This is a genomic window from Williamsia sp. z34 (assembly GCF_059553395.1).
On sequence record NZ_JCANWW010000015.1, the window covers coordinates 2501 to 59740 of the forward strand.

At 64.7% G+C, this 57240-nt stretch carries 57 protein-coding genes and 1 tRNA gene (2 of these 58 only partly in view); 20 read left to right on the plus strand and 38 right to left on the minus strand.

The features are described 5' to 3' along the window. The 7 genes in view from AC51GT_RS24950 to ssd are tightly spaced (at most 47 nt apart) and all read right to left on the minus strand, a layout consistent with a single transcriptional unit that may run on beyond the window. A protein-coding gene (locus tag AC51GT_RS24950) for an Rv3654c family TadE-like protein (protein ID WP_496330485.1) crosses the window boundary here: on the minus strand, positions 1-121 show its beginning. 230 nt of this gene lie to the left of the window's left edge; only the first 121 of its 351 coding nucleotides appear in the window; its start codon is at positions 119-121; its stop codon lies beyond the left edge, outside the window. Between the two features lie 5 nt (positions 122-126). Next, complete coding sequence (locus AC51GT_RS24955) at positions 127-447, minus strand: TadE family type IV pilus minor pilin (RefSeq protein WP_496327450.1); 321 nt, start codon at positions 445-447, stop codon at positions 127-129. A 40-nt stretch (positions 448-487) separates the two neighbouring features. After that, entirely contained in the window at positions 488-694 is a 207-nt protein-coding gene (locus AC51GT_RS24960; RefSeq protein WP_496327449.1) for a DUF4244 domain-containing protein, read from the minus strand. Positions 695-741: 47 nt separating this feature from the next. Further along, positions 742-1344 (minus strand): type II secretion system F family protein, encoded by a 603-nt coding sequence (locus AC51GT_RS24965; RefSeq protein WP_496327448.1) that lies wholly within the window; start codon positions 1342-1344, stop codon positions 742-744. Continuing rightward, complete coding sequence (locus tag AC51GT_RS24970) at positions 1341-2150, minus strand: type II secretion system F family protein (protein WP_496327447.1); 810 nt, start codon at positions 2148-2150, stop codon at positions 1341-1343. The genes AC51GT_RS24965 and AC51GT_RS24970 overlap by 4 nt, the downstream gene beginning before the upstream one ends. Then, a complete protein-coding gene (locus AC51GT_RS24975) occupies positions 2147-3343 on the minus strand; it encodes a TadA family conjugal transfer-associated ATPase (protein ID WP_496327446.1) in 1197 nt (398 codons plus the stop codon). The genes AC51GT_RS24970 and AC51GT_RS24975 overlap by 4 nt, the downstream gene beginning before the upstream one ends. Further along, a complete protein-coding gene (gene ssd / locus AC51GT_RS24980; protein ID WP_496330486.1) occupies positions 3340-4407 on the minus strand; it encodes a septum site-determining protein Ssd in 1068 nt (355 codons plus the stop codon). The genes AC51GT_RS24975 and ssd overlap by 4 nt, the downstream gene beginning before the upstream one ends. A gap of 404 nt (positions 4408-4811) precedes the next feature. Between ssd and AC51GT_RS24985 the strand changes: the two genes are divergently transcribed. After that, complete coding sequence (locus tag AC51GT_RS24985) at positions 4812-5648, plus strand: HAD family hydrolase (protein ID WP_496330487.1); 837 nt, start codon at positions 4812-4814, stop codon at positions 5646-5648. Between the two features lie 436 nt (positions 5649-6084). On the opposite strand, the gene AC51GT_RS24990 is transcribed toward AC51GT_RS24985, so the two are convergent. Then, positions 6085-6840: a Fic family protein gene (locus AC51GT_RS24990; protein ID WP_496327443.1), complete on the minus strand. Its 756-nt coding sequence runs from the start codon at positions 6838-6840 to the stop codon at positions 6085-6087. Between the two features lie 56 nt (positions 6841-6896). Next, complete coding sequence (locus tag AC51GT_RS24995; RefSeq protein ID WP_496327442.1) at positions 6897-7745, minus strand: LuxR C-terminal-related transcriptional regulator; 849 nt, start codon at positions 7743-7745, stop codon at positions 6897-6899. A gap of 135 nt (positions 7746-7880) precedes the next feature. On the opposite strand from AC51GT_RS24995, the gene acs reads away from it, so the two are divergent. Continuing rightward, a complete protein-coding gene (gene acs / locus AC51GT_RS25000; RefSeq protein ID WP_496330488.1) occupies positions 7881-9824 on the plus strand; it encodes an acetate--CoA ligase in 1944 nt (647 codons plus the stop codon). Positions 9825-9838: 14 nt separating this feature from the next. On the opposite strand, the gene AC51GT_RS25005 is transcribed toward acs, so the two are convergent. Then, positions 9839-10063 carry a hypothetical protein gene (locus tag AC51GT_RS25005; RefSeq protein ID WP_496330489.1) on the minus strand — a complete coding sequence of 75 codons (225 nt, stop codon included), beginning with the start codon at positions 10061-10063 and terminating at the stop codon, positions 9839-9841. 183 nt (positions 10064-10246) lie between these two features. Between AC51GT_RS25005 and AC51GT_RS25010 the strand changes: the two genes are divergently transcribed. Beyond that, on the plus strand, positions 10247-11449 hold the full coding sequence (locus tag AC51GT_RS25010) for a sensor histidine kinase (RefSeq protein WP_496330490.1): 1203 nt from the start codon (positions 10247-10249) through the stop codon (positions 11447-11449). After that, positions 11439-12113 (plus strand): response regulator transcription factor, encoded by a 675-nt coding sequence (locus AC51GT_RS25015; RefSeq protein ID WP_496327438.1) that lies wholly within the window; start codon positions 11439-11441, stop codon positions 12111-12113. Before AC51GT_RS25010 ends, AC51GT_RS25015 begins: the two co-directional genes overlap by 11 nt. Positions 12114-12129: 16 nt before the next feature. Here AC51GT_RS25015 and AC51GT_RS25020 read toward each other — a convergent pair whose 3' ends face one another. After that, entirely contained in the window at positions 12130-12633 is a 504-nt protein-coding gene (locus tag AC51GT_RS25020; protein ID WP_496327437.1) for an SRPBCC family protein, read from the minus strand. A gap of 190 nt (positions 12634-12823) precedes the next feature. On the opposite strand from AC51GT_RS25020, the gene AC51GT_RS25025 reads away from it, so the two are divergent. Together AC51GT_RS25025 and AC51GT_RS25030 are read left to right on the plus strand one after the other, a co-directional pair. Beyond that, positions 12824-13342, plus strand: a complete 519-nt coding sequence (locus AC51GT_RS25025; RefSeq protein WP_496327436.1) for a phage holin family protein — start codon at positions 12824-12826, stop codon at positions 13340-13342. Between the two features lie 3 nt (positions 13343-13345). Next, complete coding sequence (locus AC51GT_RS25030) at positions 13346-14272, plus strand: alpha/beta fold hydrolase (RefSeq protein ID WP_496327435.1); 927 nt, start codon at positions 13346-13348, stop codon at positions 14270-14272. Positions 14273-14308: 36 nt separating this feature from the next. Here AC51GT_RS25030 and AC51GT_RS25035 read toward each other — a convergent pair whose 3' ends face one another. From AC51GT_RS25035 to nth, 4 genes are read right to left on the minus strand one after another with little or no spacing between them, the layout of a single operon-like run. Next, positions 14309-15508: a MarP family serine protease gene (locus AC51GT_RS25035; RefSeq protein WP_496327434.1), complete on the minus strand. Its 1200-nt coding sequence runs from the start codon at positions 15506-15508 to the stop codon at positions 14309-14311. Further along, positions 15508-16242 (minus strand): NUDIX hydrolase, encoded by a 735-nt coding sequence (locus tag AC51GT_RS25040; RefSeq protein WP_496327433.1) that lies wholly within the window; start codon positions 16240-16242, stop codon positions 15508-15510. Before AC51GT_RS25040 ends, AC51GT_RS25035 begins: the two co-directional genes overlap by 1 nt. Then, complete coding sequence (locus tag AC51GT_RS25045) at positions 16239-16967, minus strand: TlpA family protein disulfide reductase (protein ID WP_496330491.1); 729 nt, start codon at positions 16965-16967, stop codon at positions 16239-16241. Before AC51GT_RS25045 ends, AC51GT_RS25040 begins: the two co-directional genes overlap by 4 nt. A gap of 3 nt (positions 16968-16970) precedes the next feature. Continuing rightward, on the minus strand, positions 16971-17651 hold the full coding sequence (nth, locus tag AC51GT_RS25050) for an endonuclease III (protein ID WP_496330540.1): 681 nt from the start codon (positions 17649-17651) through the stop codon (positions 16971-16973). Between the two features lie 246 nt (positions 17652-17897). Between nth and AC51GT_RS25055 the strand changes: the two genes are divergently transcribed. Then, positions 17898-18146: a hypothetical protein gene (locus AC51GT_RS25055; protein ID WP_496327431.1), complete on the plus strand. Its 249-nt coding sequence runs from the start codon at positions 17898-17900 to the stop codon at positions 18144-18146. A 168-nt stretch (positions 18147-18314) separates the two neighbouring features. After that, positions 18315-18989 carry a Crp/Fnr family transcriptional regulator gene (locus AC51GT_RS25060; RefSeq protein WP_496327430.1) on the plus strand — a complete coding sequence of 225 codons (675 nt, stop codon included), beginning with the start codon at positions 18315-18317 and terminating at the stop codon, positions 18987-18989. Between the two features lie 114 nt (positions 18990-19103). On the opposite strand, the gene AC51GT_RS25065 is transcribed toward AC51GT_RS25060, so the two are convergent. The 8 genes from AC51GT_RS25065 to AC51GT_RS25100 all read right to left on the minus strand — a co-directional run bounded on the left by AC51GT_RS25065 (position 19104) and on the right by AC51GT_RS25100 (position 26971). Continuing rightward, positions 19104-19667, minus strand: a complete 564-nt coding sequence (locus AC51GT_RS25065; protein ID WP_496327429.1) for a dihydrofolate reductase family protein — start codon at positions 19665-19667, stop codon at positions 19104-19106. Between the two features lie 70 nt (positions 19668-19737). Further along, positions 19738-20319: a GTP-binding protein gene (locus AC51GT_RS25070; protein ID WP_496327428.1), complete on the minus strand. Its 582-nt coding sequence runs from the start codon at positions 20317-20319 to the stop codon at positions 19738-19740. Further along, the gene (locus AC51GT_RS25075) at positions 20300-20692 is read right to left on the minus strand and encodes a DUF742 domain-containing protein (protein ID WP_496327427.1); all 393 of its coding nucleotides are present in this window, start codon (positions 20690-20692) and stop codon (positions 20300-20302) included. Before AC51GT_RS25075 ends, AC51GT_RS25070 begins: the two co-directional genes overlap by 20 nt. A 7-nt stretch (positions 20693-20699) precedes the next feature. Continuing rightward, positions 20700-21113, minus strand: a complete 414-nt coding sequence (locus AC51GT_RS25080; RefSeq protein ID WP_496327426.1) for a roadblock/LC7 domain-containing protein — start codon at positions 21111-21113, stop codon at positions 20700-20702. Next, positions 21110-23827 carry a sensor histidine kinase gene (locus AC51GT_RS25085; protein ID WP_496330492.1) on the minus strand — a complete coding sequence of 906 codons (2718 nt, stop codon included), beginning with the start codon at positions 23825-23827 and terminating at the stop codon, positions 21110-21112. Before AC51GT_RS25085 ends, AC51GT_RS25080 begins: the two co-directional genes overlap by 4 nt. A gap of 373 nt (positions 23828-24200) precedes the next feature. Continuing rightward, entirely contained in the window at positions 24201-25007 is an 807-nt protein-coding gene (locus AC51GT_RS25090) for an MBL fold metallo-hydrolase (RefSeq protein WP_496330493.1), read from the minus strand. 34 nt (positions 25008-25041) lie between these two features. After that, positions 25042-25788 (minus strand): GntR family transcriptional regulator, encoded by a 747-nt coding sequence (locus AC51GT_RS25095; RefSeq protein ID WP_496330494.1) that lies wholly within the window; start codon positions 25786-25788, stop codon positions 25042-25044. Positions 25789-25816: 28 nt separating this feature from the next. Further along, the gene (locus AC51GT_RS25100) at positions 25817-26971 is read right to left on the minus strand and encodes an acyl-CoA dehydrogenase family protein (RefSeq protein ID WP_496330495.1); all 1155 of its coding nucleotides are present in this window, start codon (positions 26969-26971) and stop codon (positions 25817-25819) included. Positions 26972-27140: 169 nt separating this feature from the next. On the opposite strand from AC51GT_RS25100, the gene AC51GT_RS25105 reads away from it, so the two are divergent. After that, positions 27141-28127, plus strand: a complete 987-nt coding sequence (locus AC51GT_RS25105; protein WP_496330496.1) for a MaoC family dehydratase — start codon at positions 27141-27143, stop codon at positions 28125-28127. A gap of 84 nt (positions 28128-28211) precedes the next feature. Here AC51GT_RS25105 and AC51GT_RS25110 read toward each other — a convergent pair whose 3' ends face one another. From AC51GT_RS25110 to sp36, 5 genes are all read right to left on the minus strand, one after another. After that, positions 28212-29126, minus strand: a complete 915-nt coding sequence (locus AC51GT_RS25110) for an LLM class flavin-dependent oxidoreductase (RefSeq protein ID WP_496330497.1) — start codon at positions 29124-29126, stop codon at positions 28212-28214. Positions 29127-29137: 11 nt separating this feature from the next. Beyond that, positions 29138-30475 carry an amidohydrolase family protein gene (locus tag AC51GT_RS25115; protein ID WP_496330498.1) on the minus strand — a complete coding sequence of 446 codons (1338 nt, stop codon included), beginning with the start codon at positions 30473-30475 and terminating at the stop codon, positions 29138-29140. Then, positions 30469-31641 (minus strand): CoA transferase, encoded by a 1173-nt coding sequence (locus AC51GT_RS25120; protein WP_496330499.1) that lies wholly within the window; start codon positions 31639-31641, stop codon positions 30469-30471. Before AC51GT_RS25120 ends, AC51GT_RS25115 begins: the two co-directional genes overlap by 7 nt. A gap of 191 nt (positions 31642-31832) precedes the next feature. Further along, positions 31833-32297, minus strand: a complete 465-nt coding sequence (locus AC51GT_RS25125) for a RidA family protein (RefSeq protein WP_496327417.1) — start codon at positions 32295-32297, stop codon at positions 31833-31835. A gap of 7 nt (positions 32298-32304) precedes the next feature. Next, entirely contained in the window at positions 32305-32469 is a 165-nt protein-coding gene (gene sp36, locus AC51GT_RS25130; protein WP_023956445.1) for a Sp36 family protein, read from the minus strand. A 144-nt stretch (positions 32470-32613) separates the two neighbouring features. Between sp36 and bagA the strand changes: the two genes are divergently transcribed. Beyond that, positions 32614-33624, plus strand: a complete 1011-nt coding sequence (gene bagA / locus AC51GT_RS25135) for an ATPase BagA (protein ID WP_496330500.1) — start codon at positions 32614-32616, stop codon at positions 33622-33624. Continuing rightward, positions 33624-34718, plus strand: coding sequence for an ATPase BagB (gene bagB, locus AC51GT_RS25140; protein ID WP_496327415.1), 1095 nt, complete (start codon positions 33624-33626; stop codon positions 34716-34718). The genes bagA and bagB overlap by 1 nt, the downstream gene beginning before the upstream one ends. Before the next feature lie 56 nt (positions 34719-34774). On the opposite strand, the gene AC51GT_RS25145 is transcribed toward bagB, so the two are convergent. Further along, positions 34775-35092: a WhiB family transcriptional regulator gene (locus tag AC51GT_RS25145; protein ID WP_495513341.1), complete on the minus strand. Its 318-nt coding sequence runs from the start codon at positions 35090-35092 to the stop codon at positions 34775-34777. A 225-nt stretch (positions 35093-35317) separates the two neighbouring features. Between AC51GT_RS25145 and AC51GT_RS25150 the strand changes: the two genes are divergently transcribed. Then, positions 35318-37786 (plus strand): penicillin-binding protein, encoded by a 2469-nt coding sequence (locus AC51GT_RS25150; protein WP_496327414.1) that lies wholly within the window; start codon positions 35318-35320, stop codon positions 37784-37786. Positions 37787-37885: 99 nt separating this feature from the next. On the opposite strand, the gene AC51GT_RS25155 is transcribed toward AC51GT_RS25150, so the two are convergent. Then, complete coding sequence (locus AC51GT_RS25155; protein ID WP_496327413.1) at positions 37886-38353, minus strand: GatB/YqeY domain-containing protein; 468 nt, start codon at positions 38351-38353, stop codon at positions 37886-37888. Between the two features lie 115 nt (positions 38354-38468). On the opposite strand from AC51GT_RS25155, the gene AC51GT_RS25160 reads away from it, so the two are divergent. Together AC51GT_RS25160 and AC51GT_RS25165 are read left to right on the plus strand one after the other, a co-directional pair. Further along, positions 38469-39464: a metallophosphoesterase gene (locus AC51GT_RS25160; protein WP_496330501.1), complete on the plus strand. Its 996-nt coding sequence runs from the start codon at positions 38469-38471 to the stop codon at positions 39462-39464. Positions 39465-39529: 65 nt separating this feature from the next. Then, positions 39530-39603, plus strand: a tRNA-Pro gene (locus tag AC51GT_RS25165). A 110-nt stretch (positions 39604-39713) separates the two neighbouring features. Here the strand turns inward: AC51GT_RS25165 and AC51GT_RS25170 are convergent. The 3 genes from AC51GT_RS25170 to AC51GT_RS25180 form a co-directional block, all read right to left on the minus strand. Continuing rightward, entirely contained in the window at positions 39714-41201 is a 1488-nt protein-coding gene (locus tag AC51GT_RS25170; protein WP_496330502.1) for an MFS transporter, read from the minus strand. Positions 41202-41390: 189 nt separating this feature from the next. Next, complete coding sequence (locus AC51GT_RS25175) at positions 41391-42245, minus strand: mycofactocin-coupled SDR family oxidoreductase (RefSeq protein WP_496330503.1); 855 nt, start codon at positions 42243-42245, stop codon at positions 41391-41393. A gap of 31 nt (positions 42246-42276) precedes the next feature. Then, positions 42277-43794 carry an MFS transporter gene (locus tag AC51GT_RS25180; RefSeq protein ID WP_496330504.1) on the minus strand — a complete coding sequence of 506 codons (1518 nt, stop codon included), beginning with the start codon at positions 43792-43794 and terminating at the stop codon, positions 42277-42279. A 334-nt stretch (positions 43795-44128) separates the two neighbouring features. Here AC51GT_RS25180 and AC51GT_RS25185 point away from each other — a divergent pair, with 334 nt between their 5' ends. After that, positions 44129-44893, plus strand: a complete 765-nt coding sequence (locus tag AC51GT_RS25185; RefSeq protein ID WP_496330505.1) for an SDR family NAD(P)-dependent oxidoreductase — start codon at positions 44129-44131, stop codon at positions 44891-44893. A gap of 131 nt (positions 44894-45024) precedes the next feature. Here the strand turns inward: AC51GT_RS25185 and AC51GT_RS25190 are convergent, their stop codons facing one another. Beyond that, positions 45025-46599 carry an FAD-binding protein gene (locus tag AC51GT_RS25190; protein ID WP_496330506.1) on the minus strand — a complete coding sequence of 525 codons (1575 nt, stop codon included), beginning with the start codon at positions 46597-46599 and terminating at the stop codon, positions 45025-45027. Between the two features lie 224 nt (positions 46600-46823). Here AC51GT_RS25190 and AC51GT_RS25195 point away from each other — a divergent pair, with 224 nt between their 5' ends. Beyond that, positions 46824-48026 carry a 3-ketosteroid-9-alpha-monooxygenase, oxygenase component gene (locus AC51GT_RS25195; protein WP_496330507.1) on the plus strand — a complete coding sequence of 401 codons (1203 nt, stop codon included), beginning with the start codon at positions 46824-46826 and terminating at the stop codon, positions 48024-48026. A gap of 109 nt (positions 48027-48135) precedes the next feature. Here AC51GT_RS25195 and AC51GT_RS25200 read toward each other — a convergent pair whose 3' ends face one another. The 3 genes from AC51GT_RS25200 to AC51GT_RS25210 form a co-directional block, all read right to left on the minus strand. Then, positions 48136-49872, minus strand: a complete 1737-nt coding sequence (locus tag AC51GT_RS25200; RefSeq protein ID WP_496330508.1) for a 3-ketosteroid-delta-1-dehydrogenase — start codon at positions 49870-49872, stop codon at positions 48136-48138. Between the two features lie 134 nt (positions 49873-50006). After that, positions 50007-50942, minus strand: coding sequence for an alpha/beta hydrolase (locus AC51GT_RS25205; protein ID WP_496330541.1), 936 nt, complete (start codon positions 50940-50942; stop codon positions 50007-50009). Positions 50943-50944: 2 nt separating this feature from the next. Then, on the minus strand, positions 50945-52612 hold the full coding sequence (locus AC51GT_RS25210; RefSeq protein ID WP_496330509.1) for a flavin-containing monooxygenase: 1668 nt from the start codon (positions 52610-52612) through the stop codon (positions 50945-50947). A gap of 262 nt (positions 52613-52874) precedes the next feature. On the opposite strand from AC51GT_RS25210, the gene AC51GT_RS25215 reads away from it, so the two are divergent. Further along, positions 52875-53639: an IclR family transcriptional regulator gene (locus AC51GT_RS25215; protein WP_496330510.1), complete on the plus strand. Its 765-nt coding sequence runs from the start codon at positions 52875-52877 to the stop codon at positions 53637-53639. Between the two features lie 165 nt (positions 53640-53804). Here the strand turns inward: AC51GT_RS25215 and AC51GT_RS25220 are convergent, their stop codons facing one another. Next, positions 53805-54491, minus strand: coding sequence for a PadR family transcriptional regulator (locus tag AC51GT_RS25220; protein WP_496330511.1), 687 nt, complete (start codon positions 54489-54491; stop codon positions 53805-53807). Between the two features lie 118 nt (positions 54492-54609). Between AC51GT_RS25220 and AC51GT_RS25225 the strand changes: the two genes are divergently transcribed. The 3 genes from AC51GT_RS25225 to AC51GT_RS25235 all read left to right on the plus strand — a co-directional run. Beyond that, positions 54610-54957: a hypothetical protein gene (locus AC51GT_RS25225; protein WP_496330512.1), complete on the plus strand. Its 348-nt coding sequence runs from the start codon at positions 54610-54612 to the stop codon at positions 54955-54957. Further along, entirely contained in the window at positions 54950-55615 is a 666-nt protein-coding gene (locus AC51GT_RS25230) for a Dabb family protein (protein WP_496330513.1), read from the plus strand. Before AC51GT_RS25225 ends, AC51GT_RS25230 begins: the two co-directional genes overlap by 8 nt. Before the next feature lie 301 nt (positions 55616-55916). After that, a protein-coding gene (locus AC51GT_RS25235; protein WP_496330514.1) for an ABC transporter substrate-binding protein crosses the window boundary here: on the plus strand, positions 55917-57240 show its 5' portion. Its footprint extends 230 nt past the window's final position; 1324 of the gene's 1554 nt are visible here — the first part of the coding sequence; it begins with the start codon at positions 55917-55919; the stop codon falls past the right edge of the window.

The following is a 57240-nucleotide window of genomic DNA, read 5'->3' on the forward strand; positions in this document are numbered from 1 at the left end:
ACTGCGAGTGATGACGAGCCGAAATTGCCGCTCCCACATACACAATCACCATCACCACAGCCGCCAGGGCGGCTATCGCCATCGCCCCGACCACGGTCGCGAAGCCTTGTTCATCGCGCATCAGGTTCACTGATCGGCCCCTTCCGGCTCCAGTGCAGCGACGGCGGTGGCGGCCACGTCGAGCATCGGCAACATCGGCACCGACACGCTGACCCGTGCTTCCACCACCTCCCCCACTGTCCGCAAGGTCACCGAGGCACCCCGAGGTCCCACCTGTGAACCCACTTCGCGAGCTTGGGCCGGATCTCCCCTAGCTGCGATACGTGCGACCTCCCGCGCGGCATCGATACAGCGAATGTGGGTTGCCATGGCCACCACCCCGACCACGGAGATCACCACCACCGCGATGATCGAAGCGATCGCGAACGCTGCTTCGATTGTCACCATCCCCCGGTCGTCGGCCGGCAATCCCCGCCGTCGCACCGGGTCAGCCGACCGCGGTCTGCAGAGCCTTGTCGATGATTCCGGTCAGCGCCGCCACGATGTTGTCGCCGGTGACCACCGTGTAGAGGATCGCGCCGAAAGCCGCCGCAGCTATCGTCCCGATCGCATATTCGGCGGTGCTCATCCCGCTGTCCTCCGTCATCAGCAGTGCGGCCTTGACCTGGGCCTCTCGGATCATTCTGTTGATCATCGTCATTTCCTCCCCCTATCCGTGCCGCGGGATATCCGCGGCAGATCTCACATCAGCCCGCTACCGAAGACCGGTCCGGCGAGCCCGATGACCACCGGCACGATGCCCAAGCAGACAAACGCCGGCAGAAAGCACAAACCCAGTGGTCCGCTGATCGCCACGCCCGCACGCTCGGCCGCAGCAGCCGCCCGGTCCTGGGCGTCTGCTCGTTGGCTCTCGGCCAGCTCGCCCAGTCCCCGTACCGGTGAGGAACCTGCCCGCGCGGACCGGCGGGCCATTGACGCCAGGGCCGCGGCCGCCGGATCTGCGTTGTCGGTTACCGCCCATGCCTGCATCGGGTCAGCACCCAGGGCAAGGAGGTCGGCGGCCTGGATCAGCGTGCGTGCGAGCGCGGGAGGCGCCGACTGCGACACCACCCGGGCTGCCATGGCGACCGGAAGCCCAGAGCGCAGGCAGACCGCGAACAGGTCGTATCCGGCAGCCGCGGCGAAGGGATCGTCGGCTTGGGCTTTGGCCCCCAGCCAGCGCGGCTCCCGGTTGCGTTCACGTCGCAGCGGCGGGCCGAGCACCCGGTAGGTGATCCATACCGGCGCCGGCCATACAAGAATCGCTGTCGCGCAGGCCAGTGCGGCCACGACCCACCCCGTCATGACCCGGCGACCTTTCCGACTATCCGCCTGGACCACAACAAGCCCGCACAGACCAGGCCGACGCCGAGTACCAGGAGAACGCCCCCGAGCCCACCACCGAGCAGAACCGACAACGGTGAGGCGCCGATCGCCTGTCCGAGACCGATTCCCAGGACCGGCAACAGCGCCAGCACCATCGCTGTCGCCTTGGCACCGGCCAGCGCTGCCCTGGTCCGCGCGCGAAAACGGCTGCGCGCGAGCAGGTCTGATCGCACGGAGGTCAACAGCTCGGCAATCGGCAGCCCATACTGTTCGGCTGTCCGCCAGGCCACCGCCACCCGAGACCAGGCCTGCGGGTCACGGACCTGAGCCTGCTCGATCCCACCTGCGACATCGCCACCGAGGACAGAACGTCCGGCCATCGTCGACAACGTTTCGGCAACGGCCGACCGCGATCCACCCCGCGCGTCCTGGGCCGCCTGACGGCATGCATGGGCAGGATGAGCGCCCACCCGGAGTTCGGAGATCATCACCTCGAGCGCCGCGAGCAGCGCAGCGAACTCGGCGGCCACCTCGGCCTCACGTCTCCTGGCCCGAAACAAGACGTAGGCCATACCCGACGCCATGGACGCGGCAATACCGGCCGAAGCCCCGACAACCAGGAGGATCGTGACGGGAATCCCGGTCGCGGCAAGTGCAACGACCTCTTCGGTGGATCGGCGGCGGCGAACGCCAGGGGCGCCACTCAAGGACAGCGTCCTGACCTGTGCCCTGGTCCGCGGCCAGAGCAACAACAGCAGTGCGCCCGCCGCGAGCACCGGGCTCACCGCACACCCCTGCTGTCGAGGAGCGAGGCCAGGTCGGCGGCCGCGGTGGTGAAGCCATCACGGCGACGCCACACCGCATCGACATGGACCAAGCCGTCGGCACCGCGACGCAACATCCCGATCTCCCCCACCCCGCGGTCACCATTCCCGTCGCGGAACACCCCGATCACGACCGAGATCGCTGCCGCGAGCTGGCTGTGGAGCGCAGGCCGGTCCATGCCGCCGAGCGCGGCGAGCGCTTCCATCCGGGCCGGTACCTCGGCAGTCGAATTGGCATGTAGCGTTCCGGCGCCTCCGTCGTGGCCGGTGTTCATCGCGGTCAACAGATCAACGACCTCGGCGCCGCGCACCTCACCGACCACTATCCGATCCGGGCGCATCCGCAGCGCTTGCCGCACGAGAGCCCGGACCGGAACCTCGCCTGCCCCTTCGACGTTGGGAGTTCGTGCGACCAACCGCACCACGTGCGGATGTTGCGGTGCCAGCTCGACGGCATCTTCGACGCAGAGAATGCGTTCGGCCGGATCGACCCGACCGAGCAATGCCGACAGCAGGGTGGTCTTTCCGGCTCCGGTCCCACCGACAACCAGGAACGCGAGCCGCGCGTCGATGATCGTCTCCAACAGGGTTGCGGCCTCTTCGGCGATGGCACCGGACGCCACCAGTGCGTCCATGGTCTGGGTCGCCGGACGCAGCACGCGCAGCGACAGGCAGGTCCCGTCGACGGCGATCGGCGGGATCACCGCGTGCAGACGAACGCTGTACCCGCGGCGGCCCAGTCCCGACAACTGACCGTCGACCCAGGGCTGCGCATCATCGAGTCGTTTGCCGGCCGCCAGCGCGAGGCGCATGGCCAATCGCCGGACCGCGTCGTCGTCCTCGAACTCGATGTCCGACAGGCGAAGTCCTCTCCCTTGGTCAACCCAGACAGCCCGGGGTCCGACGACGAGGATGTCGTTGACGCCAGGACCGGCGAGGAGGTCCTCGAGACGGCCGGCGCCCACCAGTTCGGTCTGCAGGAAGCGCAGTGCGTCGAGCAGATCGGTGTCGCCGAGCACGCCACCGGCCTCGGCGCGCACCACGGCGGCCATCACCTCGGGCGTCGGGTCCTGGGCGGTCGCGGCCAGTCGTTCGCGGACCCGCGTCAGGAGTTGGCTGCGGTTGGACGCGGCCACGGCGGGCGGTTTACTCATCGCACAACCTTTCGGAGTGCTTCCGCGTGGTCGAGGACCGACGTCGCACAGCGCCGCAACGGCGACCGCCGCGACAGGAGCAGCCCACCGGACTCCAGGTCGCGGGCAAGCCGGGAATCCGGCCTGGTGGCCGTCAGCAGCGGCAAACCCAGCACCTGCGCCACCTGCGCGGCACGTAACCCACCCGGCGAAGGCCCGCGCACCACCACCTCGACCCGACCGGCGCGCCCCCGAAGTCTGGACGCCATCTCACGACCGGCGGCACACGCCCGGATCGAGGCGCCACAGACCAGGACCACAAGATCGGCCGCCTCCACCACCGCGGTGACCACGTCGTCACCTCGCCGCGGTACGTCCACGACCACCACATCACCGTTCGCGCGGGCAGCATCGATCGCGGCGAGCGCCGCCTCGGGACGGACCGGGGCAGGCGCGCCCCGGCGACCGGTCAGGACAGCCAGGCCTCCCCGCGCATGCGGCAATGCGGTGTGCAGCGATTCGGCGACGACCTGTCCGCTCTCCAACGTCAGTTCCTGCCAACGCAATCCGGGACGATCCTCGACGCCGAGCAGCAGATCCTGGCCACCACCGAGCTCGTCGAGATCGAGCAGCAGTGCGCCGTGGCCGCGTTCACACGCGACCAGTCCGAGCCCGGCGGCAAGTGTGGACGCGCCGGCCCCGCCGTGCCCGGCGATCACCGCGATGGCGACGCCCTGCGGGCCGGTGGGCCTGCGGACCCTCGACAACGCCTGCACCACCGCGTGTTCGTCATCGGGGAGTACGAACCCGTGTCCGGCTCCTAGCGCGAGCGCGCTCCGCCACATGTTCGGACCGTCCCCGCTGACACCGACGACCATCAGACCGTTGCGCCGGGGCAAACCGGCCGCGAGCGTCTCTTCGACGGTCGAGGCGTCGACGAGAACGGCCGTCGCCTCGGCCCATTCGCGGCGGCAACGATCGGGACGTGCATGAATGACGTGATAACCCGATGCGGCGGCGACGCGCTCGATATCGTCGGCCAATTCGGGGGACACCATCGCCAATACCCGGGGGGATCCGGTCATGCCCCACAGTGGCGGTTCCGCGTCCGTGCCCCCGCCGGAAGCACCGGGTCGGACGTCAGGTGTGGAGGAAACCGGGAACTGTGGACAACAGTCGCTCGGTGGAAGCAAAACCGCTGGTAGGCGCATGATGAATGGTCGGTCAGACGACCAGAAAACCCTTGGAAATGGGGACGACCCCGGCCAGGGGGGGAGGAGGCCAGGGTCGTCGCGTTCAGCCCCGGGGGGTCGGGCTGAAAGCCCCGGATCTCGTCCGGGTAAGTACGACTATACACAAGAATCCATGATTGATTGCAACTTCAACCATTGGCTCGACTCGGCCAGAGCCGCCGATCGCAGACTTCCATTGGTGTAACCCGAACAATTGAATCTTCGCCTCCCGTGCGCCCCCGACGTACCCTCGACGGGTGACAGCATCCGGGTCGGCCGACGACCGCTCACAGCACCGGGCCGGCACTCCCATCGCCGCGTTTTTCGACCTCGACAAGACGATCATCGCCAAGTCGAGTTCGCTGGCGTTCTCCCGACCATTTTTCGACCAGGGCCTGATCAACCGGCGTTCGGTCCTCAAGTCGTCGTACGCCCAATTCATGTTCCTGCTGTCGGCAGCCGACCACGATCAGGTCGAGCGGATGCGCAAACACGTCACCGAGATGTGCACCGGATGGGATGTCGAGCAGGTCTCCTCCATCGTCCGCGAGACACTGCACGACATCGTCGATCCACTCGTGTTCGCAGAGGCCGCCGACCTCATCGCCGGACACAAGGCGCGGGGCCACGATGTGGTGATCGTGTCGGCGTCGGGAGCTGAGATCGTCGAGCCCATCGGCGAGATGCTGGGTGCCGACTACTCATTGGCCAGCCGCATGAAAGTCGTCGACGGCAAGTACGCCGGGGTGATGGACTTCTACTGCTACGGCGAGGAGAAGGCGGTGGCGATGAACGAGATCTCCCGGGCCGTCGGCTACGACCTCTCCCAGTGTTTCGCGTACTCCGATTCGATCACCGACCTGCCGATGCTCAGTGCTGTCGGTCATCCGACCGTCATCAATCCCGACCGCGCCCTCCGGCGCGAGGCCGCCGAACGGGGGTGGCCGATGCTGTCGTTCACCAAACCGATCTCACTCCGAGATCGCCTACCGTCAACGCCTTCGCCGAAGGTAACCGCTTCTGCCGCAGTCGGTTTGAGCGCATTGGCGGCAGGGGCGCTGACGTACACGATCCTGCAGCGAAAGCGCCATTGAATCCTGGGCCGCAGTTTCAAACATGTTCGGGCGCAACGGATGAACAATTCTGCGAATTAGAATCCAACGAACCCTTGATGTGACTGTGGTCACGGTGTACAAAGTAGTTACGGAAAGCGTGGAACGCCAAGTTCGGGCCGGAAGAGAAGGTACGGACTCCTGACCACGCACTCCCAGCACGGATAGCGAGCACCCACGCGAAGCACGCCGCGGGAGGCTACAGGTAGTGGACCTGCAAGATCCGTGCCGAGTTCAAGTGAGTTCCTTTGGGTGGGAGCGCATTTGGGTAAGGTGCCGGAAGACTTGCCGAGGTCATCCCACACAACCACAATACGCACGCATGTGTAACTCGGATCCGTGCTAGCGGGCGGCGATCTGACCCCACGACTTCACACGTCGGGCCAGAGAGCCGTCCGCAGCGCGTTGTGCACCTTTTCTACTTACGCGGGCGCGCCGCTTCCGCGATCGACATCGCTTCGGCAGCACCGGCTTCCAGCGCTTCACAGTGCAGCAGCAACCACCCGCGGATCGCCTCGGGATCGCCCGTACCAAACCCCTTCGACAGGTCGCGGTATTCGGAAACCCGCTTGAACCACGTCACCTCGGGGACCCCGAGATTGTGCGGATCGAGCCCGGTACTGGCACAGACCAGACGGGACGCAGCCCGGGCCACCACACCGTTGGCGTGCTCGAAGGGTTCCAGTGCCAGCAACTCGGCATGCACCACGGCCGCCAGTACCGGCGCCGGAGCCTTGGTCGCACCGGTGATCAGCTGGGCAAGCAGGTCCAGTCTGCCCCCGAGTTCGGCTTCGGGGCGCGGACGACCCAGCAGGTGCTGCTCGTCGGTGATGTCGGCGGCCGCGAGCACATGCAACCGCGCGAGAGTCTGCAACGGTGCGCGCGTCCAGACCGCGACCAACTGTGGCAGGGAGTCACCGTCGAGCGCCTGGGCGACCCGCATCGCGCCGGCCAGGACCGGATCGTCGAAATCGCCGTCGCGGACGAGTTCGACACTGCCGCCGTCGATTGCGGCCGAAGACCGGCCGGCCCGCCAGGACGCCTCGGTGGCTGTTTTGTCCCAGCCTCGCAGGTTGGCGGGGTGTCGGTGTGCTGCGGCCAGCGCATCACGCGCACGGTCGGCAGCCGTCGCGACGCCCGGCATCTCGAACAATGGAGCCAGCGGATCGGTCACGACAGATCAGCGTACGCGGCCCACGCCGGTGCCAGGATCAGCGCATCTCCCGGTGGTCAGGAGAGCTCGAGAGCATGGCCCGCACTGCGCGCCTTCACCACGGCCTCGTGCCGGGTGTGCGCACCCAGACGGACCATCGCGGCGCGCAGGTACGTCTTCACCGTTTCCACGGTCAACCCCAGCCGGTCGGCCACCACCCGATTGCCAAAACCCATCGCCACCAGCGACAACACCTCCAACTGTCGCGGTGTGAGCGGTATCGAGGGTTCCGCGGACGACCGGCCACCGTCGCTCATCTGGTCGACGAGCTCGAGGAGCCGTCGACGCGTCTGCTCATCCGTCGACACCGTGGCGATATCGCGCAGCTCATTGCACCAATCGAGTGCGGACGCCTGCGCCCGCTCCGCCTGGGTGCGGGCCGCCAGGGCCGCAACGCGGCGATCGACCTCATCACGGGTGCTCAGCTCGGTGGCGACCCGGCCGGCTTCCATGGTCAACGCGTTGATCACGTCGTCGCCCAGGGGCCCCTGACCTCGCCAGCCGGCGTACAGGAGGCCGCGCACCGAACCGTCGACGACGATCGGCGCCGCAGCGAGATCGGTGATGCCCTCCCCGAGGATCTGGTCGTCGAAATCGTGGGTGATCACGTCGGCCGAGCCGTAGTCACGCAGAAGGATGGCCCGCTTGTTGAGCCAGATGAGCCCACCGAGCCCGCGCTGTGGGGTGACCCGGATCGTGCGCAGTGCAGGGGTCTTGTGGCCGACCGATGCGGTGACCGCGATGGTGTCCTGATCCCGCAGTCCCGCGAACACCACGGGTGTTCCCGTCATCCGGCGAAAGCGCGCGCTGGTGGCCCGCACCAGCTCGCGATCGCTGGGACGGAGGACCGTGTTGTCACCGCTCATGCACTATCCACTTTCGGGGCTATTTCAGTTGATGATGCCGCAGACATGATGTGGTACACAACACAGCGGCAGCCGAACCCGCCCGCATCACAGTCGATGGCGGCATGCGGATCAGCGGCGAGCGAAAGGGAAACAATGAGCGAAGGCACTGTACAAGCGGTATATCCCCCATCGGCCGAGTTTGTCGCACAGGCAAATGCCGGACCCGAACTCGAACAGGCGGCCGAGGCCGATCGCCTGGCCTTCTGGGCCGAGCAGGCACACCGTCTGCACTGGGACACCGACTTCACCGACGTCCTCGACTGGTCCGACGCCCCCTTCGCAAAATGGTTTGTCGGCGGCAAGCTCAACGTCGCCTACAACTGCGTCGACCGCCATGTGGAAGCCGGCAACGGCGGTCGCGTGGCGATCCACTGGGTCGGCGAACCGGGAGACTCCCGCGACGTCACCTACGATCAGCTGCTCGCCGAGGTCTCGCAGGCCGCCAACTACTTCACCGAGATCGGCCTGGTCTCCGGCGACCGCGTGGCCATCTACATGCCGATGGTTCCCGAAGCGATCGTCACCATGCTGGCCTGTGCCCGGCTGGGACTGACCCATTCCGTGGTCTTCGCCGGATTCTCTGCCGCTGCACTGCGTTCCCGCGTCGACGACGCCGAGGCGAAACTGGTCGTCACCACCGACGGCCAGTACCGGCGCGGCAAGCCCGCACCGCTCAAGGCCGCCGTCGACGAAGCCCTCGGCAGCGGCGACGATGCCGCGAAGTCGGTCGAGCATGTGCTCGTGGTGAACCGCACCGACTCCGACATCAACTGGACCGACGGCCGCGACCTCTGGTGGCACGAAACGGTCGCCAAGGCCGGCACCGAACACACCCCCGAAGCCCACGACGCCGAGCATCCCCTGTTCCTGCTCTACACCTCGGGAACCACCGGCAAGCCCAAGGGCATCGTGCACACCTCGGGCGGATACCTGACACAGGTCAGCTACACCTTTCACAACGTCTTCGACCACAAGCCCGGCCAGGACGTGTTCTGGTGTGGCGCCGACATCGGCTGGGTCACCGGGCACAGTTACCTCGTCTACGGCCCGCTGTCGAACGGCGCGACCGAGGTCGTCTACGAGGGAACTCCCAACTCCCCCGATGAACATCGTCATTTCGAGATCATCGAGAAGCACAAGGTCAGCATCTACTACATCGCGCCGACCCTGATCCGGACCTTCATGAAGTGGGGACGGGAGATCCCCGACGCCCACGACCTGACCTCGCTGCGGCTTCTCGGCAGCGTCGGTGAACCGATCAATCCCGAGGCCTGGCGCTGGTATCACGAGGTGATCGGTGGCGAACGCTGCCCGATCGTCGACACGTGGTGGCAGACCGAGACCGGCGCCATCATGATCTCTCCGCTTCCCGGGATCACCGCCACCAAACCCGGTTCGGCGATGGCCCCCTTGCCCGGCATCAGCGCGAACATCGTTGATGAAGAAGGCAATTCGGTGGGCGCCGGCGAACAGGGTTTCCTGGTCCTCGACAAGCCGTGGCCGTCGATGCTCCGCGGGATCTGGCGCGACGACCAGCGTTTCCGGGATACCTACTGGTCGCGATTCGCCGACCAGGGCTGGTACTTCGCCGGCGACGGAGCCCGCTACGACGACGATCACGATCTCTGGGTGCTGGGCCGCATCGATGACGTCATGAACATCTCGGGGCACCGGATCTCCACGGCCGAAGTCGAATCCGCGCTCGTCGGCCATCACAGCATCGCCGAGGCGGCGGTGATCGGTGCCGCCGATGCGACCACGGGACAGGGCATCGTCGCGTTCGTCATCCTTCGCCAGGGCCAGGAGGACACCGGCGATCAGCTCGTCAAGGAGCTCAAAGATCAGGTCTCCAAAGACATCTCACCCATCGCCAAGCCGCGTGAGATCCATGTCGTGCCGGAACTGCCGAAGACGAGGTCCGGCAAGATCATGCGCCGGCTGCTGAAGGACGTCGCCGAGGGCCGTGAACTCGGGGACACCTCCACCCTGGTGGACCCGACGGTCTTCGACAACATCCGCCGCGGCAACAACAGCTGACACCACCGGTTGCGTCAGGCCCGGACGACCTCAGGTGTCGTCCGGGCCCACCGCAGCGATTCACGAAGCTCGTGGCGACGGTGAGCCCGCCGGATCCGCCGCATCTGCGCACTGTCCGCGGCGTCCCGCCGCTCCATCGCGGCCCGCACCTCGCGCGCCCGATAGTCCAGGCCGTCCCCGCCACCGAACGGCCGCGCCGAGACCACCACAACACCCACACACACCAGAATCCAGAACATCGTCGCTCTCCTTGGTTCTGCCGGTGTCGAAGGCGACACCGAATCGGGTACCGAGAACGCTATTGAGAACGAATCCGCAGGTCAGCCACCTCGGGGACGATCTTTCACTCCTACCACCGCAGGTTTGGAGAATCCTCCCCGGGACGGAGGTTTTCGCGGCCGCCTGCCGATAAGATCAGCGAGATGCGGTGGTTGACTGCACGGTATGCGCGCACCTTCGCGCTGATGGGGTACCAGTACCCCTGGTACTACATGCTGATCGCCGACATCGCGATGGTGGCAGCGGTCGGTGTCGCGACCGTGCAACGGATCGCCGACCACCCGCGCGGCTGGGAATGGCTGTACCTCTCACTGGCGGTGCTCTTCGCGCTCGCTCCCCACATCGCCTGCCTGTTCCTCAAGAGGCGAATGGTGTTCACCCCGTTACTTGTTGTGGGAACGGTCATCTCGGTGGCCCTCTTCTGGATGATCCCGGTGTACGCCGATGCCGCGCCACTGCTGCTGGTCCTCGGCGTCACCACCGGCGGGGCGATCAGCACGTGGAAGCAGTCGGTCTTCAACATGATCCTGAGCTCCGGCGCCCTGGCGATCGGCATTGCGACCGGAGCAGTTCAACAGGGATGGCTCATCGCCGCGATGCTGTGTTTCGGTGTCGCAGTGGGACATCTGATGCAGGCGCAGCTGGCGTTGCTGTTGCGCGAACGTCAGGCCCGAGCGGCGCGGCTACGGCTCGATCGCGTCACCCTGGCAGGCGAGGTACACGATGTGATCGCCCACTCGCTCAGCATCGTCCTGCTCAATGTCACCGGCGCCCGGCGCGCGTTGCAGGAGGACAACGACACCGCCGAGGCCGTTGCCGCCCTGGTCGACGCCGAACAACAGGGCCGCACGGCGATGGCCGACATCCGTCAGACCATCGAATTGCTCCGTGCCGATGCCGAACCCGACTCCCCGACACCGGGTCTGAGCGATCTCCACGAACTCGTCTCGTCGTTCCGGCGCGCCGGAGCGGACATCCGGTTCGACTACGACGATCTCGGCGCGCCCGCGACCGGTGCCACCGAACTCGCCACGTTCCGCATCGTTCAGGAATCCCTGACCAACGCGTCGAAGCACGCCCCCGGCGCCACCGTCGATCTGAAGGTGGGGCCCGACGCGGCCGGGAGTCTGCACATCAGCGTGCGCAACAAGGTCACACCGGGCAGCAGGCGCCGGCCGGGTGGCTCCGGACTGAGTGGAATGCGTTCACGAATCGAACATCTGGGTGGCCGGTTCCGGGCGGCCTCGATCGAGGACGCGTGGGAGGTCGACGCGGTGTTGCCGTTCGCCACCGGTCACCCGATCGGCACCGACCTGACCACCACGGCGGTACCCGGTGACCGCTGAGGCGCCGCGAATCCGCGTACTCCTGGTCGACGATCAGGACCTGGTCCGATCCGGGCTGCGCCGAATCCTGCGCCGCAAAGACGGTTTCGACGTGGTCGGCGAATGTTCCGACGGCGACGAGGTGCTCACCGCCGTGGCAGACCACCGGCCCGATGTGGTGGTGATGGATCTGAGGATGAAGCGGGTCAGCGGGATGGCCGCCACCCGGATACTGGCGTCCACGGTCGAGCCCCCACCGGTCCTGGTGCTCACCACGTTCCGGGACGAGGAATTGCTGTCGGAGGCCCTGCGCGCCGGTGCGGCCGGGTTCGTGTTGAAGGATTCGCCGGCCGAAGAGCTGATCCGCGCGGTGCGCATCGTCGCCGATGGTGAGGCAGTCCTCGACCCGGCGATCACCGCACGGGTACTCGACACCTATCGGGCGGCGCCGGGACCGGCCGCCGCCGGCACCTCACTCGATCGCCTGACATCCCGAGAATCGGCGGTGCTGGGCCTGATCGGCCGCGGGTTGTCGAACGACGAGATCGCCGCCGAACTGGTGATCTCGGTGGTCACCGTCAAAAGCCATGTCGGCAACGTCTTCCACAAACTCGGAGTCCGCGACCGGGCCGCAGCGGTGGTGTACGCGTTCGACCACGGGGTGGTCAGTCCCCGCGCCCGCTGATCACCCCCGGGCGGCGCTACAGCGTCGCGAAGTGTTTGACCGTGTCCGCTTCGATGGTCGAGAAGGTCTTCGCGGAGATCGGGGTCGCGAACTTCGTGGTCTTGGCCATCACCCCGGCGAGCTCGATCGCGAACGACCATGTGAAACGGCAGCCGATCGCCGCGGGTTCGATCTCGGTGAGCTCACCGAACGCCCGCAGGCTCGGGACGTTGGCCTGCTCGACGTAGAAGGCGTTGCGGTAGCGCCCGGCCTCCGGGTCCTCGTCCCAGCAGAAGAACTTCTCCGACAGCTTCACGTATCCGGGGGCCAACGCGGCCGACCGCGTGGTGCCGACCCCGTAGGGCGGCGGCGAGGTGAAGGTGATCGATTTGATGACCCGGCACCAGTCGAGCGTGTTCTGTCGGGTCAGTTCGGCCCATGCGGTCGCGGGGCTGACCGGCAGGTTGACCGAGAAACGGTGGGTCACGGGGGCGGTCTCGAAGAAGTCGAGTCCGAACGGTTCGAGGGGGTACGCGGGCATGATTGCCTTTCTGGGGCGTCACTCCCGGCGAGTGTGAGAGGACCACATGGTTCGATCACTCGCGCGAGAACGGTCCGATGAGCCTGCGATCAATCCTGGCATGGCAACATAAGAGGCTACAAACCCCGGCGAGAAGTAAGACATGCGTCCGGGTGGTCTCGGATGCTTGTCCGAGGATGGAGGAGTAGCAGTGACTCTGGACGACCGCACCTCGGGAGATGTTCCGAACGTCTCATCGATCCCGTTGTCCGATCCCAACGCGCGCCCCGGTGGTGACCCGAGTGTTGGCGCGCTGGTGAAAGAAGCCACCGCACACCTGTCGACCCTGTTCCGAGCCGAAGTGGCGCTGGCCAAGGCCGAACTGGCCGGTGAGGCGAAGAAGGCCGCAATCGGCACGGGCCTGATCGTCGTGGCCCTCACCGTTGCGCTCTATGCCAGCCTGTTCTTCTTCTGGTTCCTCGGCGAACTGCTCTCGGAGTGGCTGCCGCGTTGGGCTGCATTCGGCATCGTGTTCCTGATCCTGCTCGTCGCAGCGATCATCACCGGGCTCGTCGGGTACATCGTGTTCAAACGGATGACCGGACCCAAAAAGACCATCGCATCCGTCCAGCACCTCTCGGATGTGCTGCCCGCAGGCCATGCAGGCAGCGACGCACCGGTTCGGCCCGGTGCCGACCTGCGCAAGCCCAGCCGTCCTTCCCAGGGCTGACATTTGCCTGCCCCGGATCCGTCGACCGTCCGGTTCACGGGTTGGCACCACAGTGATGTCCGCGCCAACGGTGTCCGGCTCCATGCGGTCGAGGCACAGGCCCCGCGGAACGATCGTCCGCTGGTCCTCCTCATGCACGGTTTCGGCGAGTTCTGGTGGAGTTGGCGCCACCAGCTCACCGCACTCGACGACGCCGGCTACCGGGCCGTCGCCGTCGACCTGCGCGGCTACGGGGACAGCGACAAACCTCCCCGCGGCTACGACGGTTGGACCCTGGCCGGTGACACCGACGGCCTGATCCGGGCGCTGGGGCATACCGACGCCACCCTGGTGGGCCATGCCGACGGCGGTCTGGTCTGCTGGGCGACCGCGACCCTGCATCCCCGGTCCGTCCGTTCGATGGCGGTACTCGCCTCCCCGCACCCCCAAGCACTCAAGACCGCCACGCTGCGCGAATCGACCCAGCGCAAAGCGTTCCTGCGCGGATTCCTCAAGTCCCAGATCCCCCGGACGGCCGAGCGCGCACTGACCGAAGACGACGGCGCGATGGCCGAGATGCTCCTGCGCAGGCACTCCGGTCCGAGCTGGATCGACACCGAGGACTTCACCGACACCGCCCGCCGGAACCGATCCGCGATCCAGATCCCGGGCGTGGCCCATTGCAGCCTGGAATATCAGCGATGGGCCTTCCGATCCCAATTCCGTCCGGACGGAAGCCGCTTCCTGGAGCTCATGGACAAGCAACTGCACATCCCGGTACTGGCGATCCGCGGTGCCGTCGACGACTACATCCAGCGATCGACCCTCACCGCGAGCGCGCACTGGTCGTCGAAGCTGGAACTGACCGAGGTCGCGGACGCGGGTCACTACTCACATCAGGAACAGCCAGACGACGTCAACCGCCGACTGGTCGAGTTCCTGCAGTGCTGACCCGCCGCTGACCGATCACCCGGCCGTACCGGCCCTTTAGGACGAGTGGACGCACGACTGGGTGTCGACCGGAGCGCTCAGGCGTTCGGATTCGGCCAGACCCGGTTGGACCTGGGCCGCAGTGAGCACAAAACCCGTCTCCGTGGACGGGTCCTCCGCGGCACCGAACACCACGCCGAGCACCTCCCCGTCCGAATTGATCAACGGCCCGCCGGAATTGCCCTGCCGGATCGAGCCACGCACGGTGTAGACCTCGCGGGTGACCGCCGTATCGGGATAGATGCCCGGCCCCCGCAATTGGATGACCTCGCGGATCCGCTCGGCGCTGGCGTTGAACGGACCGCCTTCGGGGAAACCGAGCGCGATCGCATCGGTACCCGTTTTCGCGAGCTCGTCCGCGAACCGCATCGCCGGGGCCTGCAGGCCGGGGACGTCGAGGACCGCGACATCGGTCAACGGATCGAAATAGACGACGGTCGCGTCGAAGGTGTCGTCGGAGGCCGCGACCTGCAGCAGGTTGGTGCCGGCCACCACATGCGCGTTGGTCATCACCCGTTCGGGCGAGACCACGAAGCCACTCCCCTCCAGTGCCTGGCGACAGCTCTGCGCGATGCCTTCGATCTTGACGACACTGCCGCGGACCTGTTCGACGATCGGCTGCTCGAGGAGCGTCTGGTCGGGAGGATCGACGCTGGTGATCGGGGTCCGGCCGAACGGTCCGATGGCTTCCTTGAGCCCCGAGTTGTCGAACATGTCCCAGAAGTCGCGCGGGGCCCGTTGAAGCCACGTCGGCGCGATCTCGTTGATCTCCTCGATCACCTTCGAATCCCGGACCGCCGCAGCGATCTGCGGTTGCGCCGACGTGCTGATCGGCGTCGCCAGGATCCAGGCGGCCAACAGGACCGCCACCGCCTGCAGGAGCGAGCCGATCACCGAATCGACCCGCCGCAATGACAGGGTCCGGATACCGCTGCGGGCCGCGCGGCCCAGCACCATCCCCGAGATCTCGCCGATGATCACCAACGCGACCAACAGCAGAACACCCGCGATCAGCCGCCACCGCTGGTCTTCGATGTTGCGGATCAGGTGCGGCGCCAGCAGCACGCCGGCCGCGGCACCGAGGAGGACCCCGATGAACGCCAGCGCCGACGACATCGCGCCCTGCCGGTATCCCGACGCGGCGGCGAGCAATGCCACACCGATGACGATCACGTCGACCCAGGCGGATCCGCTCATCACTGACCCACCTTGGCGAGCTCCTCGTCGAGGTCATGGATATCCGACTTGTCCCATCCGATCTCCCAGCCGGCGGCTTCGATGACCGCGGCCAGCAGTCCACCGGTGAAGCCCCACACCAACATGCCCTCGACGCGGAACGCCGGAGCCTGGTAGACGCGGGTACCGGCGATCATCCGTTCGACCTGGATCCGGTTGCGCGGATCGATCAGGTCGCGCAGCGGAACCCGGACCACCCGGGAGGTCTCGCCGACGTCGACGACACCGACGTCGGAGAGCTCGGTCCAGTGGGCCAGGACCGGCGACACCTCGAAGCCCGAGGGCGGCACCGGGAACATGTCGAGGACCGCCAATGGGGTGACCCCGGACGGGTCGAGACCGGTCTCCTCCTCCGCCTCACGCATCGCGGTGCCGAGCGGGAAGTCGTCGCCGGGATCGCGAGCGCCACCGGGGAAGGCGATCTGTCCGCCGTGGTTACGCAGCGTGCTGGCGCGCTGGGTCAGGAGCACCGTCGCATCGGCGGGGACACCACCGTGATGGGTCGGGTCGCCGTCCCAGTCGCCGCCGATCAGGATCAGCACCGCAGCGGGGCGGGTGACGGGCATCTGTGAGCGGAGGCGTCGGGCGGTCATACCGCCGCGGTCCTCGACCGATTGCGTGACGCCGGCGAGATTTGCGGTGAGCCCACGCATCCACGGGGGTACCGACGCCGTCGGCACCAGGATCTCGGTCACGCGGCGACACCCAGATGTTTGTCGACGGCCGCCGACACCTCTTCGACGGTGTCGAAGACCGTCGGCAGGACGGCGGCCACCGTACCGTCGGCCCGCACCAGGACGGTGGCCGGATAGACCCGGGGAATGCCGAGGGCGGCGGCGATCTTCGCGTCCGGATCGACGACGGTCGGCAGGTTCACCCCGATCTCGGCCAACAGGTTCAGGGACAGGAAGACATTCTCCGACCCTTCTTTGCCCTGCACGGTCAGCACCCGGATCTTGTCACCCGCCTGCTCGGCGTAGTCGGCGATCACCGGGAGTTCGGCCCGGCACGGGCCACACCAGTGCGCCCAGACGTTCACCAGCATCGGCGTGCCTGCCGTCGCGGCTCCGAGGTCGACCGTCGAGCCGTCCGCCAGACAGGGCACCAGGACGCCCTTGAGCGCGGAGTTCTCCGGGGCCGGCCCGGACCCGGCCGGGCACGGCTGCAACCCGGCCTTCTCCCGGGCCTTGACCATGTCGTCGTCCGAGACGGCCGCCTGGAGTCCGGGGAGCTTCCCGGTCCCGTCCGTCGATGCCGCGGACGGCGCAGGTGCCGGCTCAGGCGAGGACCGCGGCCAGATGGCGACGATGAGCGCAACCACGACAATCAGGACAGCCAGTGTCCAGCGAGCCGACGTCGAGAACACAAAACGCGACCGCTCAGCGGACCGGGCCTGGCCCGGATCAGGTGAATCCGACATTGACTAGAGACCTGCCAGTGCAAGTAGATGGTCGGTCTCGGGCCCCTTCACCAAGGCCGCGGCCTCGGATTTCTCCGTGGGCCCCAGACCGTAGGACGGGCAGTCGGCGGCAAGCACGCAGACACCGCAGGCGGGCTTGCGGGAATGGCACACCCGGCGGCCGTGGAAGATCACGCGGTGCGACAGGTCGGTCCAGTTCTTGTGCTCGATGAGCTCACCGACGGCGTGCTCGATCTTCACCGGGTCGGTTTCCGCGGTCCACTTCCAGCGCTGAACCAGCCGTCCGAAGTGCGTGTCCACTGTGATTCCGGGTACACCGAAGGCGTTGCCCAGAACGACGTTGGCGGTCTTGCGCCCGAACCCGGGCAGCGACACCAGGTCCTTCAGATTCGACGGGACCTCACCGTCGAAACGTTCCACGAGTGCCTGGCCGAGTCCGATGATCGAGTTGGCCTTGTTCCGGTAGAAACCGGTCGACCTGATCATCTCTTCGAGTTCGGTCCGATCGGCGCCCGCGTAGTCCTCGGCGGTGCGGTAACGCTTGAACAGGGCCGGCGTCGTCTGGTTGACCCGCACGTCAGTGCACTGCGCCGACAGGATGGTGGCCACCGACAGTTCCAACGGATTGGTGAAGTCCAGCTCGCAGTAGACGTGCGGAAATGCGATCTGCAGGGTGCGATCCATCCGCCGCGCGCGGCGCACCAGACCCGTGTGGGTCTCGGTTCCGCGCTGCGCCGCAGTCTTGGCGCGCTTGACCCCTGCCTTCGAACTCACCAACTCAGAGTACGGGGCGCCGCGCGGAGTGCGCTCCAGATGGGGGTCGAGCTTCGCGACCAACGATCGGTTCGGGCTCCGCCGGATGCCTCTTTCGTGACCGTTCCCATGGCGATTGTTTCACTTCTGAGACCTGGGTTGTGTTTACTACTCCCCATGCACGGACTCGCAGTACTTCTCTTCCCGGCCGCCCTCATGCTCTTCGCCCTGTCGATGGAGCGCCTCGAGAGCCGGCTCGAGCGGCTGACCGTCCGCGGCGAACACGTCGAGGAGTTCCTGGAGTCGGCGAAACCCGAGCAGCTCGACACGCTGGCCACACACGGTTTTCCCGCCGCACTCGACGAGTTCCGCGATCGCCGGATGCCGTCGAACTCCGAATCGGACGATTCGATCCGTGTCAGTTAGCGATTGCGGACCTCTCACGACAGGCCCATCGGTTTAGTGGGGGTAACGGCCAGCTTTTCTTCCGGTTACCCGTAGACTGCATAACGGGTGACGAACACAACAGCATGATTTGTGTGAACATCCTCAGGTTTGAACGTGGTCTGGCTGGACCCTTAGAAAGGGGCGTAAGTGGAGGAAGTACTGGCGCGGGCGGGCATATTTCAAGGTGTCGAGCCCACCGCCGTCGCAGCACTGGCCAAACAGCTCCAGCCTGTTGATTTTCCCCGTGGACATGTCATCTTCAACGAAGGTGAGCCCGGGGACCGGCTGTACATCATTTTGTCGGGCAAGGTGAAGGTCGGCCGCAAGTCGGTCGACGGCCGTGAAAATCTGCTGACGATCATGGGACCGTCGGACATGTTCGGCGAGCTGTCCATCTTTGATCCGGGTCCGCGTACGTCGTCGGCCACCACCGTGACCGAGGTCCGTGCGGTCTCGATGGATCGTGAGGCGCTGCGGTCGTGGATCGCCGACCGGCCCGAGATCGCAGAGCAGCTGCTCCGTGTTCTGGCCCGTCGCCTGCGACGCACCAACAACAACCTCGCGGACCTCATCTTCACCGACGTCCCCGGACGCGTGGCCAAGCAGCTGTTGCAGCTGGCCCAGCGCTTCGGAACGCAGGAAGCCGGGGCTCTGCGTGTGACGCACGACCTCACCCAGGAAGAGATCGCCCAGCTGGTGGGCGCCTCCCGCGAAACCGTGAACAAGGCCCTGGCCGACTTCGCGCAGCGCGGTTGGCTACGTCTCGAGGGCAAGAGTGTGCTGATCGCCGACTCCGAGCGCCTGGCACGCCGCGCCCGCTGATTTCCATAACCCGAACCGCCGGTTCCGACGCACCCATGTGGTGGCCGGATCCGGCGGTTTTGTTTTGGCCATGACGGCCTCGTCACTTCGTAGGCCGCATCACGGGACAAGCGCTCAACGCCTGGTCTGATACCTGGTCATAAGCACCCCGCCGGCAAACGTTCGCGTCTCCACCAGGTCCAGGTTCACCCAACTGTCCAGCTCGGCGAAAAACGGCGTGCCGCCGCCCACCAGGACCGGATGGGTCACGATCGTGTACTCGTCGATCAGCCCGGCCCGCATGGCCGCCCCGGCGAGCGTGGCACCACCAACCCTCATCGGCTCGCCGTCCTGGGCCTTGAGCCGGGCGATCTCCGCGACCGCGTCGCCGGAGACCAGGCGGGAGTTCCAGTCCACCTTCTCGAGCGTCGAGGAGAACACCACCTTCGGGGTGTCCCGCCAGTTCCGCGCGAACTCGATTTGCGCCGCGGTGGCATCGGGCTGCTCGTCGCCGGTCGGCCAGTACGAACTCATTGTCTCCCACAGCTTGCGCCCATACAGCTGCACGCCGATCGGCCGTTCCTCTTGGAGCCAGAACTCGAACAGCTCGTCGCTCGGCCCGCTCCACCCGATGTCGTCGCCGGGCGCGGCGACGTAGCCATCCAGTGTCAGGTTCATCCCGTAGATCAGTTTCCGCATTGCGCAACACCTTTCGTCGGTCGGTTTCCGAGATGTAGACCGTCCCAGCGCAAAAAACTGATCGGTGCAGCTAGCTGGCTGACTTCACGCTGGTCAGTGCGTACTCGGTGAGCGTGATCAAAGCGTGGCGGACCGACTGCGCACGCCGGGCGTCGACCTCGAGAATGGGCACGGAAGCCGAGATCGCCAACGCTTCCCGAATATCGTTGATCGCGAAACGTGGTGCTTCGTCGAACTGGTTGATGGCAACCACGAACGGAAGACCACAGGCCTCGAAGTAGTCGATTGCCGCGAACGAATCGTCGAGGCGTCGGGTGTCGATGAGCACGATGGCACCGATCGCTCCGCGCACCAGGTCGTCCCACATGAACCAGAAGCGACGTTGGCCCGGTGTACCGAAGAGGTAGAGGACGAGATCGTCGGACAGCGTGATCCGGCCGAAGTCCATGGCGACGGTGGTCGTCGATTTCGTGCCCGACGTGTCGAGGTCGTCGACGCCTTCGGACTCGTCGGTGATCAGGGCCTCGGTGCGAAGGGGCACGATTTCCGAGATCGTGCCGACCAACGTGGTTTTGCCCACGCCGAATCCGCCCGCGACCACGATCTTTGTCGATGCGGCTCGGCCTCTCGTATCAGAGTGCCTGTAGTCCACGAAGTGTCCTTCCGATGAGTTCGCGGCGCTCGGCCGCAGTCGCGTCGTCGCTGAGAGTCTCCGAAAGGCGCAGGCTTCCGGTTTCGACGAGATCCCCGACCAGCACACGCGCAACGCCGAGGGGCAGATTCAGACGGGCCGATATCTCGGCCACGGACGGCCCATTACTGCATAGCGCAATGATTTTCGTACGTACGTCGCTGGCCGGCCAGAAGTTCGGGATGGTGTCCGGTGTGGTGTGTACCGGAGCTTCGAGCGGGAGGTAGATGTCGGTGTTGGTACGTCCCGCCGTGAGCGTGTACGGCCTCACCAAATTGGGCGACGGTGCACCATCCTCAGAGAAATCGTCCTGCGTCGAATCGGGTGGGGGCATGAGCGCGTCACCGTTCTCGCATTCGGGCCGACGGTTCCACCATGCTGCCGACGCGCGAGACGAGCACGGCCATCTCGTACCCGACCTGGCCGATGTCGCACGATGCGGCGGTCAGTGTCGCCAGGTGTGATCCGTCACCGACGCTCATCAGCAGGAGGTAGCCGTTCTCCATCTCGACCACCGACTGCAATACCGGGCCGCCGTCGAACAATCGCGCCGCACCTGTGGACAAGCTCGCCAGACCGGATGTCACGGCCGCCAACTGCTCGCCCCGCTCCTGCGGCAGGTCTTCGCTTGTCGCCATGAGCAGGCCGTCGGCCGAGACCAGGACGGCGTGCACGACACCGACGATGTCTCTCGCGAAGTTCGACACGAGCCAATCGAGCGACCGGTCGGGTGTTGGAGCCACGGAGTAATTCATTCGTTCTCATCCGTTCTGTGTCGATGGGAGGCGTCTTCGGAACGGCCGGCGCGGACGCCGTCGAAATGGTTCGTGAACTTTCGCCGCACGGCCTCAGGATTTCTCGCCGGTCCACTCGCCGGATCGGGGCGGGGCCGTTGGGGGGACGCCTGTGGCGAGTTGACGGTTCCTGGGATCAGGCGGGCGCCGGGCGTGCGGGCGGGCAGACCGCTCTCCGTCCGGGTGGTGACCGGAGACTCGGTTGCGCTCTCCGCCGCGGCCCATCCGGCGTCGGCAGCGGTGAACCACGAACCGCTCGGACGCTGAGCGTCTGCGGGATCGAGCAACCATTCCGAGACCATGCGGTCATAGATGGACGCCGGCGGGCCTTGTTCAGACGACACAGCCTCGCGTTCCGGCGGTGGAGGAACGGCCCGCTCCGTGGCTTCATAGGCGGAGGTGGCTTCATAGGCGGAGGTCTGGTCCTGCGGCTGTGGACGGTTGCGGCCGTTGGTTGTCGGACCGTTCACGGTGTCGTCGGCCGCCGCTCTGTCGGCACGAGCCGCGGGCCGGGCACTGAAGAACGCAGATGTATCGGAGGGCGAACCGTTCACATTCCAGTCGACAGTCGACGAGACGGAGTCGGTGGGAGGGAAGACCTGTGCCGGTGCCTTGTCGACTCCACTCGCGCCGGGCCTACGACGTGGCAACTTCGCCGCGGTGAGCTCTGTATACGCAGCCGAGCGACCGGACCTCGCTGCGGGTGCTGCCGGTGAGGCGACCGCTGTAGGTGCATGCGTGGTCGGGGCGCCCCTGCCCGCATCGGCACCTTCGTACAGACGGTTGGCCGCAGCACGAGGCGATGCTGCCGAGTCCCGCCTGGCCGACCGCCCGTTCCGACCCTGCGACGGGAAGGAGGTGACGACCAGGTTCACGGGGATGTGCACGCTGGCGGTGACTCCCGACGTACTCCCCTGCGCCTGCGTCATACGGAGTCGAACCGTCACATTGTGGCGTTGCGCAAGGCTCCCCACCACGTACAGGCCCATCCGGCGCGCCGTCTCGGGTGTGACCTCGCCTCCGACGGACAGCCGGACATTCGCTTCATCGATCTCCGTTGCGGACATCCCGAGACCACGGTCGGCGACCTCCATGAGGATGCCGCCGTCGACGGCACGCGCGGCCGCGACGGAGACGAGAGTGTCGGGAGGTGAGTACCGCAGCGCGTTGTCGATCAACTCGGCGAGGAGATGCACGATGTCGGATGCCGCCGTGGGCACCACCATCGCATCGGGCACCTCCTGCATCGACACGCGGCGATAGTCCTCGACCTCGGACACGGCGGCGCTCAGGACGGTGTCCACAGCCACCGGTTGGTCGTTCTGGTTTCTACGCGGCGCGGTGCCGGCGAGCACCATCAGGTTGGCCCCGTTCCGCCGCATCCTCGTCGCGAGGTGATCGAGGCGGAACAGGCTCTCCAGCCTGCGCGGGTCGTCCTCGTCGCGCTCGAGTTCCTCGATGAGGGAGAGTTGGTGGTCCACCAGCGATTGACTCCGCCGCGAGAGCGTCTCGAACATGTTGCCGACCTGGAGTCGCAATCGCGCCTGCTCGCCGGCGAGTGCCAGGGCTTCTTCGTGGATGTCATCGACGGCCCGGGCAAGCTGACCGATCTCCTCCTTGGTGTGCACCGGGATGGGTGCGACCTCGGGCATGTCGCCGCCGAGGCGGATTTCTTCGATCTCCGCGGGAAGGGCCCGGTGCGCGACATCGAGCGCGCCTTGCCGTAGTCGCCTGATCGGCCGGATCAGCGATCGGGCCACCAACAGGGCTACCAGAGACGCGATCAACACGGCGGCCAGGACGATCGCCGACTCGATCCACGCGGCCCTGCGTCGGTCGTCGGCCTGCGCGGTCAGTGACTGGATCGACTCCCCGAGCAGACGTTCGGTGACGGTGCTGTACATCTGCCCCGACCTCTCCGCCGAGGCAGCCGCTTCGGCCAGGTTCGCATTCGATGCGGTGGAGTAGATGGCGAGGCGGGTGTCGAGTTGAGAACGAAGCTCCTGGATCTCCGGGGAGTCATCACCGAGCAGCACGGCCAACGCCGCGAGATAAGCGCTCTCGCGACCCGCGGCCCGGTTGGCCAGGCCGAACATGGCCCTGTTCGGCTCGGACAGCAGGATCTGCTGGGTTTGTGCGGCCCGGTTACCGGAGAGCGCATCGATGATGCCGTTGCCGAGTGTCCTCAAATCCGTTTTGTCGTCGGCCAATCCGTTTGTGAGGTTGGTCACAGAGGCGAGCCAGAGTTCCGTTGCCGCCGCTGTCATGCCCTCCGCGACGGCAATTCGCTCTGCGATCGGTACCGGCCCGGACTGCAGGCGAGTTCGCAGCTCACTCGCAGCCGCCAAGGCCGCCTGGAACTCGCCGGCGACGCTGGCCTGCAGCGGCGAATCTTCCAGTCGGTCACCGACTGCGAGCCCCGACAACACTTTGCCGAGCTGATCCTCCTGCCCCGGATCACCGGTGGTGGCGAGGTCGCCCACCAGGTTGTCGATGACGAACAGCATCGAGGAAGCACTCGACTTCTCGACGTTCGCCGACAGGTCCGATGCGTCGGCCACCACGGATTGGATGCGCAACGCACCGAAAAAGATGGCCAGCGCGAGTGGGAGCGCGACGACGGCCGCGACCTTGACGCTGACCGGCCAGCCGGAGAGGGCCCACACCCGCGGCACACCTCTACGCTTCGATGACTCTGTTCCGATTTCGACCACGACTCGAATCCTGCTTCGATTCGCCCGGGTGGGCTGGAGACAGGGACAACGGATGTTCCCCCGCAAAGGACGCCTTTGCTTGATGTGGCATAAACGAAAGCTTGGGCATCTTCTGTGGGTGCAACTTATACCAACAAGGTGCGTCAAGAAAGTTTTGAGATCGCCTTGACTCACTTAGCAATGAACGGTTCGTTGGTCGAACTGGCTTCAAAGCCATCGTTTTGATCGTCACGATCAGGGAATTAGAGCGACGGCGAAACCTGTTGTCGGACAGTATTTTTCAATGCTAACGAATTCTTTTGAATATCGCCGGGAGAATCCATGTCATTGAATTTTAACGTTCCGCAAGATAGGCGAGCTGTGTTTTGACCGACATCTTGGCGGCGGGCCAGAGTTTCTTGTCGACGTCGGCGTATACCTTTTTCACCACCTTGCCGGCTTTGGCATCCTGTGCGCTGACCCCGAGTTCGGTCAGTGCCGCCCGCACCTGATCGATGCGCTGCTCGCGGTGTGCCTTGTAGTAGCGGGCCACCGGGATCAGCTCGGCATGATCCGGACCGTGTCCGGGCAGCATCGCGCAATCGTCGCCCTCCACGATCAGCCGGTTGAGTGAGTTCATGTAGTCGCGCAGCGATCCGTCCGACGGATCGAGAACCGTGGTGCCGCCGCCGAGGATGGTGTCGCCGGTCAGCATCGCGCGCCTGCCATCATGCTCGACCAGGAAGCTGACCGAGTCCCCGGTGTGGCCCGGGGTGTGGAGGACGGTGATCTTCAGGCCAGCGGCCTCGATCACCTCCCGGTCGGCCAGGGTCGGGGCGCCGCGGGTGTATTCGGCACTGCGGGCCCGGACCGGCGCCCCCGTCTGTTTGCGGAAGTCCTTGATCGCACCGGTGTGGTCGTGATGCCGGTGCGTGATCAGGCCCAACACCACGTTGCCCTGCGCAGCAACGGCTTTCACATGCTTTTTCTTGCCCTTCGGCCCCGGGTCCACCACAACACAATCCGGGTGTCCGGGAGCCCGCAGGATCCAGGTGTTCGTACCGTCCAAGGTCATCACGCCGGGATTGCGACACAGCAGCACCGTGGCGAAATCGGTGACCGGCCGAACTTCACGGTATGCGGGATGCTGCAATTCACTCATGCGACACAGGCTAACGCCCCCGGCATGACGCAGCTCACCCGCGATCGCGGTACAGCGTGACGCGGTAGGTGTAGTGCTCGGGCAGGAAGTGACTGACCGACAGCTCGCTGACCACCCCGTTGCTGTCGGTGTAGAGCCGATCGATCCGCAGGACGGGCTCTCCCGCTTCACAGTCGAGATGAACGGCGTCGAGGTCGTCGGCCCGGCCGACCGTGATGGATTGCGCAGCCTCGGCGATCGGCGCGGCGAGGTGCCGTTCCAGGAGCCCGATCACCGTGTAGGTACTGACCGCGCCCTGCGCCAGTTCGGGTGCGTCGATCACCAGCCGTGCGACATCCTCGGGTAGATGAACCGTCGTCAGCACGAACGGGATCCCCTCGTGGATCCGCCGGAACACCACTGTGTAGACGACGTCGCTGTCCAGTCGCAATCGGCTGGCGGCCTCGACATCGATCCTCCGGCGAAGCGGATCGACCACTTCCATCGTGGTGTCGTGCGACAGGTTCATCAGGTCCTCGATCGACCCCTGCTGCCGCACGTACCGTCCACCGGACTCGTTGACGAACGTGCCGCGGCCGGGGACGCGGTAGACGATGCCGTCCGCCACCAGGTCCACGAATGCCCGGCGGACGGTCTGCCTGCTGACCTCGTAGCGCTCCGACAGCTCGGATTCCGTCGGCAGGCGCACCCCGTTGTCGTAGCGGCCCGCGGCGATGTCCTGCCGCAGCTGGGTCGCCAACAGTTGGTAGGCGGGCGCGGCCTCGCTCCTTTTCCCTGGCATGATCGCCACGATGCTACGCGGGCCGGGCCTATAGGCCGCCGCGGGACACCAATTGTCCGGCAATGACATTGCGCTGGATCTCGTTGGTGCCCTCACCGACGATCATCAGCGGAGCGTCCCGGAAGTAGCGCTCGACGTCGTATTCGGTGGAGTATCCGTAACCGCCGTGGATCCGGACCGCGTTGAGGGCGATCTCCATTGCGACTTCGGAGGCGAAGAGTTTGGCCATACCGGCCTCCATGTCGCAGCGCTGTCCCGAGTCGAACTTCTCGGCCGCAAACCGGGTGAGCTGGCGGGCAGCGGTCAGCTTGGTTGCCATGTCTGCCAAGTAATTTCCGATCGACTGGTGCTTCCAGATCGGCTTGCCGAAGCTCTCCCGCTGCTGGGCGTAGGCCAACGCGTCCTCGAGGGCGGCCGCGGCAACACCCAGTGCCCGCGAGGCGACCTGGATGCGCCCGGTCTCGAGACCCTTCATCATCTGGGGGAACCCCTTGCCGGGCGTACCACCGAGGATCGCCGACTGCGGGATGCGGTAGTTGTCGAACGAGAGCTCGCAGGACTCGACGCCCTTGTATCCGAGTTTCGGCAGGTCCCGCGAGACCGTCAGTCCCGGTCCGTGTTCGACCAGAACGATGGAGATGCCGGCGTGACGCGGCGTGGCGTCCGGATCGGTTTTACAGAGCAGCGCGATCAGGCCCGATCGCCTCGCGTTGCTGATCCAGGTCTTGGATCCGTTGATGACGAGGTCTTCGCCGTCGGTCCTGGCCACGGTGCTCAACGCCTGCAGATCCGAACCGCCACCGGGTTCGGTCAGCGCCATCGTGGCCCGCATCTCGCCGGTCGCCATCAGCGGGAGGTACTTCTGCTTCTGTTCGTCGGTCCCGAAAGTGGTGATCAGTTTGGCGACGACAGTGTGGCCGCCCATGGCTCCGGCCAGGCTCATCCAGCCACGCGACAGTTCTTCGGTGACCGCCACGTAGCAGGGCATCGACACCGGTGAGCCACCGAATTCCTCATCGACGGCAAGACCGTAGATACCGATCTGCTTCATCTGATCGATCCACTTGTCGGGGTATTCGTTGGCCTTCTCGACCTCTCGCACCGAGGGCTTCACCTCACGGTCGACGAAGTCACGCACCGTCTGCACCAGCATCGATTCTTCGTCGTTCAGGTTGTAGCTCATGACATCCTCCGCGAGAGTGAAACTTTGTACGGCCATATTCGGCGCTCGTTGGTCGGTTGTCAACCACCATTGCTTGACAGCGGAAACAATGACCGACATGATTTGGCCGTACATAGAATCTGAACTGAAATCGAAGGGTCCCGATGAGACAAAGCAGAGGAGAACACCCATGTCTGATCCGGTGACCGTCGGTGGACCGTATTTCGATGAACTCGTGGTGGGACAGGTCTTCGACACCGCGCCGTCGATGACGCTGACCGAAGGTGCCGCCGCCGTGCATCAGTCGATCCTCGGTGACCGCATGCGCCTGTCCCTCGACGTCCACCTGGCAGGGTCGGTGACCGGGCAACCGAGGGCGCTGGCCCACCCCGGACTGGTCTGCGACGTGGCGATCGGACAATCGACACTGGTCACACACCACGTGAAGGCCAATCTCTTCTACCGCGGCCTTCGGTTCCACCGTTTCCCCCACATCGGCGACACGCTGTACACGCGCACCGAAGTTGTCGGGCTGCGGGCCAATTCGATCAAACCCGGACGACGGCCGACCGGACTTGCCGCGTTGCGGATGGAGACCACCGATGCCGCGGGCAACAAGATCCTGGACTTCTACCGATGCGCGATGATCCCGCTGTCCGACTCTTCGGCCGCCGACCGTCCGCAGCCGAACGACGACCTCTCGGCGATCGGCCCGGCCGACGAACCCGCCTATGAGGTCCCGGCCGGGTGGGATCTATCCGCATTGCCGCAGTCAGACCAGGTTCCGGCCCCGGGCACGGTCTACGACTCCAGCGCCGACGTGGTGTCGAATGCCCCGGAGCTGGCACGACTGACGCTCAACATCGCCGCCACGCATCATGATGCGCGGGTCGGTGGCAGCCGCCTGGTGTACGGCGGTCACACCATCGGCATCGCGCTGGCGCAGGCCAATCGGGCGCTGCCGAACCTGGTGACGGTGCTGGGATGGCAGTCCTGCGACCACGTGGGTCCGGTGCACGAGGGCGACACGATCACCAGCCGCCTGGAGGTGGAGTCGGCCGAAACGCTCGACGGCGGTGGAACAGTGCTGAAGCTGCGGTCGCTCGCCGATGTTGTTGCGGCAGATGGTTCGACGGCACCGGTCCTCGACTGGAAGTTCACCGCCCTGACCACCTAGCGCCTCGACGCCCGACAACAACAGCACGTTCGACACCCCCTCCGTCGACCGTGCCGAAATCACCGTCGACCGTGCCGAAAATGCCTATCGCGAAGGTGATCTGCGCTCTTGGATGGGGGCGATCACCTCGCGCCCGAAGATCTTGATGGTCTCCGGATCTGCGAGATCGTGGAGGCGGACGATGCAGAGTTCCACTCCCCGATCGATCTCGGCCTCGAACATGTCGACCAGCTCGGCAGGTGTGCCGACCATGGCTGCACCCCAGCCGGATTGGGGCAGACGGCGGGCTGTCCGCTCGATCACCTTGGCGCGCAGCGACTCGTCGGTGACCACACCCACGGCGTACTGCACCGACAGGCGCGCACCGCCGCTCAACGGCCGCAGGTCGTCGAGCTGATCACGCGCGCCGCCGACACAGTTCCACCAGTCCGCGTACTCGGCGACCAACGGCATCGTCAATTGTCTACCCGCCCCGCCGATGTGGATGGGGATCGTTCCTTGAGCCGGCGTCGGCCTGCCATGGGCACCGGAGAGCTGAAAGTGCTTGCCGTCGAAGTCGAACGGATCCCCGGAGAACATCAGCCGGAGGATCTCGATGGTTTCCCCCAACTGCTGCGCGCGTTGCTTCCGGGACCCGTGGTCGATGCCGAACATCTCGAACTCGGCTTCGATCGATCCCCACCCCAGGCCCAGATCGAGCCTGCCCCCGGAGATCCGGTCGACGGTGGCCGCCATCTTCGCCAGAACCGCCGGATGCCGAAGCGGGTTGCACACCACCAGATGTCCGAGCCGGATATCCGAGGTGGATACTGCGATCGCCGCGAGTAGTGTCCAGCTCTCCAGCGCGTCGAGTGTGGGGGCGCCCGGCGCGAAGAGGTGGTCCATCACCCAGAACGAATCGAATCCGGCCTGCTCGGCTCCCCGCGCCGCGTCGATGACGGCGTCGGCTTCCATCCCCAATTGGGGGACGAAGATCCCGAACTGCGGCAGCTGTGTCATCGCGTCATTCCTCATCGCTCCATCAACCGTCCGCCGATCAGCGTGGCGGCCACCAATTCTGCGCTCAGCTCTTGCAGGACCACCTCGGGCGGTTCGGAGAGCAGACACAGGTCCGCCACCGATCCGGGCGTCAGATCGCGCGGCGTCCCCGGGTCTCCCGGCTCGCCCAGGAACAGCTCAACCGCGGAGATGGCCGGAACGCGTTCGGAGATGGCCAGTTCCGATCCGCTCGGCGTCGTTCGGTCGCGTGCCGCACGCATCGCCGCCCAGGGATCGAGATCCCCGAAGGGGGCGTCCGTGCTGCCCGCCACCGGTATCCCGGCACATTGCAGACTCCGCAACCGCCAGAGTTCATCGTGTTCGATGGCGGGCACGTCCTGCAGATACTCGTCGCCGCGTTCGGCAACGAAGCCGGGCTGAGTAACCACGGTGAGGCCGAGCTCCATGAGGTCATCGATCATCGACTCCGGCACCACCGCAGCGTGTTCGATCCGGTCGCCGGCACGCACCCCGGCAGCGCGCAGCGCGGTGGTGGCCACCACCAACTGCACCACCGTGACGCAGTGCAGTGCCACCGCTGCGCTGTGATGCACCGCCGCAATCCATTCGGTGAGGGCGTCGAGGTCCAGGGTGGTGTCGTCGAGGATACGCTTGACCGGGCCGAAGGACAGATGGGGATGCGAGCGACCGGAATCGGCCGACATCACCAGGACCCGCTGCCGGATCTGCCCGCTGCCGACGGCGTCGTCGAGTGAATCCAGGTCGGCGGCAGTCAAATTCGGGGTTGCTTCGGTGACGGCGGTGACGCCGTACCCACTCAGGCGACGACTCAGCGGGTCGAAGTCGGTTGGACTGCCGATGGTTGCCGCGGCCACCTGGGCGTCCTGTCGAAAGAGTTGTCCGGTGGGATGACTCGCCTGCCCGAGGACGGCCAGGCCTGCCGAGTTCACCAACCACATCGCACCACTGCGATGCTGGATCCGCAAGGGCACGTGCGGGATCAACGCATCCAGAGCGTATCGATCGAGGTCGCCGGCCACGCTGTGGTGGTAGCCGACCGCGCGAATCCAACCGTCGGGTTGCGGTGTCCCGGTGACCAGCGCGGCCCGCAACTCCTCCGGCGTGCGGACCTGTGGTGGTCCGACCCTGATCGACGTGGCCGCCGCCGCGGTGGCCCGCAGATGGATGTGATGGTCACAGAGGCCGGGGATGAGGGCACCGCCCCGCGCATCCAGAACCGCTTCGTCAGGCGCGGCATCCAGTTCGGTGCCGACCTCACCGATACGGTCGCCGATCGTTCGAAGTGCGACGGGCTCTCCGGTGAGTCGTCGCGCATTGATGATCAACATGCCATCCGGCTCTCGACCAGACGTGCCACCCATAGTGCGTCGACCTGCCGACCGGTGGCCTGCGGGATCGCGGGCACCCGCGCGAGGACCGCGGCGTGATCACCGCGGCTCGGGATCGTCGGCACTGCAGCATACTTGGCCGCCACCCCAGACATGACCACGTCGATGATCTCGCCCCCACCCCGACCGAGCGATTCGATCACCGCGCCCGCGGCCTCGAGGCCGGTCAACGGATCGGCAATGGCATCTCCGCAGAAGACCGGGCCCCGGTTCCCCTGTCCGACAAGGCCGCCCGCGACTGCCGCGTCGTCGCCGAACGCGACCCGATTCCGCACGTCAGCGGCCGTGCCGTATCCGGTGATCCGAACCCAGACCCGTCCCGGGCGGGATGCCCGCGTCGCGGCATCGAGCCCGGCGGACTCCAACGCCCGCGGTCGCGACGCCTCGATCACCACGTCGGCGACGTCCAGCAGATGCGCCAGTTCGCTGTTCTGACCGGTGATCTCGGCCGGGAAGAGAAGTTTTCCACCGTTCATCCACCGGAAGAAGTCGGGGTTCCCGGCTCGGGCGCCGTCCGGCCGGCCCGGACTCTCCACCTTGATCACGGTGGCTCCCATACTCCCGAGGAGTTGTCCGCAGAGCGGCCCGGCCCACATCGCGGACAGGTCGACCACCAACAGATCGCGGTCGATCACCCGCTCCCGCGACCGGTCCCAGCCCCGGGTGATCACAGACGGTGGCGCGGTCGCCGAACCCAGCACGGCCGCCGGGATCCCGAGCATCTGTGCGCGTTCGACGAGTTCGCTCGCCATCCAGACCCGGGCCGCGCCCTCGAGCGTCGACCACACATCCTCGATGGGTTCGTCGGTACTGAGCAACGCTCCCAGCGAGTCCACGTCGTTGCTGCGGGCCAGGGAGAACGCCGTCCAGTTGTCACTACAGCGGATCAACCGCGTGGCACCACCGACCGAGATCCGTCCCTGCCGCCGGGTCCCCATCAGCGCCGACCGACCGGCCAGGAGGTCATCGACCGAGACATCGAACGGCGCGGCGACCTCATCGGCCACTGCCAGGATGCCGGCCCGGCTGAAATCGGCTGGGCCATCCGGATCACCGGTCAGATGAGCCATCCCGCCACTGGCCCAGCGGCTCGCCGGATCGGTCACCGGATGCTCCTTTTCGGTCCTGGCATTTCGCACCAGCCTATTACCCGGCTCACACCCATCGACACCGGCAAGGTTTCGGGTTGCCGGCGTGATCGCGCAGACGAATCCGCGCGCCCACATGATTCGGAGAGTGGACGCGCGGACCGGTGAAGGTTGGAGCGGTGGTGCAGACGGATCGATTCCGCTGGGGGTCAGACCTCGACGATGAGTTCGACCTCGACCGGTGCACCGAGTGGCAGTTCGGCCACACCGACCGCCGATCGCGCGTGGGCACCGGCTTCACCGAAGATCTCACCGAGCAGGTGCGAGGCGCCGTTGATGACGGCCGGCTGTCCGGTGAATCCCGGGGCCGATGCCACGAACCCGACAACCTTGACGATCCGCTTGATCGAGTCGATCCCCACGAGCGCGTCGATCGCGGCCAGCGCGTTCAGTGCGCAGATCCGAGCGGCCTCGGCGGCAGCGTCGGGCCGGACCACACCTTCGGCTCCCTCGGATACCTTGCCGTGCGCGGTGAGCTCTCCACCGAGCATCGGCAGCTGGCCCGAGGTGTAGACGAGGTTGCCGGTCTGGACGGCCGGCACGTACGCGGCGAGCGGTGCCACCACTTTGGGGAGCACGATGTTCAGTTCGGTCAATCGCTCCGACCAGGTCATGTGCAGATCAGCCTTTCGCGCGCTTGAGGTAGGCGACGTGCTGTTCGCCGGTGGGGCCGGGCAGGACGCTGACCAGCTCCCAACCGTCGGCACCCCACTGGTCGAGGATCTGTTTGGTGGCGTGGGTCAGAAGCGGAACGGTCACGTATTCCCAGGCAGTTGGCTCACTCATGTGCCCAGCCTAACGGCTGCATATGCGCATGCCAGGGGCAGCCGCGGCGAGCCACCGGAACTGCCGTCGCGCGAGCCGACAAAACTTGGGCCCGAAGTTCGCTGCGCCATGTTGGTCACCGCCTCGGATGGATAAGGTGAGCCGGTGACGTCAGAACAGCCCCAGGGTTATCACTGGCCGGAAGCCGCCAGGAAAGCACGGCTTCATTTCGTGTCGGGTAAGGGTGGGACCGGCAAGACGACCGTCGCGGCTGCGCTCGCGTTGGCTCTTGCGGCCGAGGGCAAGAAGGTGCTGCTCGTGGAATGCGAGGGGCGGCAGGGCATCGCGCAGATCTTCGACGTTCCACCGCTGGCACCGACCGAGAGCAAGGTGGCGACCGCGGAGGGCGGCGGCCAGGTCTCGGCGCTGGCCATCGACATAGAACACGCCTTGCTCGAATACCTCGACATGTTCTACAGCCTCGGATTCGCCGGCCGCGCCATGCGCCGGATTGGGGCGATCGATTTTGTCACCACCGTCGCGCCGGGGCTTCGCGATGTTCTGGTGACCGGAAAGATCAAGGAGTGTGTGGTCCGGACCGATAAGAAGGGCAACCGGATCTACGATGCCGTGGTGGTGGATTCACCACCGACCGGCCGGATCGGCAACTTCCTCGATGTCACCAAGGCGATGGCCGATCTGACCAAGACCGGCCCGCTGCGTAATCAGAGCGAGGGCGTCGTGAAGCTGCTGCACTCGAGCGAGACGGTGGTGCACCTGGTGACGCTGCTCGAGGCGATGCCGATCCAGGAGACCATCGAGGCGGTGGGCGAACTCGAGGGCAAAGATCTCACCATCGGGTCACTGATCATCAACAAGGTGTCACCGCAGCATCTACCTGCAGATTCGGTCAGCGACATCGCCGATGGCGTGATCGACACAGACCGGTTGCGGTCGCAGCTCGACGCCGCAGGCCTGACCATCACCGAAGCCGACTTCGCGGGCCTGCTGACCGAGACCATCGAACACGCCAGCCGGGTGCAGGCACAGCTCGAGGCCGGTGCGGAACTGCAGACGTTGCACAAGGACAAGCTGCAACTCCCGAACTTTGACGAAGGTGTGGACCTCGGCGGCCTTTATGACCTGTCCGAGATCCTTCAGAAAGCGGGTGCCTGATGCCCATCGATCTCAAAATGGGTGCGATCCTCACCGACCCGGGCACCAAGGTTGTGATCTGTTGTGGCGCAGGCGGAGTCGGCAAGACGACCACAGCCGCCGCGATGGCGGTCTGGGCTGCCGAGCGGGGTCGCAAAGTTGTTGTCCTGACCATCGATCCGGCCAAACGACTCGCCCAGTCACTGGGCATGGACGAGCTGACCAACAGTCCCCAGCCGGTGAAGATCGATGGCGAGGGAACCCTCGACGCGATGATGCTCGACATGCGCCGGACCTTCGACGAGATGGTCACCCAGTACTCGCCGCCCGACCGGGCCGAGGCGATCATGAACAACTCCTTCTACCAGACCGTCGCCAGCTCGTTCTCCGGGACGCAGGAGTACATGGCGATGGAGAAGCTGGGCCAGCTTCTGGCGCAGGATGATTGGGATCTGGTGGTGGTCGACACCCCGCCGTCGCGCAACGCCCTGGACTTCCTCGACGCACCACAGCGCCTCGGCTCGTTCCTCGAAGGCCGCCTGATGAAGGTGCTGGTCGGCGGTGGACGTGGCGTGGGCCGCGTGGTGACCGGCGCGGTGGGCCTGGCGATGAAGGGCGTCTCGACGATCATCGGCGGCGAAACGCTGCGCGACGTCTCGGTGTTCGTACAGTCACTCGACACCATGTTCGGCAGTTTCCGGGAACGTGCCGACCGGACATACACCTTGCTCAAGCAACCGGGGACCCAGTTTGCCGTCGTGGCCACGGCCGAGCCGGATGCCTTGCGCGAAGCCGCATTTTTCGTTGACCGGTTGTCCGAGGAAAAGATGCCGCTGGCCGGGCTGATCCTCAATCGGACCCATCCGAATCTGACCGGTATCACCGGATCGACCGCCGAGGCCGCGGCGGCGCAGATCGAAGATCCGCTGACCAAGGCGATTCTGACCATTCACGCCGAGCGTGCCACCACTGGTAAACGTGAACTCCATCTGCTGCACAGTTTCACGACCTCCCATCCCACGGTTCCGATCGTGGGAGTTCCGGCCCTGCCGTTCGAGGTCGCGGATATGACGGCGTTGCGTGCCGTGGCCGAAGAGATCACCAACAGAGGCTGAAAACAAAGGAAGGAGGCGGTCTCCCCGGCCGCCTCCTTTGTTGTCGGTGTTACCGCTTATCCGACGCCGACGATTTGACGTCTGCGCTGGGTTTCGAAGAATGTGCTCCACGAGGTGACCTCGGGATGCTGCCGCAGAAGTGCTCGACGCTGACGCTCCGTCATCCCGCCCCACACGCCGAACTCCACGTGGTTGTCGAGCGCGTCCGCGCCACATTCGAGTTGTACCGGGCAATGCCGACAGATGGTTGCCGCCTTGCGCTGTGCAGCGCCTCGGACAAACAGCTGGTCAGGATCAACCTCACGGCACCGTGCCCTGGCAACCCAGGCCAGTCTGGCTTCGTTCTCTACGGTCGCAGCTGCCGCTTTCGCCATGTGCATCCCCTGTCTAAAGCATATGAAGTACGCCCGGACTTGCATTTACGACTGAATGTTATGTGAGTCACATTCAAGTAGAACTAATCTATGGATCACAGTCATGGACAGTCAAGACCTGGGTTGAAAAAAGTGGCACTGACGTCCAAACAGATGAGGTATCGGGTCGATCTCAAGACCCTTCGAACGCCTTCGCAGTGATGGGTGACACGTATCGTGGCGAACGTGCCGAAGTCGAAATCGCTAACCCTGCTCGTTGGATCGTGTGTCCTGGCGGGGGTTCTGCTCGCCGGACTCCTGTTCCCGATCGCCGGCGGCCTCGGTCTGGTGTCGAACCGGGCCGCAGACACCATGCAAAGCGTGTCGTCGGAGCTCATCGAAGGGCAGGTCCCCGAGGTCACGACCATGACCGATGTCAACGGCAAGCCGATCGCATACCTCTATGACCAGCGACGTACCCAGGTCGGCTACAACGACATCTCCCCGGAGATGATCCGGGCGATCATCTCCGTCGAGGACCGCCGATTCCTCGACCACGACGGCGTCGACTGGAAGGGGACCATCCGGGCGTTCCTCAAGAACCAGTCGTCCGGTGAGGTCCAGCAGGGCGCATCGACCATCGACCAGCAGTATGTGAAGAACTACCAGCTGCTGGTGCTCGCCCAGAACGACGCGGAGCGCCGGGCCGCCACCGAGACGACCCCGGCCCGCAAGCTCAAAGAGGTCCGGATGGCGTTGACCCTCGAGAACACACTCACCGAACAGATCAAGAGCGACCGGAATCTCAGTGAGGCGCAGGCCAAGCAAGAAGCGAAGAAGGAGATCGTCACCCGCTATCTGAACGTGGTGCCGTTCGGCAACGGGGCCTATGGCATCGAGGCCGCCGCCCAGACCTACTTCGCCAAACCGGCCAGGGATCTGAACGTGCCCGAATCGGCGATGCTGGCCGGCATGGTCCAGTCGAGCTCGGCCCTGGACCCGTACACGAATCCCGAGGGCGTACTCGAACGCCGCAGGGTCGTCCTCGACACGATGGTCACCAACTTCCCGAACCGCGCCGCCGAATACCAGGCCGCGATGAGCGCCCCGCTGGGCGTCGCCCCCTCCCCGATCACGCTGCCGAACGGCTGCATCTCGGCCGCGGACGCCGGATTCTTCTGCGACTACGCACTGCAGTTCCTCGCCGCGAACGGGATGAACCGCGAGGCGATCACCCGCGGCGGCTACACGATCCGCACCACGCTCGACCCGGTCGTCCAACGATCGACCGATGCCGGCGTGCAAAAGATCACCGATCCCGATCTCGAGGGTGTGGCGACGGTGATGAGCGTGATCAAGCCCGGCGCCGAATCGCACGACATCATGTCGATGGCCTCGAGCCGCGTCTACGGACTCGATCAGAATGCCAACCAGACCGTGCAGCCGCAGCCGTTCTCCATGGTCGGCGACGGTGCCGGATCGGTCTTCAAGATCTTCACCGTGGCCGCAGCCATGGAGAACGGGCTCGGCGCCGGGTCGACGCTCTCGGTCCCGTCGTTCTTTCAGGCTCAGGGGATGGGCAGCAGCGACGGCGTCAACGGTTGTCCCGCGGCCAGTTACTGCGTCAGGAATGTCGGCCGATATCCGGGGCAGATGTCGGTGACCAATGCGCTCGCACAGTCGCCCAACACCGCATTCGTGAAGCTGCTGCAGGACGTCGGTGTGGCACCGGCCGTCGACATCGCGGTGCGGCTGGGCATGCGGTCCTATGCCAGTCCGGGAAGTTCGGGGAACGGTGAGCAGTCGCTCGCGGACTACTTCAAGCAGAGCAACCTCGGGTCGTTCACCCTGGGACCGACCGCGGTCAACGCATTGGAGCTGTCGAATGTGGGGGCAACCCTGGCCTCACACGGGATCTGGTGCCCACCCAATCCGATCGCCTCGATCACCCAGCCCAAACGGGACCGCTACGGCAACGAGGTGGTCGATGCCAACGGCGCCCCCGCGGTCCAGGAAGTCGCGTTCGAGCGACCCAAGTGTGAGAAAGTCGTCGAACCCGGACTCGCAGACACCCTGGCCAACGCCCTCAGCGCCGACGATCGCGGCGCCGGAACGGCTGCGGGTGCCGCCAGTTCCACCGGCTGGAGCCTGCCGCTATCCAGCAAGACCGGGACCACTGAAGCCCACCGCTCGTCGGCGTTCGTCGGTTTCACCAACAACCTTGCCGCGGCGACCTACACCTACAACGACTCCCCGACGCCGTCCGAACTGTGCTCGAATCCGCTTCGGCAATGCGGCGACGGAACCCTGTTCGGCGGCAACGAACCGGCGCGGACCTGGTTCACCGCGATCCTGCCGATCGCCAACAACTTCGGGCCCACCACCCTGCCGCCCAACGATCCCCGCTATGTCGCCGGAGTCGGTGGCACGTCGGTCCCGAATGTGGCCGGAATGGGGGCAGGTGCGGCCGTCAAGCGCCTGGAGGACGCCGGATTCCGGGTCAGCCAGGTCCAGTCCGACAACGCTCAGACCGCGGGCACCGTCGTGTGGATGAGCCCGGAGGGCACCTCGATCAGGGGCAGCACCATCACTATCTATGTCAGCACCGGGCGCACGCAGGCACCCCAGCCGCCGCCGACGACACGTGCCCCGGTCCTGCCGACGACGATCACCGTGCCGGGGATCGGTCCGATCGAGATACCGACACCCCCGTAGCCACCCCCCGCAACCAAAAATTCGCGCCACTTGCGTGCGTTCGCGCCGGTTGCAACCAGCGCGAACGCACGTATGTGGCGCGAACTCGGGGTTGTGCCGTTACTGAAGTCGCGCCCGAACCGCAGCCGACAGCCGTTTACCGTCGGCCCGGCCGGCTGCGAGTGCGGTGGCCTGGCCCATGATCCGGCCCATCTGCTTCATCGTCGGCTCGGCCCCGGTCTGTTCGGCGACGGCCGCATAAGCCTGGTTCACCACGGCCTCGAGTTCGGCGTCGTCGAGCTGACTGGGCAGATAGCGGGCGATGATCTCGGCTTCGGCGCGCTCTTTGGCGGCGAGTTCTTCACGGTCGTTCTCGGCGAAGATCGACGCCGCCTCGGCCCGCTTCTTGCTCTCGCGGGCAAGCACTTTGAGGACGTCATCGTCGGTCAACTCACGTGCCGTCTTGCCGGAGACCTCTTCGGCACCGATCGCGGCGAGGACCATTCGCAGCGTCCCGGTGACGAGGGGTTCTTTGGCTTTCATGGCGGTGGTCAGATCAGCGCGGATCTGTTCCTTGAGGGTTGACATGTGATCAAAGCTACGCCGACGGGGCACCCCGCTCCCAACCCATTTACCGACTGATTTCGCTGCGAGCGCAGGGCGAGCAACCTGCGGGTTCGGTACCGGCGCGTATTCTGGGACCATGATTCACGGACTACAAGGCGCTCCTCGGCGCGGGAATCAACTCTCACGCCCGACGCTGCCGCAGATCGCGCTCGGTGCGGTCGCCGCCGGCGCCACCGGCCTGGCCTACGCAACCCTGGTGGAGCGCAATGCCTTTGCGCTGCGTCATCAGACACTGCCGGTGCTCGAGCCCGGCGCCAGCCCACTACGGGTGTTGCACATCAGCGATCTGCACATGATGCCCGGCCAGCGCCTCAAGCAGGCGTGGGTGCAGGAACTCGCGGGCCTCAAGCCCGATCTGGTGATCAACACCGGCGACAACCTGGCTCACCCCCAGGCGGTACCCGCGGTCGTGCAGGCCCTTGGTGAACTGCTGTCGGTGCCCGGGTTGTTCGTCTTCGGCTCCAACGACTATTTCGGTCCGACCGCCAAGAACCCGCTCAAGTACTTCAAGAAGGACCACAAGCGGTCCCACGGTGAGCCTCTGCCCTGGCAGGACCTGCGCGCGGCCTTCACCGAGCGCGGTTGGCTCGACGCCACCCATTCGGTCCGCGAGCTCGAGGTCGCCGGGGTCCGGGTGGCCGCTGCGGGCGTCGACGATCCACATATCGGCCGCGACCGCTACGAGACCATCGAGGGACGCCCCAACCCGCTGGCCCATCTGCGACTGGGTCTGACCCACTCCCCGGAGCCGCGGGTGCTCGACCGGTTCGCCGCCGACGGCTACGACCTCGTCATGGCCGGGCACACCCACGGTGGACAGCTCTGCCTGCCGCTGTACGGCGCGCTGGTGACGAACTGCCACCTCGACCGCTCGCGGGTAAAGGGACCGTCCATGTGGGGCTCGTCGATGCGTCTGCACGTCAGTGCCGGACTGGGCACCTCCCCGTACGCACCGGCGCGCTTTTGCTGCCGCCCGGAGGCGTCGCTGTTGACGCTCACACCGGTCTCCGACAGCGACTCCGATTTTGATCAGGAAGGCTCGCTGCCACCGATCAGTGCCGAGGCCAATTGACGCTCCTGACCAGGCGATTTAATGCCACGGTCGGACTGCGGTAAGCTATCGCAGGTTGATTGTCACGGGGTGTGGCGCAGCTTGGTAGCGTGCTTCGTTCGGGACGAAGAGGTCGTGGGTTCGAATCCCGCCACCCCGACAGAGAGACCGATTTCGATCGGTCTTGCAAGATGTGTTGGTTGAGACACAAGCAGTGAAACCCCGGTTCGCGCCAAATGCGGACCGGGGTTTCCTCGTTTCAAGTGGGCGTCACCGCGTAGGTGTCTTACGCGGTAGGAACATCGCTGCCACGACTGCGGCAACGGCTGCCACCAACGCTGCCGCCGATGCCCAGATGTACCCGGACGCCGACGGCGCAACCAGGTCTGTCCCTGCGATCTCGGTTGCGCTGCTCGCCAGGATCATCCCGATCACGGCAGCAGATGCTGCCAGCCCGACGATTCGCATCAACGCATTGAGTCCGTTCGCCTCACCGGTCTGTTCGACGGGTGTCGCATCCATGATGAGCGTCGGCAAGGTGGCATAAGAAATCCCAGTGGACGTTCCGATCACACAGGTGATCGCCACCAAGTAGACAATCGGGAACTCCCATCCCACAACGAGTGCGATCGCCATCGCGGACAACGCAATGCTCGCCAACACACCCGCAACAGTCAAAGTGCGTCGAGCCCCCAGCGACGCCACCATGCGAGCACCGACGTTCGATGACACGAATGCCGCCACTCCGGCAGGGGCCATCAACAACCCCGCCGTCAGCATCGAGACTCCGAGCCCATGCGGGGTCGACGACGGCGCCATCAACATTTGGATGGGTATCAGTTGCATCCCGTAGAACGCGAACGAGTTCATGACGCCGACGATGTTTCCGAGCATCACTGCACGAAGCGTGGCGATTTTCAGATCAAGCAACGGGTTGAGCTTGCGTCGTTCATACGCCAACCAGCCGGCGAAGGTGAGGCCAGATAATCCGAACAGAGACAATGTGACGGGGCTCGTCCACCCCCAGTCAAACCCTTTGCTCAGCGGCAGCAGCAACGTGACAAGAATGGCACTGAGCCCTAGCGCGCCGGTCAGATCAAACCGACCACCGGTCCGAATCGCACCGGGCTTGACGAGTGCGTAGATGCCGGCAAAACAAGCCGCAGACCCCACCACGGCAACCCAGAACAACATTCGCCAGCCATACGTCTGCCCAACGAAGCCGGCAAACGGTAGACCGAGTGCGCCGCCCACGGCCAGCGACGAACTCATCATCCCGACCGCGGTACCCAATTTCTCTGCCGGCACGAACTCTCGCATCACACTGATCCCGACCGCAACGAAAGCAACGCCGAGACCTTGCAGAGCACGGCCCACAAGAAAAACCGGAAGGCCCGGCGCCACTGCACATACCAGCGATCCCACCCCTACCGCACCTATGCAGCACAGCAAGAGGCGACGTCTCCCGAACATGTCTCCGAGTCGCCCGGCCAGCGGCGTGGCCACCGCTCCCACAGCCATGGTGACGGTCACGGCCCACGAGGCATTTCCAGCGGAGGTATCGAGCATCTTCGGCAGCGACGGAATCAGTGGCACGATGAGCGTTTGGGTCAGAGACATCGCTATCCCCGCCGCGCACAGCACGACCACTCCGAGCATCGTTTTGGTCGCAACCTCGTCGTGTCCCGACTGGGGCCTGTTCGCCTTGCCGCCGACATGCTCGGGTAGCCCCGCTGCAGGTTCGATTGCGTTACTCAATGGTGCTCGGCCCTCCATACTCACCGCCGATAGAGATAGCGCCTCAGTGAATCGCGGCATCACGTACCGTATGTTCCGCGACCGAAACCCGGAAGCAGCGCTCCCGATCCGCGGGATCCGCAAGGGCTTCTACTGGTTTCATGATCCGTAAGCACGGTGCGAGCAGGCTCATCTCATCGCCGGTGACAGTCAGATCCTCGCGGCTCCGTTATCGACCGTCAGTTGCGATGCAGTGATGGTCCGAGAGTCATTGCATGCAAGGAACAGCACGGCATTGGCTATGTCGTCAGGTGACGACATCGGCGGGTCGAACAAGAGCTGCCCCATGGCGGCTGCGCAGGACGGGTTGTCCGCGAACACCTTTTCGCCCTCGGCTCCCAATGCTCCCATCGCGGTCGAGACGCCCCACGGATGCACCGAATTGACGCGAATGTTGTATGGCGCAAGCTCTATCGCCGCACTCTTGACCAATCCGACGACGCCGTGCTTGGCCGCGCTGTAGTGCGACTGTCCCGGAAGAGCTTTGATTCCGGCACTGGAACTTGTCGCGATGATCGAGCCTCCGTTCCCGGCCGCGATCATGTCCGGGATCGCCGCCCGCAAAGTGTTGAAGACCCCGGTGAGGTTGATGTCGATCATGTCCTGCCACCGTTCGGGCGTCATCTCCCACAGTCGGCCCCACGATACGACCCCGGCATTCGCAACAACGATATCCAGCCGCCCGAGTTCTTCGACGCCGCGGCGGACCAGCCCCTCGAGGCCCGCGAGGTCTCGAACGTCGACCCGTGCGTGAACCACCCTTCTACCCTTCTTCTCGACGAGTGCAATGGTCTCCTCGAAGTCTTCTGAGGTCGCTGCGGGATAATCGATCTCAGTCGGAGGCCCACAGACATCGGTGATGATCACGTCTGCACCCTCCTCGGCAAGCAGCAACGCCTCTGCTCTTCCCTGACCACGCGCTGCACCCGTGATGAATGTAACCTTTCCTGACACTCGCGCGTTGCTCAATGTGTTCTCGTCTCTATTCCAGGACTTTGCAGACATTCACAGCAGCATCCGCAAAGGCTTCCAACGATCAAATTTTGCTGATGGTCGCGATCGGCGCAGCTTCGGTAAGGACAATGACCGGTTCATGCTCTCGCGGGACGGAGATCTGTTTGATGTTGCGGGGCAGGAGTATTGCCGAGACGGCGCCGAGCACACCGGCCAGCCCGACCAACAGCCATGCGTACTTGATCGCGTCGTTGTTGTAGATCACTGCACCTTCGACCTCCAGTGCGACATGCGAGTTCATGATGGCGAACGCGACAACCGGGAGAATTGCGGCAAACATGCTCTGGAAAACGGCGACCATACTCGCGGTGGATGCCTGCAATTGCGCCGGCACCGAAGCGATCTGGAGATTGGGAATCGATGCGTAGCCGGTGCCTGTCGCGACACCGATTATGAGACCGATCATGAACACCGAGAGTTTGGTGTCGTGGAAGAAGGCCATCAGAACACCACCGACCACGAACAAGGTCATACCCGCGATCATCGTCTGACGCGGCTTCACATTGCGGCCGACGAGGTATCCGACGAGCACACCAGCCACCACGCCGCCGGCACCGACCGGAGCCTGGTAAAGGGCGAAACCTTCAGCGTCAGCACCAAATCCGTATCCGAGATCCATTCCCGGGATGGCCGGCGTCATGACCATCGTAGGCAAAATGACAGCGACGAGCGCGGAGATGGCGTAGCAGAAACCTGCGGCAATCGCTGTGAAGATGACCGGCCGTTGACCGAACAGGCGCAAGTCGACCAACGGTTCGGTGATGATGCGCGCAGAGATGGCCCATGCGACGAGAAGCGCGAGGCCACCGAAGAGATATGCCAGGGTCGATCCATTGCTCCAGCCCCAGGTATCACCAAAGCTGATCGCCACCAGTACACCGCCGACGCCACCGCCGAGTAGCAACGCGCCGATTGGATCGATACGAGACCGCAGACGCACCGGCGATTCCGGAGTGGTGACGATGATAAGCGCGGCTGAGATGATCAGGATGCCGCCGATGAACCAGTAGACGCTGCGGAAGCCGAAGGTGTCGATCAACCAGCCTGAGAAGAACGGGAGCGGAACGGTGATCAGGCCCATGCCACTGGTCGCTATCGCGACAGCGAGCGGAACGATCCTCGACGGGAACACATCTCGGATGAGCGAGTAGCTCAAGAACAGCGTGGCGATGAAGAATCCCGACAAAACACGACCGACGAGCATGATCGGGAAGTTGGGTGCCACCGCCGAGATCACCGATCCGACGACTGTGAAGCCGATGCAGAAGAGCAACAGCTTTCGTTTGCCGTGCGTGTCTGCGAGCTTACCGATCACGGGACTCACGACGGCCCCCACGAGCAGGACCGACGCCAGCATCCAGGCCCCCTGCGTGGTCCCGAACTCCACCCCGATCAGCGGAATCGTGGTCGAAACCATGATGTAGCTCATCGACAGGACTTCGAGTACCAAGACCAACGAGATCAGGGAGAGCACCAGTCGTAATGACCAGCCTTGTTCGTCCAGATCAGGCGCCGACGCAGCCGTTGAATCGACACTCATGTGGTTTCCTTTCGGGCTCCCTCTACCGAGGGGCGGAACAGAGGTGACTCACAACACACCGCATCGCCGCCGCGCCGCCACACACGCTCCCACCAGACGGGAGCATTCTGGGTTGAATGCCGACAAGTTTGACTGTGCGCGAAACAGGCTGACCCACAGTGGAATCGGACATTACGTTCGGAAGGTCCGCCGTCACGATTTTCAGCTTCGGTGCCCACTGAGCGAGAAATAGGACAACCAAACCCGTCTCCACAGGGTGGACTCGCCGTACCCGTGCTTGAAACGCAGCGGGTGATGCAGCGCACCAGAGGAATTGAAACCCAGAGGAGAAATAGTGTCATTGCAGGGACGAGTTACCCTCATCACCGGAGCCGGCCAGAACACCGGCTCGGCCATCGCACGGGGTTTCGCCGAGGCCGGCGCTTCGGTGATTGTCAACGACCTGTTCGACGAGCGCGCCCGCGCCGGCGCTGCCGCATTGACCGAGATGGGGGCCACAGCAGTCGCGGCGCCGTTCGATATCACCGACTATCAGGCGACCCTCGACGGCATCCGTTCCGCCGAAGCGGAACTGGGTCCGGTCGACATCCTCGTGAACAACGCGGGCATCCCTACCAACGGGTCGCGGCAACCGTTCATCGACTCGACGCCCGGCACCTGGCCTCCCTACATCGACGTGAATCTCTATGGGTCGTTGAACACGACGCATTGCGTGCTTCGTGGGATGGTGGACCGCCGGTGGGGACGGGTCATCCAGATCTCCTCCGGATCAGGCTCTATTGCGAACAAGGGCCTCGGCGCCACCACGTACGGCGCAGGCAAAGCGGGGATCGAAGGCGCCTTGCGCCACATCGCCACCGAAGTGGGTGAAGCGAATGTCACGGTGAATACACTTGCCCTCGGCTTGATGGAGAACTTGCAGGATGCACTCGACGCCGGAATCGCGCCTCTCCCAGAGATTTTTGCATTGAACCTTGTCCCCAGGCTGGGGCGCGGCAGCGAGGTGGGGGCAGCGGCGGTCTGGCTGGCCTCCGATGGCGCCGAGTACATCACGGGCCAGACGATCCATGTCAATGGCGGCGCGTATTCGGGCCGGTGATGCCCCGGCATTTCAGATACTCGGTCCTGCAGGAGGATCCGCGATTCAACCAGGGATAGGGCCCATGCGAACGGCGCCGGGTGATATACCCGGCGCCACTCGGTATTGAGGCTGAGCTGCCGCCAGAAGGATCAGTTCGCTACGGCACCTTCTTTGTCGGACGACGTGATCACTCCACTCTCACCAACCATGTCGAGCACGGCCAGATAACTGAACAGCATCGATGTGGCTATGGGATTGCCTCCCGCCGGATACGCCTCGCCGCTGGGAGCCGCCATCGTGTTGCCGCTTGCGTAGAGCCCCTTGATCGGCGCGCCGGACCTGTCGAGCGCCCGGCCCGCGATGTCGGTCCGGATTCCACCCTTCGTGCCCAGATCCGAAAGGCCTAGCGCCGCAGCATGAAACGGACCCTTCTCGATCGGAACAAGCGGTGAGTGACCCCCGAAGAAAGCTCGGTCGTAGGCTTCGTCACCTCGACCGTGATCGGTATCGACCCCCGCGGCGGCGAACCCGTTGTAGCGGGATACCGTGGCGACGAGCGCCTCCGGTGGCACGCCGATCTTCTTCGCCAGTTCTTCCAACGTGTCGGCCGAATGCCACAGACCTGCCTCGACAAACTTCTCCGGCTCGACCATCGAGACGCTCGTCGACTTGATCGGCGGAACCGCGCCCTCACGGTCGTCGTACACAATCCAGTACGGCAACGTCAGTGTCCCGGTGTCCAGGGCGCGCAGCGCAGTGCGTCCGATCCGGTCGTAGGGTCCGGATTCGTTGACGAACCGCTCGCCGTTCTTGTCGACGAAAATACCTCCGGTCACCCACAGCGAAAAGGTGGAACGGCCATCTGGGTGGGTCACACCGGGAGACCACCAGGCCTGATCCAACAGGTCCACGTCTGCACCCGCCGCGATTGCCGCACGCAGACCCAGCCCCGTGTTCGTGGGGACACCCATCGTGTCCTGTGCCGAACCGGGTACGCCGAACTCGGTGCGGGCATCGTCACTGGCCTCGAAGCCTCCGGTGCCGAGCACAACACCCCTACGCGCTCGGATCGCGCGTCGCTCCCCATCGCACTCGATGATCGCCCCGGTGACTGCCCCGTCTTCGACTACCAGTTCGACCAGAGACGAGTTCAGGTGCAGGGTCGCGTTCGCGTGAGCCGAGATCGCCATCAACAGTCGTGCGATCAGTGTTTGGCCACCGATCAGCGTATCGGGCAGCGGAGCTCCGAGACGATCGGTGTCGAGTGGCGGTCGAAGTGAATCACGCACCAGGGCAGCTTGTTCGGACGTCAACGGCGCAGCCGTCATGTGTCGCATACCATCCACCCGCGCCTTGGGTGCCTTACCGTAATAGTCGGGCCACGGCAGCAAGGCGAACTCGATGTTGTTGTCGCTCTCCAGATATTCGACGAGCCCGGCGCCTCCCCGGACAAAGGTCTCCTGCAGCTCGGCAGGCGTTCGGTCGCCGACCACCGCGCGATAGTAGGTCAGAGCATCCTCGATCGTGTCGTCGACGCCCTCCCGCTGGAGGACCGGATTGCACGGAAACCACATCCCTCCACCCGAATACGCAGTGGTTCCACCGAACTTGTCACTCGCTTCGAAGACCGCGACATCAAGGCCTTCTCGCGCGGCGGCGTAGGCGCCGGCCAGGACGCCCCCTGATCCCGCAACCACCACGTCGACTTCATCGTTCCAGTTCACCGGTTGATCCTCCGCTCTTCGCGACTCGCGTCCCCAGACGGTGGCCGGGGCCTGTCCGGTCCGAAGCCTAGGGATTGGCACCGGCGGCAGAGGCCACGTTCCCGGCCAATGGGAGACATAGATTCTCAGAGACACAGGCTCGTTGTAACGTCCGTCACAGTGGATGAACTGCATCCATTCCAGCCGGCAAGGCGCGCAGGCTCTTTGATGACACGGAGGTCGAAATGCCAGCTCCTCAATCAGACATTCGCACAATCGAGTCCACGGCTCCACCTACTCGTTTCGCCCGCGGTTGGCACTGCCTCGGACTGCTCGATGAGTTTCGCGACGGCAAGCCCCACTCTGTTGAGGCGTTCGGCACCAAACTTGTTGTCTTCACCGGCGAAGGCGGCAAGGTCAGCGTCTTGAACGGCCATTGCCCCCACATGGGTGGTGACCTTTCCCAGGGGACTGTGAAAGGCGATTCGGTGGCATGCCCGTTCCACGACTGGCGGTGGGGCGCAAACGGACGATGCACCGATATCCCCTACGCCAGGCGAGTACCACCGCTGGCCCGCACCAAGTCATGGAAGACCCTCGAACGGAACGGCCAGCTGTATATCTGGCACGATCCCCAGGGAAACCCGCCGCCGCCGGAGGTCATGATTCCGGAGATCGCCGGGTACGACTCGGGCGAGTGGACCCCGTTCACCTGGAACCGCTTGACGATCGAGGGATCTCACTGCCGGGAGATCGTCGACAACGTCGTCGACATGGCGCACTTCTTTTACGTGCACTACTCATTTCCCGTGTACTTCAAGAATGTCTTCGAAGGACATGTCGCAACGCAGGTCATGCACACCAGACCTCGCGGCGACGTGGACCTGGGCACCACCTACACCGATGACAATGACTCGATCGGCCGTTCGGACGCATCGTATTACGGGCCGTCGTACATGATCGACTACCTGTGGAATCAATCGCCCGTCGGTGAACTCCAGACCGCTCTGATCAACTGCCACTATCCGGTTTCTCCCACCAGTTTCGTGCTGCAGTGGGGTGCGGCGGTGAAGAAGCCCGCCGGCCTCAGCGATGAAGACGCCCTGGAAATTGCGCAAACCTTCACCAAGGGAGTCGAATTGGGCTTCGTCCAGGATGTCGAGATCTGGAAGAACAAGACCAAGATCGACAACCCACTGCTGAGCGAGGAAGACGGGCCGGTCTACCAGTTACGTCGCTGGTACGAACAATTCTATGTCGATGCAGAAGATGTGACGCCCGATATGACCAACAGATTCGAGTTCGAGATCGACACCGAACGCGCGGTTGAGTTCTGGCGCAACGAAGTCGACGAGAACATCGCGGCCGGACGATTCATCACCTCCGACCCGCGGATCACCGCTTTCCAGCAGGACGAGGCCAAGCGCGCCGCACTACCGACCACCTGAGCGCTGCCGCACCGGAAAGCCGTCACGCATGAGCAGCATCCGCTCCGGCCGGGTCGCCACCGAGGTGCCGATCCCGGCCGGAATGGATGCTCACTCAGACCCCAGTGGGTCACACGATGTGCGTCTTGTCGCGCCCGGCCGCGCGATCGGATGCAGCCGCGTGGCGGCCCGCAATGTAGCCGAACACAAAGCCCTGACCAATCGTTGCACCGGCACCGGGATACGTACTGCCGAAGACATTCGCAGCAGTATTACCGATCGCGTACAGGTTCTCGATGACTCGACCGTCTTCGCCGATGACCCGAGCGTTCTCATCGGCCACAACTCCGCCGCAGGTTCCCAGGTCACTGAGGATCAACTTGACCGCGTACAACGAATCCCCTTGTAGTGGACGCAAGTTCGGGTTCGGTTTGATTGTCGGGTCGCCGTAGTACCGATCATAGGCACTGTTACCCCGACCGAACTCGGCGTCGACACCTCCGGCCGCCATCTCGTTGAACTTCTTGTAGGTGCCCTGGAAGGTGTCAACGGGAACACCGATGAGCTTGGCGAGTTCTCCGGCATCGGAGGCTCGATGGGCAATTCCCGCGTCGTACCATTCCTGCGGGATCGGCTGCCGGGGGAACACCGCGCCGGCAAGGATGTAGCTGTTCCGGTATTCCTGGTCAAACACCAGCCACATCTCCTCGGCCGGACGACCATCTCTCTCCCGTTCGAGCAGTTTCTGGCCGAAGGTCATGTAGTCGATGGCCTCATTGACGAACCGGCGTCCATCCTGGTCAACGATGAACGAGCCGGGCAACGACCGCTCGGCCAACATGACCTGCGGCGCCCGTCCGGGCAGCGGGGCAAAGGCCGGAAACCACCACGCCTCTTGCATGGAAGCCAGCCCAGCCCCCAGAGCTTCAGCGATCATGATCGCGTCACCGGTGTTGCCTTCACTGCCGAGACTGGCCTGATCCGCCAGATGTTCCGACTGGTACTTCCGGCGCCATTCCATGTTGTGATCGAAACCGCCGGCAGCGAGTACGACGCCACGGCGGGTTGTCACCTGGACCTCACGGCCATCTTGGCGCAATACCGCGCCAGTGATCTTGCCGTGGTCGTCTTCGATGAGCCGGACCAGGCTCGTCTGTGTCCAGACCGGGATCCCGGCGGCAAGAACACCGGCATACAACCCGGCGGCCAGGGCCTGACCACCGGCAAGGTACTCGCGGCCGATAGCCATCCCGCCGAGCCCCTGCAGAACCCGCCTCAAGATTTTCGGAAGCGCTCGGACCGGCTTGCGGGCCATCAGGTTCATCCACTTGTAGTCGGCGCCGGTGACCGGCATCGGAACGGGCGCCTCCATCACCCCTGGCCGCAGTCGCCCGCGCTCGGCCCCGAGCACCGACGCGTCCAGCGGACGACATTCGCAAGTACGTCCCTCGGCCCGGCCGCCGGGTTCTTCCGGGTGATAGTCCGAGTAACCCTTCGCCCACATGAATTTCATCGGGGTCAGCCGCTGCAACATCTCCACCGTCGCCGCCCCGTTGTCCACAAAGGCGTCACCTCGCTCGGCCGGCGCCGAGTCCCCGACGACCGCTCGGATGTATTCGCGAGCGGCAGGCACAGGGTCGCTGCGTCTGCCACCGAAACCGGTCAGGAGCGAACTTCCCGGGATCCAGAAGGCGCCGCCCGAGCGAGCTGTGGATCCTCCTACGTATGAGGTCTTTTCGGCGATCAGGACGGATAGGCCCTGCTCTTTGGCGGCCAGCGCAGCGACCATACCGGTTCCCGCGCCGACCACCAGTAGATCAACGGTCCGATCGACCGCCGGCTCAACCGGGACATCTCTTTTTGGCATGAAAACTCCCTCAATTCGACGATTGTCCGTAACCTACGTCACAGGGACAATCAATTCGGGCGTCTGTCCATTGAGCGGGAGTACATCCCGCCGGGCTTCTCGGATCCGTTGACCGGCCACACCGTCAGTAGTGCTCAACCGCTGCGCTTTTGGTGGATCATCTCTTCCATCATCGTCCAGATCTTGCGGCGTGCCGGCTCGGTCTGGGGCAACGACGGAAACGTCAGGAATCCGTGAAAGAGCCCCTCGAACCGATGGTGGGTCACCGCCACTTCGTCCGCTGCGAGTCGTTCGGCGTAGGCGTCGCCCGACGAGCAGGGCGGATCGAGTTCTGCGGTCACGACGACAGCGGCGGGCAACCCCTTGAGCGAGTCGGCCCGGCTCGGTACCAGTCGGACATCGTCGGTCCCCTGTGGTGCGTACTGCTGCCAGTACCACTTCATCGACGAGGTGGTGTTGTAGTAGCCGACGCCGAAACGGCGGTAGGACTCGGTGTCGAAGTCATCGTCGATCACGGGGTAGATCAGAACCTGACCCAATACCGCCGGGCCACCGCGGTCCCGCGCCGCAATCGCCACGGTCGCTGCCAGATTGCCACCCGCACTGTCGCCCGCCAGGATCAGCTCAGATGAGTTGCCGCCGTATTCGGACGCGTTCTCGGCTGCCCACTCCACAGCGGTGTACACGTCGTCGAATGCCGCCGGCCCGGGATGCTCGGGCGCCAATCGATAGTCGACCGAGACCACGACCACTCCGACGCCGTCAGCCATGGATCGGCAGAGTTCGTCATGACTGTCGAGATCGCAGAACACGAAGCCACCACCGTGGGCGAACACCACCACCGGCAGGTCGCCTTCGGGGGTATGGGGGCGGTACACCCGCAGCGGCAGACCTCCACCGCGCCCCTCGACCACGATGTCGGACACCGCACGCATGTCGGGTGACCGGGTCAGCGGTGCACGTCGAGAACGAATGATCTCGCGCAACTCGGCCGGTTCCATCGTCGTGACGTCGGGGAACGAGGCGTTGAGGGCCTCGAGCATGGTGGCAACGGCCGGGTCCAGTGACATGGTCATCGAGCACCTCCCGCCAAGGCCCCACCGTCGACACCGATTCCAGGCGACGGTTGCGCGTCGCCGGAGTCAAAGGCGAATCCCTTGTACCCCGAGGCCGCGACCTCGTCGAGGATGGCTCCATAAACGCCGAATCCACCGATGAAGGGCATGAAAACCCTGGGCTTGCCGGGGATGTTGGCCCCGAGATACCACGAGTTCGCCTGCATGAAGAGCGTCTTGGATGCCCGCTCGTTGCATTCCTCGACCCAGGAGTCGACCGCTTCGGTTGTTGCCTCGATGGTCGAATGCCCGTGCCGATCGAGGTGGTCGAGGCAGCCTGCGATCCAGTCGATGTGCTGCTCAGAGGCGAGGACCATATTGGACAAGACGCTCGGGCTGCCCGGCCCGGTCACGATGAACATATTGGGGAAACCGTCCACCCCGAGCCCGAGGTAGGTCCGCGGACCATTGGCCCACTGTTCGGTCAGAGATCTACCGCCGCGACCCCGGATGTCGATCCGGTCGAGCGCGCCGGTCATCGCATCGAATCCGGTTGCGTAGACGATGATGTCGAGGTCATAGTGCGCATCCGCGGTCTGCAGCCCCTTCTCGGTGACCTGCTCGATGGGAGCCTTGCGCAGATCGACAAGCGTCACGTTCTCCCGATTGAACGTCTCATAGAACCCGGTGTCGGTGACAATGCGCTTGGTTCCGATCGGATGGTCCTTCGGCGTCAGGGCGTCGGCGATCGCCTCATCCCGGACCAGTTCCCGGATCTTCTCCTCGGCGTAGACACGTGCGGTGTCGTTGGCCGCGAGATCACTGAGCTGATCGGGAAATGCCTTGGAGAACAACACACCTCCCCGGTCCCACCACTCGTCGTATACGCGTCGACGCTCGGCCTCGTCGACCTCCAATGCACCTTTGGGGTGCGGCGTGAAAGGCGACCCACCGCCACTGGCCCGAGCCTGACGGCGGCGCTCGGCGTAATTTTCCTTGATATCCCGCTTCAGTTCCTCGCTCAGCGGCCGGTTGCCCGCCGGAATCGTGTAGTTCGCACTGCGCTGGAAGACGTAGAGATGATCGGCCTCACGAGCGATCTCCGGGATCGATTGGATGCCCGACGAACCGGTTCCGATGACGCCAACCCGCTTACCACGGAAGTCCACACCCTCGTGAGGCCAGGCGCCGGTATGATACGACTCTCCGCCAAAGTCATCTCGGCCCTTGATGTTTGGCAAGTTTGTCGCAGACAACGGTCCGGTGGCGAAAATACAGAACCGCGCCAGAAGGGTGCGCCCGGTGTCGGTGGTGACATGCCACCGCTGCTCGCGCTCCCGGAATTCGGCACCGACGACACGGGTCTCGAACGAGAAGCTCGGTCGCAGGTCGAAAGACTCGGCTACATGCTCGAGGTACGCGAGAATCTCGGGCTGGGTGGCGAATCGTTCGCTCCAATCCCACCGCTGCTGCAGGTCATCGTCGAACGAGTATGAGTAATCAACGCTTTCGATGTCGCAGCGTGCGCCGGGGTAGCGATTGTGGTACCACGTACCGCCAAAACCCGAGGCCGACTCGAAACCATGTACTGCAGCGCCCTTTTGGCGCAGGGCATGCACGGCGTACATTCCCGCGATACCGCCCCCGACGACGACGGCATCGAGTTCTTCGACGTTGTTGTTCATTGCAGAATCTTCCTTCGTTTGGGCCGGTTCATGTGACAGGTGTCGCCCGTAGGAGCGACGGTAAGCGAGTGATCGGCCGAGCAAAATGCACACTCCCGCCCAGCGGTCGACTCCCCGCCGCCCATGACCCACCACCGCCATCTGATCAGAATCGCGACGCACGGGCACGTGACCCGCTTCACAAACTGGCACTCCTATGGCACTATTCCTAATAGAAATAGCAACGTCGCAGGCTGAGCGCCGCGAATGATTAGGAGGCCTAATGACCATGCAAGCCGAGCTCGACCGGTCGACACCCACTGCGTTCCTGGATCGGGTCTCCCTCATCCTCGACAGCTTCGATGGCCCCGGACGCCTGACACTTGCCCAGATCGTCCGCCGGACCGGCCTGCCCCGATCGTCTGCACATCGCATGCTCGATCATCTGGTGCAGTTGCGCTGGCTCCAGCGTGAAGCACGGCATTACACCCTCGGGCTGCGCTTGGTCGAACTCGGTTCACTCGCAGTCCACAACGACGAATTGCACACGGCCGCACTCCCCCACCTGATGCACCTGCACCGGACCACCGGATTTGTGGTCCACCTCGCGGTACTCGACGGTTCGGATATCGTCTATCGACAGAAGCTCGGCGGAAAGTATGGCTCCCTGGTGCCCACGCGAGTGGGAGCCCGCCGCCCCGCGACCCGTACCGCCATCGGAAAGGCATTGCTGGCCTATAACGGCCAGGTCGGTTCGGAATACGACAGCATCCGTGACCAGGGCATCGCGTTCGAACGCGGGGAGTCCGTCACCGGCGTCGGTTGCATCGCCGTACCCGTCGGCCCGCTCGGTTCAACGATCGCTGCTGTGTCGTTGTGCGGGCCGGTCGGACAGATGTCGTTCGACCACCGCCTCGGCGGGCAGGTGCGGATGGCAGCGGCGGCAATCTGGCGGAGCCTGGACAAGCAGGTGGCACCGGTACTCCAGCGAAGTCACTCGCCGCGTCCGATGGCATCACTCAGCGAATCCGTGCGCACGTCGGCGTAATTCCTGGCTCAACCGCACGGCTCGCGCGCCGATCACAACTCCGATCACGCTCCGCCACACCGCAACTCATCGCCTATTGCTCGTTGCCGCTCCGGCCCAACGCAGAACCACCACGACGTCAGTGAGGTGGCCGGAAACAGTTCGGGCGCCGAGCGGCCTTTCCATTTATCGGGAGGTCGCACCGCCCCTACGCTCGTCGGGATCCTCGGCATCACGCCACCGTCCCGGGTGCCGCGGAATGAGGACGCCGTTCGAGCTCATCTCGGATTCCGCCCGGAACCATTCGGCGGCCTCGTCGATGTCACCGAGCAATTGCTCGGCGAGTGCGATCTCCGCCCGGAAATGACGATCAGCCCATCGCAGGCTCATCCTCGAGAATGCCCATGCCGGCTCGTCGTCGGAATGCTCTGCGCGCCGCTGCGCATCGCGGGCATTCGCCTCCAGATTAGCGATGTGCTCCCGCACGATCGCCTTCAGACGCTCGGGTTCGAGCAGATGACCCATCCACATCCGAAGCATCACCCCGTGCTTGAGAACAGGGGTGTCCACCGGCGCCTCGTGCGCCCAGTGCCGCAATGCCGTCGTACCCGACTCGGTGATCGCGTAGACCCTGCGACCACGAGCACCGACCTCCGTGATGTTGCGCGACCGAACCAGATCAAGGTTCTCGAGCTTCTTCAGTTCAGCGTAGACCTGGCTCACCGAAGGACTCCAGTAGAAGAAGCCGATACTCCAGTCGGCCCACCTCTTGAGGTCGTTGCCGGTCAGTTCCTCACCGAACGACAACATGCCCAGCACCGCCCAGCTTGTCGCGGGAAGGTCGGGGTGGCTTGGATGATCCGGGAACGGCATCTTATGAGCTTAACAACGGGGCCCCATTCGAATGCGACAAAGGAGACCTGCATTTACATCTCCCGTCTACCGGGATGAGCTGAATCACTATGCCGCTCAGCAATGTTAGCCTGAATTCATGACCGGCCAGACCATCTATGTGGTGGACCATGTGGTGCTGCGGCCCGGCTGCGCGAAAGCGTTTGTCGAGGCCTACACCCACGAATACGCACCTACGGCCCGCGAGCGGGGCATGGCATTCGATCGAATGCTCATCAGCCCCCCGCTGTGGTTCGACGACGAGAGCAACACCGTGATCGCAACGTGGACCGTTGACGGCCAGGCACATTGGTGGCAGGCCGCCGTCAAAGGACGCCATGATCCGGGTCCGGCGAAGTGGTGGGAGAAGATGGACCCGATGATCCTGCAGCGCACCCGATCGATGGCGGCATCGGTCGATGACATAGATGGATTGTGCAATGTATAAGGTCACCAGCCTGCTCCATCTGGCAGAGGGCAGCAATGAATCGATCCGCGCCGCGGTCACGCGTTCACTACGCGATTCGGTCACCGACATCGGTGCTCGGCACACGTTGATCGAGCCGACTCTGCCCGGGGTGCGCAACGGCGGCGACGTCCTGATCCACCTCCACTTCGACGACGTCGAACACTGGAACTCTGTTCGCCCGGCCTTCGTCGAGGCCACCTCCATCCCTGCCGTCCAGCACATCGATCAGGCCGAGTACGTGCCCGGCACGTCTGGCCGTGGCGTGAACCGTTCCGCAACGGTCTACCGCGCGCTGCTTCTGAGCGTGGCACCGTCAGCCGACGAGGAAGCGGTGAAGCGGTTCGAGTCTGCACTGTTGCGCATGCCTCAGTTCATCGACTCGATGTCGTCATGGCAACTCAGCGAGGTCCTCGTCGCCCGCGGGGCCAGCCCGTGGACACACGTGTGGGAGCAAGAATTCACCGATCTGTCCGCACTGTCCGGCCAATATCTGGCCCACCCTGTCCACTGGGGCTACGTGGACCAGTGGTTTGACCCAGAATCTCCCGAGTGCATTGTGAAAGCCCGTGTTTGTCATAGCTTTTGCGCTCTCGACGAAACATTCGTCTCCGAGGAAATGACCGGACTGACCGCCTGAGAGAATCAGGCCATCCTCCGATGATACTCAGCGGTGCAATCTATTACGTGCCGTCGACGACGAGTGACTCCATTACACAACGATCTCGCATCACAACTTGCGCTCTCGCGGACGCCACCTCTTTTACGAAGCGCGGCCCATCCACCACCAACGCGCTCCGTGGCCATGGCCCGCTGAGTGGAAACCAGTCTTGTTACCGAACCTAACCAATGGCTGACTGCTCGGTAGGAGTGCGGCATCTCGGCAGCAGCTGATACCGACGCCGAGCGCAGAACCCCCATCCCACAACGAGGAGCATCCATTGAAGAAGAAAGCTGGACTCACCACAGCTTTGAGCATCGGGGCCTCGCTGGCCTTGCTGCTGTCGGCTTGTTCAGGCGACCAGTCGAATTCACCCGCTGAGCCCGCCGGCGAACCGGTGCGTGGTGGCACGCTCACCTACGCATTCAACACAGAAGCACAATCGGTTGATCCGGTCACCTGCGGTGTGGGTATCGGTCTCGGACCATGTCAGGCAATCTACGGCGCACTCATGAACTACAACCTCGAGAGCCGAGAGTTCCAGCCCGGCATGGCCGAATCTTTGACGACCGAGGACAGCAAGGTCTGGACCCTAAAGCTGCGCCCCGGACTCCAGTTCACCGATGGAACCCCGTTCGACGCAGAGGCAGTGGCCTTCAACTGGAATCGCGTGCTCGACCCGGCGTTGCTGTCACCGAGCGCACCCGCTGCCTCGGGGATCACCTGGGAGGTCGTGGACCCGACCACCATCGTGGTGACATCGAAAGAGGTCAACAACCAGCTGCCGGTGACCATGTCCGAGGATCTGGCATTCATCGGATCACCCACCGCCATCACACAGAAGGGGCTCGACTTCGGCAACTCGCCGGTTGGCGCAGGTCCGTTCACGATGACGAGCTGGGCCCGGGGAACCGAGATGATTCTCGATCGCAACCCCGGCTATTGGGATCAGCCCCGGCCGTACGCGGACCGGTTGGTGCTCAAGACCATTCCGGCCGATGATCAGCGTTACAACGCCTTGCAGGCCGGCGAGATCGACGTCATGACAGTGACCCTGAAGAAATACGCGGACCGGGCCGAGAGCGCAGGCATGAATGTCACCTCCGCCACCCTGCAGGGTGGCACCGGTGTTCAGATCAGTCAGCGCGGACCTCTCGCCGATCCGGCCGTTCGTGAAGCCGTCGGCAAGTTGTTCGACAACGAGCAGATCATGAACGCCGTGTACCCCGGGGAATCCGTGTCCACCGGTTTTACTCCCGCGGACAGCCCCTTTTACGACCCGAGTTCGGCATGGCCAGAGCTCGATGTCGCCGGCGCCCAGAAACTGATCAACGACTACCGCAGCCGCAACGGTGGAAAAGAAGTCGATCTCACCTATACCGTCACGGCCGGAAGTCCCGTCCTGACCCAGGCGGGTGAGCTCCTGCAGGCACAGTTCGCAAAGGTCGACGGGCTCAACCTCGAAATCGTTGCGTTGGATGGTTCCGCCTACTATTCGGCACTGACATCCGGCAACTTCGATTTGATCATCAGTGCGCTGGGCGGTGCGCATCCGGATCGGCTCTACCGGACATTCGCCACCGACGGCCCGAACAACACCTCGG

Bases quoted from the DNA above. Each gene is read 5' to 3' on its own strand.
- AC51GT_RS25115 (WP_496330498.1), bottom strand. From the start codon at position 30,475: ATGTTGATCATCAATGCGCGACGACTCACCGGAGAGCCCGTCGCACTT.
- AC51GT_RS25045 (WP_496330491.1), bottom strand. From the start codon at position 16,967: ATGTCGGATTCACCTGATCCGGGCCAGGCCCGGTCCGCTGAGCGGTCG.
- AC51GT_RS25200 (WP_496330508.1), bottom strand. From the start codon at position 49,872: ATGCCAAAAAGAGATGTCCCGGTTGAGCCGGCGGTCGATCGGACCGTT.
- AC51GT_RS25145 (WP_495513341.1), bottom strand. From the start codon at position 35,092: ATGGCGAAAGCGGCAGCTGCGACCGTAGAGAACGAAGCCAGACTGGCC.
- nth (WP_496330540.1), bottom strand. From the start codon at position 17,651: ATGGATCGCACCCTGCAGATCGCATTTCCGCACGTCTACTGCGAGCTG.
- acs (WP_496330488.1), top strand. From the start codon at position 7,881: ATGAGCGAAGGCACTGTACAAGCGGTATATCCCCCATCGGCCGAGTTT.
- AC51GT_RS25210 (WP_496330509.1), bottom strand. From the start codon at position 52,612: ATGAACAACAACGTCGAAGAACTCGATGCCGTCGTCGTCGGGGGCGGT.
- sp36 (WP_023956445.1), bottom strand. From the start codon at position 32,469: ATGAGTGAGCCAACTGCCTGGGAATACGTGACCGTTCCGCTTCTGACC.
- AC51GT_RS24960 (WP_496327449.1), bottom strand. From the start codon at position 694: ATGATCAACAGAATGATCCGAGAGGCCCAGGTCAAGGCCGCACTGCTG.
- AC51GT_RS24955 (WP_496327450.1), bottom strand. From the start codon at position 447: ATGGTGACAATCGAAGCAGCGTTCGCGATCGCTTCGATCATCGCGGTG.
- AC51GT_RS25215 (WP_496330510.1), top strand. From the start codon at position 52,875: ATGACCATGCAAGCCGAGCTCGACCGGTCGACACCCACTGCGTTCCTG.
- AC51GT_RS25160 (WP_496330501.1), top strand. From the start codon at position 38,469: ATGATTCACGGACTACAAGGCGCTCCTCGGCGCGGGAATCAACTCTCA.
- AC51GT_RS25035 (WP_496327434.1), bottom strand. From the start codon at position 15,508: ATGAGCGGATCCGCCTGGGTCGACGTGATCGTCATCGGTGTGGCATTG.
- ssd (WP_496330486.1), bottom strand. From the start codon at position 4,407: ATGACCGGATCCCCCCGGGTATTGGCGATGGTGTCCCCCGAATTGGCC.
- AC51GT_RS25230 (WP_496330513.1), top strand. From the start codon at position 54,950: ATGTATAAGGTCACCAGCCTGCTCCATCTGGCAGAGGGCAGCAATGAA.
- AC51GT_RS25075 (WP_496327427.1), bottom strand. From the start codon at position 20,692: ATGCCCCCACCCGATTCGACGCAGGACGATTTCTCTGAGGATGGTGCA.
- AC51GT_RS24975 (WP_496327446.1), bottom strand. From the start codon at position 3,343: ATGAGTAAACCGCCCGCCGTGGCCGCGTCCAACCGCAGCCAACTCCTG.
- AC51GT_RS25080 (WP_496327426.1), bottom strand. From the start codon at position 21,113: ATGAATTACTCCGTGGCTCCAACACCCGACCGGTCGCTCGATTGGCTC.
- AC51GT_RS25205 (WP_496330541.1), bottom strand. From the start codon at position 50,942: ATGTCACTGGACCCGGCCGTTGCCACCATGCTCGAGGCCCTCAACGCC.
- AC51GT_RS25090 (WP_496330493.1), bottom strand. From the start codon at position 25,007: ATGAGTGAATTGCAGCATCCCGCATACCGTGAAGTTCGGCCGGTCACC.
- AC51GT_RS25220 (WP_496330511.1), bottom strand. From the start codon at position 54,491: ATGCCGTTCCCGGATCATCCAAGCCACCCCGACCTTCCCGCGACAAGC.
- AC51GT_RS25065 (WP_496327429.1), bottom strand. From the start codon at position 19,667: ATGCGGAAACTGATCTACGGGATGAACCTGACACTGGATGGCTACGTC.
- AC51GT_RS24965 (WP_496327448.1), bottom strand. From the start codon at position 1,344: ATGACGGGGTGGGTCGTGGCCGCACTGGCCTGCGCGACAGCGATTCTT.
- AC51GT_RS25020 (WP_496327437.1), bottom strand. From the start codon at position 12,633: ATGCCCGCGTACCCCCTCGAACCGTTCGGACTCGACTTCTTCGAGACC.
- AC51GT_RS25195 (WP_496330507.1), top strand. From the start codon at position 46,824: ATGCCAGCTCCTCAATCAGACATTCGCACAATCGAGTCCACGGCTCCA.
- AC51GT_RS25010 (WP_496330490.1), top strand. From the start codon at position 10,247: ATGCGGTGGTTGACTGCACGGTATGCGCGCACCTTCGCGCTGATGGGG.
- AC51GT_RS25225 (WP_496330512.1), top strand. From the start codon at position 54,610: ATGACCGGCCAGACCATCTATGTGGTGGACCATGTGGTGCTGCGGCCC.
- AC51GT_RS25155 (WP_496327413.1), bottom strand. From the start codon at position 38,353: ATGTCAACCCTCAAGGAACAGATCCGCGCTGATCTGACCACCGCCATG.
- AC51GT_RS25100 (WP_496330495.1), bottom strand. From the start codon at position 26,971: ATGAGCTACAACCTGAACGACGAAGAATCGATGCTGGTGCAGACGGTG.
- AC51GT_RS25095 (WP_496330494.1), bottom strand. From the start codon at position 25,788: ATGCCAGGGAAAAGGAGCGAGGCCGCGCCCGCCTACCAACTGTTGGCG.
- AC51GT_RS25175 (WP_496330503.1), bottom strand. From the start codon at position 42,245: ATGTCTGCAAAGTCCTGGAATAGAGACGAGAACACATTGAGCAACGCG.
- AC51GT_RS25105 (WP_496330496.1), top strand. From the start codon at position 27,141: ATGTCTGATCCGGTGACCGTCGGTGGACCGTATTTCGATGAACTCGTG.
- AC51GT_RS25005 (WP_496330489.1), bottom strand. From the start codon at position 10,063: ATGTTCTGGATTCTGGTGTGTGTGGGTGTTGTGGTGGTCTCGGCGCGG.
- AC51GT_RS25125 (WP_496327417.1), bottom strand. From the start codon at position 32,297: ATGACCTGGTCGGAGCGATTGACCGAACTGAACATCGTGCTCCCCAAA.
- AC51GT_RS25180 (WP_496330504.1), bottom strand. From the start codon at position 43,794: ATGAGTGTCGATTCAACGGCTGCGTCGGCGCCTGATCTGGACGAACAA.
- bagB (WP_496327415.1), top strand. From the start codon at position 33,624: ATGCCCATCGATCTCAAAATGGGTGCGATCCTCACCGACCCGGGCACC.
- AC51GT_RS25110 (WP_496330497.1), bottom strand. From the start codon at position 29,126: ATGACACAGCTGCCGCAGTTCGGGATCTTCGTCCCCCAATTGGGGATG.
- AC51GT_RS24995 (WP_496327442.1), bottom strand. From the start codon at position 7,745: ATGAGCGGTGACAACACGGTCCTCCGTCCCAGCGATCGCGAGCTGGTG.
- AC51GT_RS25055 (WP_496327431.1), top strand. From the start codon at position 17,898: ATGCACGGACTCGCAGTACTTCTCTTCCCGGCCGCCCTCATGCTCTTC.